Origin of the sequence: Flavobacterium ammonificans (assembly GCF_020885975.1) — a bacterium.
In the GTDB taxonomy this organism is placed as follows: domain Bacteria; phylum Bacteroidota; class Bacteroidia; order Flavobacteriales; family Flavobacteriaceae; genus Flavobacterium; species Flavobacterium ammonificans.
In genome coordinates this window covers 1730143-1787813 of the sequence record NZ_AP025183.1, presented here as the reverse complement: position 1 = coordinate 1787813, position 57671 = coordinate 1730143, and the positions used below count along the sequence as shown (strand labels likewise).

Genomic DNA, 57671 nt, shown 5'->3' with positions numbered 1-57671 from the left:
TGAGAATGAAATTATTTGATTAACAAGTATTGATTTTCCTTGAAAAATCTTAAAATTAGCTGTGATTGCTTCTTTACCTGAATAGGTTGCAAATATTTCAACTGGAAATTGGTTTTTATAAAAAGCATACTTATTGACATTGACTTGGGTAATTTTCAAATCCGTTACTTTGGTAGTATCCCCTAAAACAATGGGAAATACTTTATTTAATGGATCAAAACTAAATTCGTATTCGTTCCCATTGGTTTGATTTCCATCAGTTAATAGTACTGTAGGGAATGATTTGTTTTTGTAATTTTTTTGTAATAAACGCGCTGCAGCCTCTAAATTAGTTTGTTTTCCTTTAAAATTAAATGAATTGGAAAGCTGCAAGTCAGAGTCCAATTGATAGGACTGAATTTCAAATTTTTCTTGTAAAGCTGGATGATTTACTAATTTTTGATAACTAGCTAATGCTTCTTTATTGGCATTTAAAAAAGGTATAGAACTGGAATTATCCATTACTATAACTAAAGGTGTTTTTACAGTTTTAAATGTATTTCTAGTTACAGTAGGATTAATTATTAAAATAAAAAGTCCCAAAAAAGTAATAAAACGCAAAAAAGCCAAAAACAAATTCAAATTAGATTTATTTTTAGCTTTGTAGATGTATTGAAAAAAAGCTAAACCCGCAGCAATCAAAACAGAAATGATCAGTAATAGGATTGTGTTGGTCTCCATTTTTTTATTGAATTATAGTTCAAATAATCTATTCAAACTAGTAGCAAACTGTTATGTTAACATTCCACCACAAACATTAAGTACTTGACCAGTTACGAAAGCACTCATATCTGAAGCGAAGAAAAGGCAAGCATTAGCTACATCATCAGTAGTTCCGCCACGTTTTAACGGAATTCCGTCTCTCCAACCTTGAACTACTTCAGGACTTAATTTGGCTGTCATTTCAGTTTCAATAAAACCAGGTGCAATTGCATTACAACGAATATTTCTTGAACCTAATTCTAAGGCAACTGATTTTGTAAAACCAATAACTCCAGCCTTAGATGCGGCATAATTGGCTTGACCCGCATTACCCTTTACTCCTACTACGCTACTCATATTGATAATGGAGCCCGAACGTTGCTTTAAAAATGTTTTTTGAATCGCTTTTGTCATATTAAAAACCGATTTTAAATTTACATCAATTACTTGATCATAATCCGCTTCTGACATACGCATTAACAAATTATCTTTTGTGATTCCGGCATTATTGATTAAGACATCAACCGTACCAAATTCCTCAATCACAGCGTCAACAAAAGTTTGTGCTTCGTTAAAATCAGCTGCGTTAGATTGATATCCTTTGGCTTTAATTCCCAAAGCATTCAATTCATTTTCTAATGCAATAGCAGATTCTACAGACGAGCTGTAAGTAAATGCAATATTGGCTCCATGTTTTGCAAACACTTCTGCAACTCCTTTTCCAATTCCACGACTGGCACCTGTAATGATAGCCACTTTTCCTTCAAGTAATTTCATAATGTAATGGTAATTCAAATTAATTCTAAAAATCTTGTTCCAACAAAATAGAGTAATCAAGACGTTATTTTAATTCTCAAATATAAGAATAATTGTGGATTGAAAAAAAGCGCTTACTATAAATAGTGAGCGCTTTTGTAAGTTGAAAAAATACTAGCTTTAAAAGGCAACATTCCATCTTGGTAAACTTCCTTTTTCATCTAAGAAATTTTGTAAAACTTGACCTTCTATAAAGGTTGGGATTACTTTAACTTTATCGTTAAAAGTATCGTACCAAACCACTTCTAATCGTTCTATATTTTCTAATTTCATTTGGGCTGGCCAAGAATATTTTCTTCCTGTTTTAGCAAATTGATGACCATTTACAATTTTGTCATACAATCCGCCATTTTTACTTTTTAAACTACCATCATTTTGAACTGTACCAGTAGAACCTACCATAATCAATTCTTTCTCATCACCTTCAATAGCATACACTAAGAAAATTCCACTAGCGCTTTCTGGAGCATTACAAACCTCTTCTAAACTATCTTCTTGACCAAAAGTAAAACTCTTAGTTACTTTAAACTTTTTTAATTCTTTGTACATTATTCTTTACTGTATTTATTAAACAAAATACCCCACGAAACCGTGAGGTATTTTATATTGTATAGTGTTATTTAGGATTACCCTAAAACTTCTTTTACTTTTTTACCAATTTCAGCTGGAGAGTCAACTACGTGAATTCCGTTTTCTCTCATAATTTGTTTTTTAGCTTCAGCAGTATCATCAGAACCTCCAACAATTGCACCAGCGTGACCCATTGTACGACCTGCTGGAGCAGTAACTCCGGCAATAAATCCAACAACTGGTTTGCGATTTCCATCAGCTTTAATCCACTTAGCAGCATCAGCTTCTAATTGTCCACCAATTTCTCCAATCATTACGATACAGTTAGTTTCAGGATCATTCATCAATAATTCAACTGCTTCTTTAGTTGTTGTTCCAATAATTGGATCTCCACCAATACCAATAGCAGTAGTAATTCCTAATCCTTGTTTAGCAACTTGATCAGCAGCTTCATACGTTAAAGTTCCTGATTTTGACACAATTCCAACAGTTCCTTTTTTGAAAACAAAACCTGGCATAATACCTACTTTTGCTTCATCAGCAGTAATAACTCCTGGACAGTTAGGACCTATCAAACGAGCGTTTCTTTCTTTAACATAACTGTTAGCTTTGATCATATCAGCAACAGGAATTCCTTCAGTGATAGCTATAATAACTTTAATTCCAGCATCAGCTGCTTCCATAATCGCATCAGCAGCAAAAGCAGGTGGTACAAAAATAATAGAAGTATCAGCACCAGCTTGTTCTACTGCATCTTTTACTGTGTTAAATACGGGACGGTCTAAATGCGTTGAACCTCCTTTACCTGGAGTAACTCCACCTACAACATTGGTTCCGTATTCAATCATTTGAGACGCGTGAAATGTTCCTTCACTACCTGTAAAACCTTGAACAATTATTTTGGAATTTTTATTAACTAAAACACTCATGATCTATTTTTTATGTGATTTTTTAAATTTGATACGCAAAAATACGATTTTGAAATTATTTTCTAACTTTTAAATTGAAAATAAATTAAGAAATTTGACTCATTTGATACCCTCGATACAATTTATCGTCTTTTATTTGCCAAATAACTATAAAATTTGCTAAAAACATTTCTTCACGAGGATTTTCAATCGTTTTTACATAATGGGAATAGCGAACAGATACTAGGTCGTTTTCAGCAAGAATATGACTAATTCTTACTTTTGAACGAACGTACGCTTTACTTAATTCAAGAGAAAGATTTAGAATAGATTCATAATTCAATTGAACAAAACCTTTACTACTATTCCAATCTAAAATTATTTCAGGATGAAGATATTCCTTCATTACGTCAGCATCAATTAGTGCATCTGATTTGTAAAAATTTTGAATTAGTTTTTTTGAGGCCATTATTTTAATTGATTTAAAATTTCAGGAATTCGTTTAATATTAGCTAATTGTTTTAATTTCTCTCTCGATTCTTCAATTGGTGTTCCAAAATAAGATTTGCCACCTTCAATAGACTTGGTTACACCTGTTTGTCCCAATACCACAGCTTTAGCACCAATAGTTATTCCACTTGTAGTACCAACTTGTCCCCAAAGTGTCACTTCATCCTCAATAATAACACAACCTGCTATACCAGTTTGTGAAGCAATTAAACATTTTTTACCTATAACTGTATCGTGGCCAACATGAACTTGATTGTCAATTTTGGTTCCTTCTCCAATAGTTGTATCGCCCGTAACTCCTTTATCTATGGTACAAAGCGCACCTATACCTACATTATTCTCAATTACTACTCTACCGCCTGAAAGCAATTGATCAAAACCTTCTGTACGTTTTTTGTAATAAAAAGCATCAGCACCAATTACAGTACCGGCATGTATAATTACATTATCTCCAATCACTGTATGATCGTAAATTGCTACATTCGAGTGAATCAAACAATTTGTTCCAATGGTGACATGATTACCAATAAAAGTATTGGGTTGGATTTGTGTACCAATCCCAATTTTAGCAGTCGCTGCAATGGAAACATTTGCTCCTTGAAATGGCATAAAATGCCTTGTTAAGGTATTGAAGTCTCGAAATGGATCCTCTGAAATCAATAAGGCTTTTCCTTCTGGACAATCTACTTTTTTATTGATTAAAACAATAGTAGCTTTGGATTGTAATGCTTTATCGTAATACTTGGGATGATCAACAAATACAATGTCTCCTGGTTCAACAACATGAATCTCATTCATCCCTAAAACAGGAAAGTTTGAATCACCTACAAATTCACATTGAATAAGACTTGCGATTTCTTGAAGAGTATGTTGTTTAGGAAATTTCATTGATTTTTATTTAAAATAGTAAAGGTTGATTACCATTTGATAATCAACCTTTAATTATAGTTTATGGTTTATTCTTTGACACGCTCCATATACGAACCTGAAGCGGTATCAATTTTAATTTTATCTCCTTCATTAATAAATAAAGGTACGTTTACAGTTGCTCCAGTTTCAACAGTTGCTGACTTTGTTGCATTTGTTGCAGTGTTTCCTTTTACACCTGGTTCAGCATAAGTAACTTCTAAAATAATAGAAGCTGGCATATCAACAGAAAGTGGTGCTTCTGTTTCTGCATTGATTTGAATCATTACGTTCGTTCCTTCTTTTAACAAATCAGGATTGTCTAAAACATTTTTATTCAATGTAATTTGTTCGAAAGATTCATTATTCATAAAATGAAACTGATCTCCCTCTGCATATAAATATTGAAAAGTATGTGTTTCAACACGAACTTCATCAATTTTATGACCAGCGGAAAAAGTATTATCTAATACTTTACCATTAGTCAAGGATTTTAGTTTAGTTCTCACAAAAGCAGGTCCTTTACCTGGTTTAACGTGAAGAAATTCAATGATTTTGTAAATATCGTTGTTGTATTTGATACATAATCCGTTTCTAATATCTGATGTACTTGCCATTTTAAATGTATTTAATTGCTAATGTTAATAATTTCCGCTATATCCTTTCATTACTCCTCTTGATGAATTTCGAATAAAATCTAAAATTTCATCACGCTCTGGAGTCGCCTCCATCTCAGCTTCAATTATTCCAATTGCTTGAGTAGTATTGTAATTTTTTTGGTATAGTATTCTATAAATATCTTGAATTTCTCTAATTTTTTCTGTCGTAAAACCTCTTCGTCTTAATCCAATAGAATTAATCCCCACATAAGACAAAGGCTCTTTGGCTGCTTTTGTAAAAGGAGGAACATCTTTTCTAACTAACGAACCACCAGAAATCATAGCGTGATCTCCAATATGAATAAATTGATGAACTGCTGCCAATCCGCCAATAACTGCATAATTACCAACGATTACATGTCCTGCTAAGGCAACACCATTCACAATAATAGCATTATTTCCAACTACACAGTCGTGTGCAATATGTGCATAAGCCATTACAAGACAATTATCACCAATAACAGTTTGACCAGAAGCAGATGTTCCTCTGTTAATAGTAACACACTCTCTGATGGTGCAGTTATCACCAATAATTGCCAATGAATCTTCTCCTCCAAACTTTAAATCTTGTGGTACAGCAGATATAACTGCTCCTGGAAAAATATTGCAATTTTTTCCAATTCGGGCACCTTCCATAATAGTTACATTAGAACCAATCCAGGTTCCATCTCCAATAACAACATTATTATGAATAGTTGTAAAAGGTTCTATCACGACATTTTTGGCGATTTTCGCACCAGGATGAACGTAGGCTAACGGTTGATTCATCTAATATTATTTATAATTTGTAATCTTTAGAAAATTAGCAGTAAAACTACAGCGAATTTTCTAAATTCTATTATTTTTTAGCAATTTGTGCCATTAATTCAGCTTCAGCTACTAATTTACCGTTGGCATACGCATTGGCTTGCATATGACAAATCCCTCTTCTGATAGGTGTAATCAATTCACATTTAAATATTAAAGTATCACCAGGTAGTACTTTATGCTTGAATTTAACATTATCCATTTTCATGAAATACGTCAAGTAATTTTCAGGATCAGGAACGGTACTTAACACCAATACTCCTCCTGTTTGTGCCATAGCCTCAACAATTAAAACACCAGGCATAACCGGTGCTTCTGGAAAATGCCCAACAAAGAAATTTTCATTCATTGTTACATTTTTCATTCCCACAACGTGATTTTCAGACATTTCGATAATGCGGTCAATCAACAAAAATGGGGGTCTATGAGGTAAAGTTTCCATAATTTTATGAATATCCATCAATGGCTCTTGATGTAGATCATAAGTAGGAACAAAATTGCGTTGTTCTATTTTTATAATTTTCGCTAATTTTTTAGCAAACTGTGTATTTACATAATGTCCAGGTTTGTTTGCAATTACTTTACCTTGAATTCTAGTTCCAATTAAAGATAAATCGCCTACAACGTCCAATAATTTATGTCGAGCAGCCTCATTAGGATAATGCAGTGTAAGGTTGTCTAAAATTCCATTAGGCTTCACTGTAATCTCGTCTTTACCAAATGCCTTTTTTAGATTTTCCATTGTAGATGAAGATATTTCTTTATCTACATAAACAATAGCGTTATTTAAATCGCCACCTTTGATTAAACCATTGTCTAAAAGTGATTCCAATTCGTGTAAGAAACTAAATGTTCTTGAATCTGAAATCTCGTCTTTAAATTCAGACAGACATTTCATTGTTGCATTTTGAGTGCCCAAAATTTTAGTACCAAAATCAACCATTGTTGTAATACAATAGCTATCACTTGGCATTACTAATATTTCGCTTCCTGTTGCTTCATCGGTATAAGAAATAACTTCTTTTACTACATACACATTACGTTTTGCTTCCTGCTCTTCAATTCCAGCTTTTTCAATTGCTTCAACAAAATATTTTGAAGAACCATCCATTATAGGTAGTTCCGAAGCATTCAATTCTATAATAACATTATCCAAGTCACATCCAGTTAAAGCTGCTAAAACATGCTCAGGTGTTTGAATTTGAACCCCTAATTTTTCTAAATTAGTTCCACGTTGTGTATTGACTACATAATTTGCATCAGCTTCAATCACAGGTTGACCTTCAAGATCTACACGTACAAAAGTAAATCCGTTATTAGCTGGGGCAGGTTTAAAAGTCATTTTCACTTCTTTTCCAGTATGTAATCCTACACCTGTAAGTGAAATTTCTGATTTGATGGTTTTTTGTTTAACCATTGTAATTCTTTTTTAGATTTAGTATTTCTTTTTTTAACTCTTCAATTTCGGTTATAATCTTGGGTAAATTTTTAAAATGGATATACGATTTAGAATAGTTAGTGTCATTAAAAGCAACAGGTCCTTGAAGTATTTCACCATCTTTAACATTTTTTGAAATACCAGATTTTGCTTTTATTCTAACGTTATCACCAATGGCGATATGTCCAGCAAAACCTACTTGACCTCCAATCATTCCGTTTTTTCCGATTTTTGTAGAACCAGCTATTCCTGTTTGAGCAGCAATAACTGTATTTTCACCAATTACAACATTATGTCCAACCTGAATTTGATTGTCTAATTTGACGCCTTTACGAATAATAGTAGATCCCATCGTAGCTCTATCTATAGTTGTACAAGCACCAATCTCTACATTATCTTCAATTACTACATTTCCAATTTGTGGAATTTTAGAATATGTTCCATCCGTATTTGGTGCAAAACCAAATCCATCGGATCCAATTATCGAACCAGAATGAACAGTGCAATTGTTTCCAATTACCGTTTCAGAATATACTTTAACACCTGCAAATAAGGTTACATTGTCTCCAATAGTTACATTATCTCCTACATAAGAATTGGGATAAATTTTTACATTGGTTCCTAATTTTACATTTTTACCAACGTAACTAAAACTTCCTAAATACAAATCGGATTCATAGTGTACACTTTCATCTATAACAGAAGGCTGCTCAATTCCTGTTTTATTAAGTTTAACTTGATTGTAAAACTCTAATAGTTTTGTAAATGCAGAATACGCATCTGCAACTTTAATCAAAGTAGTGCTAAGAGCAGCATCTGGAACAAAGGTTGAATTAACAATAGTAACTGAAGCCTTGGTAGTATATATAAAATTTTGATATTTTGGATTGGACAAGAAAGTCAAAGCTCCCTCTTCACCCTCTTCAATTTTGGATAATTTAGAAACTAATGCATTTGGATTACCCACTACTTCACCTTCTAAAATTTCCGCTATTTGCTCTGCTGTAAACTTCATTCTAAAAGTTAAATATTGGTACTACAATTAAAAAAGGTCTCAATTTGATTTGATTCTACCATAAAGATAGTCGAAATAGTTTCTATTTGGCAAAAATATAAAAATAGATAGTATTACCCTATTTTTATGCTAATGATTTCGGATAACAGATATAATATTTTGTCACTAATTTAGATAACGATTCTATATTTAGTTGATCTGATACATCAACAACATCTTCAACGGTTTTATCTTTTTTCAATATTCTTATAGGTTCTGCTTCTTTACTGTAGGCTTGATTTTTAATAGCTCCTTCGAAAATAAAATAATCTGTGTTTAAAATGGATATATTATTTTCAGAGGCAAATCGAGATTTGATAGGATCTATGAGATCTAAATGCTGTTTGTCGGCAACTACTTTAATCTTTGGTAAATCCCTATTAATAATCATTTTACTTAATGAAGAAAGGATAAAATCGTCGTGCTTTTGCCAAGATTTTAAAGCGCTAATAATATCAAAATCGTCTAATTGTGAAAACAAGTCGAGTGTAATCACATTAAAATTCTCAATATTTACTCGGTTTTGCATGAAAAATAGTAACGGTTCACTGCACGACAATTGGATGCCATGGAGAGTTAACTCTTTCGCTCGTTTCAATACTTTGGTAAGGATTAACTCGGCTACCAAACTCGTTTTATGCAAATATACCTGCCAATACATCAAACGTCTTGACATTAGGAATTTTTCAACAGAGTAAATTCCTTTTTCTTCAATTACTAAAACGTCATCAACTACATTCATCATCTGAATTAAACGCTCAGAATTAACATTTCCTTCTGCTACACCAGAATAAAAGCTATCACGTTTCAAATAATCCATACGATCCATATCCAGTTGGCTTGAAATCAGTTGCAACATGAACTTTCTATGATACTCTCCTTTAAAAACTTGAATAGCCAAACTCAATTGTCCATCAAATTCTATATTCAATTGGTTCATAAATAATAGAGAAATCGCTTCATGTTGTACATCCTCTACAATACTTCTTTCCATGGCATGAGAAAACGGACCATGTCCAATGTCGTGTAACAATATGGCAATATATAGTGCATTTTCCTCTGCTTCGGATATCACAACTCCTTTAAAACGTAAAACTTCAACTGCTTTTTGCATTAAATGCATACAGCCTAAAGCATGATGTAAGCGAGTGTGATTGGCACCAGGATAGACTAAATAAGACAATCCCATTTGCGAAATGCGACGTAGTCTTTGAAAATAAGGATGCTGAATTAAATCGTAGATTAAAGCATTTGGGATAGTGATGAATCCGTAAATAGGATCGTTGAATATTTTCAGTTTATTAATTTGGCTCAATTTTAAGTGCTTTAGGGCAACAAATATAAAGAAATTTCAATTGGGTTGGAAGGCCGCTTTATTCTAAATTAATGTTTTATTATCTTGTTATAAATCTACTAAAACTAAAAAGGGAGAGCAATGCTCTCCCTTTTTAGTTTACAATCTTCTCAACCAGATATTTCTGAATTGGGTTTTACAACCATGATCTTGAAGCGAAATAACATCTTCCCCATGAGATTCAGGATAATTATGCAATCCCATATACAAAGTTAATCCGTTAATAGTGGCATTATTTTGTACCACTACTCCATTATGAAATACAGTAATTCGAGCTGGAGCATCAATTAATCCATTGGCTTTAAACCTTGGAGCTGTATAAATAATATCGTAAACATTCCATTCAAGTGGTGCTTTCATAGCATTTACTAATGGTGGGTGATCTTTGTAAATACTACCAGCTTGACCATTATTATAGGTTCTATTCTTGTAAGAATCTAATATTTGTAGTTCATAACGGTTTTGTAAAAAAACGCCGCTATTACCTCGCATTTGACCTCCGTCAAGAACTTCATCAGGTGCACTCCATTCGATATGCAACTGACAATCACCAAATTTCATTAAAGTTTGAATATCACCAGTCTCAGGAACTACTTCAAAGTGATCATTGTTAACTATTTTCCATGCGGCAGGCTTTGAAGGATCTTTTTTACTCACCCATTGGTTCAAATTCTTTCCATCAAACAAAATAATTGCATCAGAAGGAGCATCACCCAATTTAACTCCAGGTGTGATTACTTTTACTTCTGGATTCCAAATTTCAGTCATTTCTGGTTTCATTGGCATGGGAGAAACTTCTGGAGGAGTGTTTACAAAAGCATGTTGAGCAAAAGAAGCCGTTACCGAAAATACAGTAACTAATACAGCGTATTTAATAGTTTTAGTTTTCATAGTTTTTAGTTAATTGAATAAAGTATAAAAGTAGTATTTTCGTTTTGACGTGCAAATTAATGTTTGATTATTTTTAGTCTTACTGAATTATAAAATTTATAATTATTTTAGCAAAGCAACGTTTTAAAAACTGTAAATTGCCCTTCGTTAAGAGCTATTTGGATTATGGAAGAAACTATTAAAATACTTTGGGTAGACGATGAAATTGATCTTTTAAAACCGCATATTTTATTTCTTGAAAAGAAAAACTATGAGGTAACTACTTGCAACAACGGATTAGATGCCATTGGAATATTTGAAAATAATAACTTTGATATTGTTTTCTTAGACGAAAATATGCCAGGGATGAGTGGTTTAGAGACTCTTTCTGAAATGAAAGAGAAAAAATCTTCTGTACCTATGATTATGATTACCAAAAGCGAAGAAGAATATATAATGGAAGAGGCAATTGGATCTAAAATTGCCGATTATCTAATTAAACCGGTGAATCCCAACCAAATTTTATTGAGTTTAAAAAAGAACTTAGATCATTCTCGTTTAATTTCTCAGAAAACCACTTTAGATTATCAAAAAGAATTCAGAAAAATTACTCAAGAAATGGCTTCGGTTCATTCTTTTGAAGATTGGATTGAATTGTATAAAAAATTAATCTATTGGGAATTGCAACTGGAGACTAACAATGATGCTGGGATGGGTGCTATTTTAGAATCTCAAAAAGCTGAAGCCAATTCACAATTCGGGAAGTTCATTGAACGTAATTATGAAACTTGGTTTGAACCAAAAAACCAATCGCCAATTTTATCTCATACTTTGTTCAAAGAATTGGTAGTTCCTGAGCTCATAAAAAAAGACAAGTCAGTTTTGTTTGTAGTAATTGACAATATGCGTTACGACCAATGGGAAGTGCTTGAAGACGTGGTAAATAAGCACTACAAATTAGAAAAAGAGATTCCTTATTTCGCTATTCTACCAACTGCAACTCAATATGCTAGAAATGCTATTTTTTCTGGATTACTTCCAATTGAGATGGAAAAACAGTTTCCGCAATTTTGGAAAAATGATACTGACGAAGGAGGAAAAAATCTTTTTGAAGCGGAATTTCTTGACGCACAATTAAAACGATTGGGGTTAAATATTCAACATGATTATTTTAAAATTACAAACCTCGCTAGTGGTAAAAAATTAGTAGATAACTTTAAAACATTAAAAAATAATGACTTGGTGAGTGTGGTGTATAATTTTGTTGATATGCTTTCTCACGCAAAAACGGAAATGGATGTGATTAAAGAATTAGCTCCTGATGATAAAGCCTATCGTTCTTTGACTTCTAGTTGGTTCAAAAATTCACCACTTTTAGGCATTATTCAACAGGCTCAAAAAATGGGATTCAAGTTGATTATTACAACTGATCACGGAACAATTAATGTCAAAAACCCATCAAAAGTAGTGGGTGATAAAAACACGAGTTTGAATTTAAGGTACAAAACAGGTAGAAGTTTATCTTATGAGAATAAAGAGGTATACGCAATTAAAGATCCAAAAAAAATCGGTCTACCTAGTATCAATTTGAGTAGTTCGTATATTTTTGCAAAAAATGATTTGTTTTTGGCCTATGCCAATAATTTTAATCACTATGTAAGTTATTATAAAAACACCTACCAACACGGGGGAATATCATTGGAAGAGATGATTGTCCCTTTTTTGGTATTTAATCCTCGATAAATGGAAATTATATTTTCAATAGATGAATTAGAGTCAGTTGCGAATCAAATAGTGGCTTATAAACCAAATAAAGTGATTCTTTTTCATGGAGAAATGGGAGTTGGAAAAACAACTTTAATCAAGCAATTGTGTAAAACATTAGGTGTAAATACTACTACAAGTAGTCCAACTTTTTCTTTAGTTAATGAATACGAAATAACTGCTAATCAATTAGTTTATCATTTTGATTTTTACCGATTAAAGACTGAAACAGAAGCCTTGGATATGGGAGCTGATGATTATTTTTATTCCGGCAATTGGTGTTTTATTGAGTGGGCAGAAAAAATTCCAAATTTGATTCCCGACAATCATTCAATCATTCATTTGGAACAACTACCCGATGGAAAACGTTCACTTCAATTACAATAAAAGTGTATTGCTATGAATTCAAATGTGGTAATTATTCCTTTCTCTGACACTTATTCCGACTCAATCAAGATACTAAATCTAGAATGGTTGACGAAATACTTTAAAGTCGAGCCTAAGGACGAAATGGTATTGTCAAATCCGAAATCTGAAATCATTGACAAAGGCGGATTCATTTTTTATGCTCAATATCAAGGTTCAATTGTGGGAACCGTTTCACTTTTAAAAATAGATGAAGTTACATTCGAACTCAGTAAAATGGCAGTTTCATCAACAGTTCAGGGAATTGGAATAGGAAAACAAATGTTAGAGCATTGTTTTGAATTTTCAAAAAACAATAACATAAATAAGTTGATTTTATATTCCAATAGTAGTTTACAATCTGCAATTCATTTGTATACTAAATACGGTTTTAAAGAAATTCCATTAGAAGCAGGTATATACGAGAGAGCTGATATTAAGATGGAAAAATCCATTTTGTAGTATACAAATATTTCATTTTTTACATCTTTAATTATTTTTGTCTAAATTGTACCTTTAAAACTGAACTTACAATGTCTTTATCACCATTTACCAAAGAACAACTTTTGCCTCAGGAGGAGAAATTAGAAATTTCCAAACAAAAAAGCGAACTCTTTATTGGTATACCAAAAGAAACCAGTCATCAAGAACGACGCATTTGTTTGACGCCAGATGCTGTTAATTCATTGACCTATCAAGGCCATCGTGTTATGATAGAATCTGGTGCAGGTGAAAGTTCTAGTTATTCAGATAAAGAATATTCCGATGCAGGTGCCGAAGTAACTCAAGACCCAAAACGTGTTTTTGGTTGTCCGATGATTTTGAAAGTAGAACCAGCAAGTCTAGCTGAAATCGAAATGATGAATCAAAATACAATCATCATTTCAGCCATCCAAATTAAAACAAGAAATAAAGCTTATTTTGAGGCTTTGTCGAAGAAAAAAATAACGGCTTTAGCATTTGAATTCATCAAAGACGAAGACGGTACCTATCCTGCAGTCAAATCATTAAGCGAAATAGCAGGTACGGCATCAATATTAATTGCATCTGAATTAATGATTGCGAATCAATTTGGAAAAGGATTGCTATTTGGAAATATTACTGGCGTTCCTCCTACTGATGTAGTTATATTGGGTGCTGGGACTGTGGGCGAATTCGCTGCTAAAACCGCTATTGGTTTGGGTGCCAATGTTAAAGTTTTTGATAATTCAATTACCAAATTACGCCGTTTGCAAAACAATTTAAACCAACGTATTTTTACTTCTACTATTCAACCTAAATCATTATTAAAAGCATTGAGACGTTGTGATGTTGCTATTGGCGCTATGCGCGGTATAGAACGTTGTCCAATTGTTGTAACTGAAACTATGGTCGAACATATGAAAAAAGGAGCCGTGATTGTTGATGTTAGTATTGATACAGGTGGTTGTTTTGAAACTTCGGAAGTGACTACTCACGAAAAACCTACTTTTATCAAAAACAATGTTGTGCATTATTGTGTGCCTAACATACCGTCACGCTATTCAAAAACAGCTTCTCTTTCAATTAGTAATATCATTACACCTTATTTGATGCAAATTGCAGAAGATGGCGGGATCGAAAGTGCTATTCGTTGTAACAAAGGTTTAAAAAATGGAGTCTATATGTATCACGGAATCCTGACTAACAAAGCAATTGGTGATTGGTTTGGATTAACGAATAGTGATATCAATTTAATTGTTTTTTAAATTAACTTTCCTTTACCTTTGCCAAAAAAATAAGATATGAAATTCTTTCAACGTTTTGCGTATTATTTTGTAGGACTTATTATGGGTCTATTCTTTGTTTCAATGGTGTTCAGTGGAAAAGATACTCGTTGTAACTATTTTCCAAATGCCCGTGTTTTGAATGATTTAAGAAACAAACCCTTTAATTATTCTCCAAAAGCTAATCAAGTTTTAAGTGAATCCTGGATTGATACAACAGATATTAAAAATTCCTTAGAACATGGAGATGTTGATTTTGATCAAAGTAACATTGCTGTTGGTAATGGAAAAAAATACATAATCGAAGGGAAAACTGTAAAAAATCAAGAAATAATCTTAACAATAATAAATTATTCTGATAAAGCAGTTTTAGAGGATATCGTTAAAAAATAACTATAGATTTAGCCAATTAATTGGTTGTAAACCTCTAGATTCTAAATAAGCATTCGTTTTACTAAAATGCTTATTACCGAACCATTTTCCTTGATTTGCACTTAATGGTGATGGATGTCCGCATTCTAAAACCAAATGCTTTTCGCGATCAATCTTAACGCCTTTTTTCTGAGCAAAACTTCCCCAAAGTAGAAAAACCACCTGTTCTTTTTCATCAGATAACTTTTGGATCACAGCATCCGTAAATTCCCCCCATTTTAAATGTTTATGACTATTAGGCAAATCTTCCCTAACGGTGAATCCAGCATTTAATAATAAAACACCTTGATTAGCCCACGACTCTAAATTTCCTGAAGAAGGAATAAAAATACTGTCCAAATCATCTACTAACTCTCTGTAAATATTTCGTAACGAAGGTGGGATTTTCACCCCTTCGTTTACCGAAAAACATAATCCATTAGCTTCACCTTTTCCGTGATAGGGATCTTGCCCAATAATCACCACTTTGGTATTTGAGAAGCTACAAGAGTCAAAAGCCGAAAAAATGAATTCTTTGGGTGGGTAACAGGTATAATTTTGATACTCCAAATCCACCATTTCTAGTAACTCACTAAAATAGGGTTTCTGAATTTCTTCAGCTAAAATGGATTGCCATTCTGGATTCAATTGGAGTTCCATAAATATAAATGTCTATCTGAAATCTGTTAGGTGTAAAATTATACTTTTTCTTCAAGAAACTCCTCTTAATCTTTGTAACTTTGCTTCTTTCCAATAGTACTATAAATGATATCCATCACCGAAAAGACTTTACAAGATTTACAATTCCCAACAGTTTTAGAAACGTTGTCTGCTATTTGTAATACCGATATTGGAAAACAAAAAGCACTTGAAATTACACCTTTCAAAGACAAGGAAAGCTTGATGGAAGCATTGTTGCAGACTTCGGAATACGTTTCTTCTTTCCAAAACAATAATGCCATTCCCAATCATGGATTTGATGCCATAACTCACGAAATTAAATTTTTAGCTATTGAGGATAGCTTTTTGGAAGTCGGAAGTTTTAGAAAAATTGCCAACTTATCCAGTACCGTTAATTTCTTATTGAATTTCTTGAGAAAATTCCATGATTATTATCCCAACTTAAACAATAGAGCTTCGAAAGTTGAATTGACCAAAGACATCATTACAATGGTGGATGAAGTGGTCGATAAATATGGCGAAATCAAAGACAATGCTTCACCTGATTTATTGAATATCCGCCGTGATATGAATGTGGTTCGAGGCAAAGTCAATCAAAGTTTTGGAGTAGCTTTAACGCAATACAATTCACTAGGATATTTGGATGACATTAGAGAAAGTTTTGTTCAAAACCGTCGTGTTTTGGCTGTTTTAGCAATGTATCGTCGGAAAGTTAAAGGATCGATTTTAGGGAGTTCCAAAACGGGAAGTATTGCTTATATCGAACCCGAAACTACCTTAAAATATTCTCGTGAATTAAGTAATTTAGAATACGAAGAAAAGGAAGAAATCAACCGAATTTTAAAACAATTATCGAATAGAATTCGTCCTTTTTTAGATTTATTGATTGAATACCAGAACTTTTTAAGCGATGTTGATGTAATTGCTGCCAAAGCAAAATATGCCAATAAAATCAATGCTATTTTACCAACCATTACAGAAGAAAGACGTTTGTTTTTTAGAGATGCCTTCCATCCAATTTTATTTTTATCCAATAAAGAGAAAAACGAAATTACCTATCCACAAACTATCGAATTAGAACAAGAAAATAGAATCATTGTTATTTCGGGTCCAAATGCGGGTGGAAAAACCATTTCGCTAAAAACAGTAGGATTACTCCAATTAATGTTGCAATCCGGAATGTTGATTCCCGTTCACGAGCGCAGTGAAACCTTTTTATTTGATAGAATTCTGACAGACATTGGCGACAACCAATCGATAGAAAATCATTTGAGTACGTATAGCTATCGCTTAAAGAATATGAATTATTTCTTGAAAAAGTGCAACAAGAAAACGATGTTTTTGATCGATGAATTTGGAACGGGTTCTGATCCCGAATTAGGTGGTGCATTGGCAGAAATTTTCTTAGAAGAATTCTACCATCGTGAGGCTTTCGGAATCATTACAACTCACTATTCAAACTTAAAGATTTTGGCTAATGAATTGCCTTTTGCCACTAATGCCAATATGCTTTTCGATGAAAAATCATTAGAACCGATGTATAAATTGGTTTTAGGTCAAGCCGGTAGTTCATTTACTTTTGAGGTGGCTCAAAAAAATGGTATTCCTTATGGTTTAATAAACCGTGCTAAAAAGAAAATTGAAGTAGGCAAAGTACGTTTTGACAAAACCATAGCCACGCTTCAAAAAGAACGCTCCAAATTAGAAAAGACTTCATTAACGCTTAAAGAAGAGGAAACCAAAGCACGTGAAGAAAGTAAAAAAATGGAGACTATCAATGTTAAAATCAAGCAGAAATTAGAGAGTTATCAGGAATTGTATGATAGCAATCAAAAGACGATTTATATTGGTCAAAAAATTGAAGATTTAGCAGATAAGTATTTCAATAATAAAAATAAGAAAGAGCTAATTGGCGAATTTTTAAAAATTGTTGAAATTGAAAATTCCAAGCGTAAAAAAGCATCTGCAAAAGAAACGAAAGTAATTGCCGAAAAGAAAAAAGAAGTTATTAAAGAAGTAGCGGTTCAGGTAGAGGAAATACGTGCTGAGAAAAAAGCCAAAAAAGTTAAAGTTGTAATTGAAAAACCACGTCCAATTCTTAAAGTGGGAGATCGTGTTAGAATGTTTGACGGAAAAGCAGTAGGAAGTATCGATGCTATTGAACGAAATAAAGCTACTGTCAATTATGGTTTGTTTACTTCAAAAGTTGGTTTGGAATTACTAGAGTTGGTAGAAGCTGTTAAAAAGTAAGTATGCAACATCTCCCTCAACATAAAAAAATCATTTTGTTTGACGGACTTTGCAATTTATGTGATGCCACGGTGCAATTCATTATTAAAAGAGATACCAAAGATGTTTTTAGGTTTGTTTCTTTGCAATCGGATTTGGGACGCGAACTACTTCAAAAACTCCCAATTGAATTTCAACTAACGGACAGTGCAATCCTATACGAATCAGAAAAAGTGTTTTTTTATAAATCGCAAGCTTTTTTTGAAATTGTAAAAAGTATCGGTGGAATTTATTATTGTTTACTAATTTTCAAACTACTTCCAAATACTATTACCAATGCAGTCTATGACTTTATAGCTAAAAACCGCTATAGATGGTGGGGCAAAAAAGAAAGTTGTTTAGTTCCATCAAAAGATTTACAATCAAAATTTTTAGGATAAATTGGCTTATATGACAAATGTCATAAAATAAGAAGTTGGCATGAATTACATTTGATTCATCTTAAAAATCTTAATTATGAGAAATTTACCATTGTATTCTTGGGCAAACGGCTCCTTTATTATGATAGTTGTTTTTGGTTTGGTCATACTAGCTTTAGTTGGTGCCGTGCTAATAATGATGAATTCTGGTAAGAAGAAATAAGAAGATAAAAAAAGAGGATATCAAATGATATCCTCTTTTTGTATTAAATTAATTTCTAATTAATTTTCTGTATTTCAATCGTTTTGGAGTTAAATCACCACCTAAACGTTTCTTTTTGTTTTCTTCGTAATCAGAGAAACTTCCTTCAAAGAAATATACTTCTGAATTTCCTTCAAAAGCTAAGATGTGAGTACAAATTCTATCCAAGAACCATCTGTCGTGAGAAATTACTACAGCACAACCTGCAAAATTTTCTAATCCTTCTTCTAAAGCACGCAATGTATTTACATCCAAGTCATTCGTTGGCTCATCCAGTAACAAAACGTTTCCTTCTTCTTTTAAAGTCATGGCTAAGTGCAAACGGTTTCTTTCACCACCAGAAAGCATCGATACTTTTTTGTTTTGATCGCTTCCGCCAAAGTTAAAGCGAGATAAGTACGCTCTTGAATTTACTTGCTTCCCTCCCATCATTACTAATTCTTGACCATCAGCAAAGTTTTCCCAAATAGTTTTGTCAGGATTAATATTAGAATGCGACTGATCTACGTAGGCAATTTTTACTGTTTCTCCAATAGAAAATTGACCTCCATCAGGTTGTTCTTCGCCCATAATCATTCGGAAAATAGTCGATTTACCAGCACCATTTGGACCAATAATCCCCACAATTCCAGCTTGTGGAAGTGTAAAGTTCAAATTATCATACAGTAATTTATCCCCAAAAGCTTTCGCAACATTGGTAGCCTCAATAACATTAGTTCCCAAACGAGGACCATTTGGAATATAGATTTCTAGATTTTCATCCAGTTGTTTTTGATCTTCATTCAATAATTTATCGTAGTTCTGTAAACGTGCTTTTTGTTTGGTTTGACGACCTTTGGCTCCTTGACGAACCCAATCCAATTCACGCTCTAAGGTTTTTCTACGTTTAGATGCCACTTTTTCTTCTAATGCCATTCGGTTTGATTTTTGGTCTAACCAAGAAGAATAATTTCCTTTCCACGGAATGCCTTCTCCTCTATCCAATTCCAAAATCCATCCTGCAACATTATCCAAGAAATAACGGTCGTGCGTTACTGCGATTACAGTACCAGCATACTGCGCTAAGTGTTGTTCTAACCAAAGTACACTTTCAGCATCCAAGTGGTTCGTTGGCTCATCCAAAAGCAATACATCAGGCTGTTGTAATAACAAACGACATAAAGCCACACGACGACGTTCTCCACCTGATAAATTCTTTATCGGTGTATCACCTTCTGGAGTACGTAACGCATCCATAGCAATTTCTAATTTTGTATCGATTTCCCAAGCGCCTAAAGCATCAATTTTATCCTGCAAAGCCGCTTGACGATCCATTAATTTATCCATTTTATCCTGGTCTTCATAGTTCTCAGGAAGTCCGAATAAATCGTTAATTTGATTGTATTCTTCTAAAACTGCCATTGTTTCTGCAACACCTTCTTGAACAATTTCCAAAACTGTTTTTGAATCGTCTAGTTGTGGTTCTTGCTCTAAATAACCAACGGTGTAACCTGGAGCAAAAACAACATCACCTTGGTAATTTTTATCAACTCCAGCAATAATTTTCAATAGAGAAGATTTTCCAGAACCATTCAATCCTAGAATACCAATTTTAGCTCCATAAAAGAAACTTAAATAAATATCTTTTAATACTTGTTTGTTACTGCTTGAATACGTCTTACTCAATTTGGACATTGAGAATATTACTTTCTTATCGTCTGACATATAATTTATTGTTTTAATTTCTTGAAACTACAAAGATAGTTTTAAATAAAAACAATACAATAATCAGTATTGAAATTATTTAGATTAAAGATAAATGCTACCGCTAGTCGATGATTCAGGTTAGTAGAAGATATTAGTTATCAAAACAGTTGTTTGGTTGTAGTTTTAATCTCAATAAAAAATAGTAATTATGAAAAACTTCTACTCTACCGAAATCAAGCGATTTAATTTAGAAAATGGTACTCCAATTAACTCAATTAAATTGTCATATCAAATTTTTGGTCAACCGATTGGATTAGCACCTATTATAGTTGTAAATCATTCCTTAACAGGTAATTCAAATTGTGGAGGAAATACAGGTTGGTGGAAAGAGATTATAGTTAATTCTAAAGCTATTGATACTTTAATATACACTATTATTTCATTTAATTTTCCAAGTAATGAATTTGAAGATGAACATTGGAATCCAAATCAAAATTATCGCAAATTTACCATTAGAGATATTGCAGCACTTTATTGGGAAGGTTTGTTTAGCATAAAAATCAATACCGTTTTTGCAGTTATTGGAGGAGAACTCGGAGGTGCAATCGCTTGGGAAATGGCTGCATTACAACCGAATCGAATAGAACACTTAATTCCTATTGCAACCGATTGGAAAACATCTGACCGAGTTATAGCAACAAGTCTGATTCAAGAGCAATTATTAAATAATTCTGAAGATCCATTAGTTGATGCGAGATATTACGCCAATATGTACTTTAAAAATCCAGATTATGTCAACCAAATTTTTAAAAGAAATAATATCGATACTAATTCAATCGAAGGAATTGAAAACATTATAATAGAAAACAATAGGGATAAAATTGCAAGTTATCGATTAATGAATCACTTACTAAATTCAATTGATATTTGTCGAAAAAGAGTAGATTTTAAATCAATAATCAAAACAATTAAAGGAACAATACATAGTATTGGAATTGATTCAGAAAGCCTTTTCCCAATTTTAGAAAATAGAAAGACAGATATAGAAATGATGAAAATAAAATCGAATACTTTTTATCAGGAATTCAAATCAATACATTCCCAAGATGCTTATATAAAGGAATTTGAAACTATAGCAACACTTTTAAGTCCTATTTTTAACTCCAAAACAGTAAATGTTCAAAATCAATTTAAATATAACGTAAGTAAATATTCGATGCTTTCTTAAAAATTGAAAAGATATATCTTGGGTTTAAACGCGACCTTTTAGGGAACTAAAAACCCAAGCATTGGCTAGAAAACCAACACCAACAGCGGCAAAGCCCCATCCTGCAACATCGTCATAGCGGAAAGCACCAAGTCCAATTAACAGTAAACCCATCACTATCATAATTAGTGTTGCCCATCCTAAAATTGTATTTTTATTCATTCCCATATATGTAATATCGTATTTTTGAGGTACAAATATCTAAATTTTAAACTAATTAAAAATCTTAAATAACATTTCTTTTAGCAAATCAGATTGAGATAGATTAGCGCCTACTCCTTTACTTTTAACATCAACTTCTCGTAACGACGAAATAATCTGACTTACTTTTTTCATTGGATAATTTTTTAAAGCCAAATCATAATCCTTTAAAAAGAAAGGATTAATTCCTAAGGCTGCCGATACATTTTTAGGATTTCTATCTTTCATACCGTGGTATTTTAAAATTTTTACAAAAAAACCAAAAACAGTACTTGTAGTAACAACTAAAGGATTTGCCTTTGGATTATTAGAAAAATAGTGTGCAATGTGAAATGCCTTTGCTTGATTGCGGGACCCTAAAGCGTTCAATAACTCAAAATTGTTAAAGTCCTTACTAAAACCAATATTCTCTTCAATATGCTTTGGATCGATAGTACTTCCTAGTGGAAGTATAATCTGTAATTTTTCTAATTCATTATTGATTTTACTCAAATCAGTCCCCAAAAATTCCACCAACATTGCGCTAGCTTTTGGTTCAATAGTATATTTTTTACCAGCTAAAACACGCTTTATCCAATCTCCTACTTGATTTTCATATAACTTTTTACTCTCGTAAACAATGCCTTTTTGTGCCAATAACTTAGTTACTTTTTTTCGTTTGTCTAAGGTTTTGTATTTGTAACAAAAGACTAAAACGGTAGATTCCATAGGGTTTTCTAGATAACTTTCAATCTTATCGATGGTGCGAGATAAATCTTGGGCCTCTTTAACAATCACCACTTGACGTTCTGCCATCATTGGATAGCGCTTAGCTGTCGAAACAATATCTTCAATTGTAACATCACGACCATAAAAAACTGTTTGATTGAAACCTTTTTCTTCTTCAGTCAATACATTTTGTTCAATAAAATCAGATAATTTGTCTATATAATAAGGCTCTTCTCCCATCAAAAAATAGATCGGTTTAATGTTTCCAGCCTTGATATCATTTACAATTTTTACTACGTCGTCCACAAAAAGGTATTTTGGTTTTGCGTTAATTCGGAAATTTGAAATTTAAAATAGTAAATTTGGCAGATGCAACAATTGAATTTTCCATCCTACTCTTTCCGTTTCAAAAATAGCGAAAATAAAGTGGCTATTTTTGATACTATCAGGAAAAAATTTATAATTCTTACTCCTGAAGAATGGGTGCGTCAACACGTAGTTCAATTTTTAATTGCTGAAAAGAACTATCCAAAGTCATTGATTAATGTTGAAAAAGTTTTAAAAGTCAATGGTTTACGAAAAAGATACGATGTGGTAGTATACAATTCAGATGGTTCTATTTTGATCCTAATCGAATGCAAAGCACCTGAAATAAGTATTTCTCAAAGTACTTTTGATCAAATTGCTCAGTACAATATGACTTTAAAATCCAATTATCTTATGGTAACCAATGGTTTGAATCATTACTTTTGCCAAATGGATTTTGAAAATGAAAAATACCAATTTTTACACGAATTACCCAACTATCAACCCAATACAATCTAGATGAAAATAGCTGTTGTCATACTGAATTGGAATGGAAAACAATTATTAGAACAGTTTTTACCTTCAGTAGTTCAATTTTCTCCAGAAGCGACTGTTTATGTTGCTGATAATGCTTCGACAGATGATTCAGTTGATTTTGTCAAAGCTAAATTTCCAGAGGTTTCGATTGTAGTTAATCCAACTAACACAGGTTACGCTGGTGGGTATAATGAGGCATTACAACACATCGAAGCTGATGTTTATGCATTAGTGAATTCGGATATAGAAGTGACCGAAAATTGGTTACAACCTATTATTAAAACGTTTCAAAACGAACCTAAGACTGCTATAATTCAACCTAAAATATTAGATTTTAAGAACAAAGACTATTTTGAATATGCTGGAGCAGCAGGAGGTTTTATTGATCAATACGGTTATCCATTTTGTCGTGGTCGTATTTTCGATACTTTGGAAAAAGACAACGGTCAATACGATTCCAATCAAGAAATTTTTTGGGCATCGGGAGCATGCTTCTTTATTAGAAGTTCTGTTTACAAAGAACTGAATGGATTTGACTCTTCCTTTTTTGCACACCAAGAAGAAATCGACTTATGTTGGCGTGCTATAAATAAAGGATTTAGCATTAAATATCTATTTGAGTCAAAAGTATACCATGTTGGTGGAGCGACATTACAACAAGGAAATCCAAGAAAAACGGAATTGAATTTTAGAAATTCGTTGTTGATGCTAACTAAAAATGTTCCACAAAAAGACTTGTATCGAATACTTTTCATACGAATGGTTTTGGACGGAATTGCAGGTATCAAATTCCTATTAGAAAAACAACCCAAGCATTGTATAGCCATCTTGAAAGCTCATTTTGCTTTTTATAGATTATTTAAAGCTAATTATGAAAAAAGGGATAGTTACCAACAACCGAAATACTATTTCTCAAAAAGTATCGTTTTTAGTTATTACATTGAAAAAAAACTATTTTTTAGCAATTTATTTAGAAAAACTAAAATTTAAAAAACTAAATTTGTTTAACATTAATTAAAAATTTCATTTTATGAGAAAAGTTGTATTAGCTTTATCAGTTTTAGCACTATTGAGTTCATGTGTTTCAAAAAAGAAATATGCTGAACTAGAAGCTAAAAACAAAGAAACACAAGATTTATTAAATACTTGTACCGTTAAATTGAATACTTGTTTAGAGGAAAAGGCAGCATTATCTGCAACTACTATTGCTCTAAAAGACCAAAATCAAAATTTAATGGAAACTTCTAAAGAGATGGCTATCTTGTCTACTAAAGGAGCTGAAAATATTGAAAAAGCTTTAGAATCTATCAAAGAAAAAGATTTGAAAATTAGCAGAATGCAAGACGCTTTGACTAGAAAAGACAGTGTTACTTTAGCAGTTGTTACTAGCTTAAAAAGTGCAGTTGGATTATCTGATCCAGATATCGAAATTAATGTAGAAAAAGGAGTGGTTTTCATTTCTATTGCAGATAAATTGTTATTTAAAAGCGGAAGCTACGAAGTAACTGACAAAGCAAAAGGTGTTTTAGCTAAAGTCGCTAAAGTAATAAACGACAAGCCAGATTTCGAATGTATGGTTGAAGGACACACAGATAATGTTCCTTTTACTGGAAGCGGAATTTTACTTGACAACTGGGATTTAAGTGTGAAACGTTCTACATCTATAGTTCGTGTATTAACCAATAGTTTAGGAGTAAAACCGTCTCAATTAATTGCTGCTGGTAGAAGTTCTTATGTTCCATTAGTGGACAACACAACCTCAGAAAATAAAGCGCGTAATAGAAGAACACGTATCGTAGTTTTACCTAAAATTGACCAATTCTATGAAATGGTAGAAAAAGAAATGAAGAAACAACAAAAATAATTTTCTTCTCATCTCATAAAAAAAACGTCTTGAATATTCAAGACGTTTTTTTATTTAAAATTTTAAAATACAAACAGTTAAATATGATTATCTAAAGTATATCTACGTCTCCTTTTCCTTCTCTGATTACTATTGGTTCTTGACCTGATAAGTCAATTATAGTAGATGCGGTATTGTCTCCATAGCCACCATCAATTACCATATCCACACAATTTTGCCACTTTTCAAAGATTAATTCTGGATCCGTTGTATATTCAATTACTTCATCTTCATCGTGAATAGAAGTGGATACAATTGGATTTCCTAATTGACGAACAATTTCTAAAGCAATAGAATTGTCTGGCACACGCATACCAACAGTCGTTTTCTTTTTAAACTCTTTTGGTAAATTAGTACTTCCAGGTAAAATGAAGGTATACGGACCTGGTAACGCTCTTTTTAAGATTTTAAAAGTAGCCGTATCGATTTGCTTTACATAATCCGACAGATTACTCAAATCATGACAGATAAAAGAGAAATTAGCTTTCTCTAATTTAACCCCTTTAATTCTGGCAATACGTTCCAGGGCTTTTGTATTGGTAATATCACAACCCAATCCATAAACCGTATCAGTTGGATAAATAACCAAACCACCCTCTTTCAAGACTTTTACCACTTTGGCAATAGCCGCTTCACTCGGATTGTCAGGGTATATTTTTATAAATTCAGCCATAGTATTTATGAGTCTATCCTATTATTTCCAATTTTGCAAAACGCAATAACAATTTCTTTATCCCTCCTACCTCAAAACGAATTTCCGCTTTTCTGTCGGCTCCAACACCTTCCATATTGATCACTTCGCCTTTGCCAAAACGCTCGTGCATTACAATATTTCCAACTACTAATTTATTATCGAATAAATTAGCATTGCCAGAATTGGGAGCATTTCCAGTTACTGGTTTCAAACGTCTAATAGGACTGTCTGGTTTAGGTTGATTATCGATAATGTATTTAGGTGGCGTTCCTGAAACGGGTTTTGCTAGACGCAATTTGGATTTGTCTACATCGCCAAAAATATCACTATCAATCATCGGTTTGTAGCGGTAATTAGATTCGGCAGCTGTTAAATATTCTAAATACTGTCCGTCAATTTCTTCAATAAAACGAGAAGGTTCACTATCCGTTAGTTTTCCCCAACGATAACGTGATTGCGCATAGGTTAAATACGCTTGATGTTCGGCACGAGTTAACGCTACATAGAATAAACGACGTTCTTCTTCCAACTCTGAACGGGTACTCATACTCATCGCGCTTGGAAACAAATCTTCTTCCATTCCCACTACAAAAACGTGTGGAAATTCCAATCCTTTGGCCAAGTGAATCGTCATCAAAGCTACGCGGTCTTCATCGCTGGTGTCTTTATCTAAATCGGTAGCCAAAGCCACATCTTCCATAAATTCGGATAAGGCCCCACGTGCGCCATCAATTTCTTTTTGGCCTTCGGTAAAATCCTTAATACCATTGAGTAATTCCTCAATGTTTTGGATTTTAGCCATCCCTTCTGGTGTAGCATCTTTTTTCAATTCTTGTACTAAACCTGTTTTTTTGGCTACGTGATCAGTAATGTAAAAAGCATCTTGGCTTTCATTAATAATCTGAAAACTCTTAATCATATTGACGAAATCGGTTAGCTTTTGTTTGGTTCCCGAATTCAGTTTCAAGTCGATTTTGTCAATGTTTTGCATCACTTCAAAAATCGAGCGCTTGTAATGATTGGCTGCAATAGTCAACTTTTCGACAGTGGTATCCCCTATTCCTCTTGCGGGATAATTAATCACACGAATCAAGGCTTCTTCATCCTTTGGATTTATTATCAAACGCAAATAGCACAAAACATCTTTGATTTCTTTTCTTTGATAAAAAGAGAGTCCGCCATAAATTCGATATGGAATATCACGTTTACGCAAGGCATCTTCCATAGCACGCGATTGCGCATTGGTACGATACAAAATAGCAAATTGACCATTTAACATTTGGTTTTGCATCTTTTGTTCAAAAATTGTACTCGCTACAAAACGTCCTTCTTCCGCATCGGTCAAACTGCGGTGTACTTTTATTTTTGGTCCAAAATCATTGGCTGTCCAAACAATCTTATCCAGTTTGGTTTTATTCTTATCAATAATGGTATTCGCCGCTTCCACTATATTACGTGTCGAACGGTAATTTTGTTCCAAACGAAAGGTTCTTACATTATCATAATCCTTTTGGAAATTCAAGATGTTATTAATGTTGGCACCACGGAATGCGTAAATACTTTGCGCATCATCTCCCACCACACAAATGTTTTGGAATTTATCCGACAATGCGCGAACAATCAAATACTGAGAATGATTGGTATCTTGGTACTCATCCACCAAAATATAGCGAAAACGGTTTTGGTATTTGGCTAATATTTCTGGAAATCGAGTGAGTAACTCATTCGTTTTTAATAATAAATCATCAAAATCCATGGCACCTGCTTTAAAACAACGCTCCACATAATTTTGGTAAATCTCGCCCAAACGCGGTTTCTTAGACATCGCATCGGCTTCTTGTAATTCGGGATTATTGAAATAGGCCTTTACGGTAATTAAACTATTTTTATAGGTGGAAATTCGGCTCAACACCTGTTTGGGTTTGTAAATATCGCGATCCAATTGCATTTCCTTAATAATCGAAGAAATCAAACGCACTGAATCTTGCGAGTCATAAATGGTAAAATTAGAAGGATATCCTAAATGTTCCGCTTCTGAACGTAAAATGCGCGCAAACACTGAGTGAAAGGTTCCCATCCAAAGATTTTTAGCCTCACTGGCTCCAACAATAGACGCAATACGATTCTTCATTTCGCGCGCGGCTTTGTTGGTAAAGGTCAAAGACAAAATATTAAACGCATCTACGCCTTGACTCATCAAATACGCAATTCGAATAGTCAACACTCTCGTTTTACCAGAACCTGCACCCGCAATGATAATCATCGGGCCGTCCTTTTGAAGGACTGGTTCGCGTTGCGCTTCGTTCAATTGATCAATATAGTGCTGCATTTGGAAATTAAATTATGGAAAGCAAAAATAAGGATTAGCAATCTATTAATGTAACAATTGGAAAATTAAAATTGATTTAAAGTTTTTTTTACCACATAGAAACATAGCCTATAAATTATAGTAAAAGAAAGAGTTAAACGTTTCACTATTCACATAGCTCTGTGGGAAATATAATTATTTCTATACTTTCTTTTGAGAGTGCTTCAATCTATGTTTTTATGTGGTTAGAATTTTTTTAATAACAAATTCATTTCCAATGCATTCTACTTAAAAAACACATCATATCCAAAACGAATTAATGTACCAATTACCACCACCAAAAAGAAGATTCGTATAAAATTATTCCCTTTATTAATAGCCATTTTAGCGCCTAAAAATCCACCTAAAGCATTGCTAAACGCCATCGGAATGGCAATCGCCCAAATGATTTTTCCTTTGATAAAAAACAAACAAATCGAACCAAAATTAGTAGCCAAATTGACCATTTTCGCATTCGCGGAAGCGTGTAAAAAATCAAATCCCATAATAGCAATAAAGGCTACCACCAAAAAACTTCCTGTTCCAGGTCCGATAAAACCATCATACAAACCGATCACGAAACTAATACTGACAGCATTGAATAATTGTCTTTTAGCGGAAATATTCTTTTCAATTTGTTGTCCGAAATTTTTCTTGGCATAAGTGTAAATCACTAAAAAAGAAAGAACCACCAACAAAATAGGTTTCATAAAATCGTTACTCACATAAGTCAGTAAAGTCGAACCTAAAAAAGCCGATGGAAATGCTAATAACATCATAATGGAAAGTAATTTCCAATTCATATCCACTTTTTTGAGGTATTGGTAGGCCGCGAAAGAAGTACCACTAAAAGCAGGAATTTTCAAACTTCCCACTACTGTAGAAACAGGTAAATTGGGCAGTAATATCAATCCCATTGGAGTTTGAATTAGTCCGCCACCACCTACGACAGCATCAATAAATCCTGCAAAAAAGGCAGCCAAACAGAGTAAAATGATAATGTAATTTTCCATAAAGGTTTCGTTGCAATTGATACGCTATTTATGATTCTAGAATGACAAACTATTTCGTTACAAACTCAAAAAGCGTATTTTTGTGTTTCAAAAATAGAAAAAAACAAATGGAAACAGCCAAAATACTTGAAATCCTTGGATATACTTTACCTTCATTAGTAACTGGAGGTGTTGCTTATTTTTTATTTGAAGGTTCTTTTAAAGACCAACAAAACACCCGTCGTTGGTTATTACAAAAAGAAAACAAAAAAGACATTTTACCGCTGCGCTTGCAAGCCTACGAACGTCTAACTTTGTTGATGGAACGCATTCATCCAGCACAAATACTATTGCGAAATACCCCAGTAACCAATGATAAAATAGAATATGAAAATTTTATCATTGACCAAATCCAACAAGAATTTGAACACAATCTAAGCCAACAAATTTATGTGTCTGGTGAATGTTGGTCTATCATTCAAACGGCTAAAAATGCTACTATTCAAATGATTCGTATTGCCTCTCAAAACGAAAAAGTTCAAACCGCTGCTGATTTGAGAGAATTTGTAGTGAGTAGTTTAGTAGATAAAGCCGCTCCTACTTATGCCGCCTTAGACTTGATTAAGCAAGAAGTGGGACAGTTGTGGTAGAGTAAAACATTAAATTAAAATTAAATAATGAGTCTGGTTTTTTAATTTGAAATAATTAAAATTATGAAAAGAAAACACAAAATAACTGCTCTTGCTTTAGGATTATTCGTTTTGATCAATTTATCCGCTTGCTCATCATTCCCTTTTTTTCCTGACAAATCAAAATGTATGTCGGACGCTGATTGTTTGACAAAAACACATTGGCAACAAATGGGAGGTTTTGAAAAATATACTCCAGATTCTTTACGGACAGGATGTTGGAGTACTGCTTTAGCACAAATTGTTTATTATCATAAACTCAAACCTTATGGTCACGTTGAATACGTTTCAAGACAAAACTATAAAATAAAAGAAGACCTTGATAGTTCTAAATTCGATTTTGATTTGTTTACCCTCTCGATTGATTCTATGACTTCGAAAGAAGCAATTAACCAAATGGCAAAGTATAATTATTATGCAGCTTTGGCTGTTCAAAAAGACTTTGGAACAGATCGTTATATGAACAAATTGGCAGCTTCAAAATTATTGGAAAAACATTACAGAGTAAAAGTAAAACGTTACATTTCTTGGCAAAAACTTGTACCAAATAAACTTAGTAAACTTGAAAAAATAATCTATTTAGAAATAAACAAAAAAAGACCGATTTTTTTACATTTTGCAAACCTAAAAGACTTTGGTCACTCTATTGTCGTTGATGGTTACTGTTATAAAAATGGAAGGTTTTGGGTGCACACAAATCAGGGTCAAGGTGGACAAGATGATGGTTGGTATGACTTTTACAAAGGGATTTTGCGAAAAGATGACAATGCCTTAAGAGTTGTTTATACTTTTAAGCCATATTAAACAGAAACAATTTTTTTATAAAAAACAAAAATTAACAATCAAAATGAAATCAGCAAACTATTTAGTTTTTTTTATGAGTCTATTAATTTTCTCATTTTTAAAACCAGTAAAAGGATATTCACAAAAGCAAACAACTTATGTCATCAAAAATGTAAATGTCATTACAATGACCTCTTCAAACGCTATCATAAACAATGCAACGGTGATTGTTTCTGAAAATCGAATCGAATCTATCAACGGAAGGATTCCAAAAAATGCTAAAATTATTGATGGTAAAGGAAAGTGGCTTATTCCAGGGCTTATAGATGCTCACGTTCATTTACCAACTGATGCGTATTTTGGACAAAAGTTTGCAACTCAAAAACCAGACTTAACTTTCAACGCACAAGATGTTATGACACCAATTATTGCCAATGGTGTTACAACTGTGTTAGACCTAGATTCCAAAATGGAAACTTTTGGACAAAAAAAAGCTATTGAAAAAGGTTATGTAATTGGGCCTCGTATCGCACTTGCAGCACTCATAAATGGAGGCAATGGACAAGGCAGAATTGCCAATACAGCAGAAGAAGGACGACTAATGGTAAAAAATGCAAAATTCGAGGGTTACGATTTTATAAAAGTTTATTCTAAATTGAATATGGAAACCTACAATGCTATTATTGACGAAGCAAACAAACAAGGACTAAAAACAATTGGACATATTCCAAATGCTTTTCAAGGTAAATTAGAGCAAGCATTTATTCCTCATTTCGGAATGGTAGCCCACGCAGAAGAATTTTCAAAAAACTCTGTTAGTTTTAGTGAACAAGACGCAGTAAAGTTCGCAAAACTTTCAAAAGATAATGATACTTGGTTATCTCCTACTTTAACAACAATGCTTTGGATTGCAAAGCAGACTCACTCCGTTGATAGCATAAAAAATCTAAGTTCACTAAAATATGTTCACCCACTTTTACAAAGTAAATGGCTAACTGCAAATAACTATGTAAAAAATTCTTCACCTGAAAATGTAACTTACTTTGATAATATGGTAAAGTTTCACTTTCAATTAGTAAAAGCTTTTAAAGATGCAGGAGTTCCAATAGTTGCAGGTACAGATGCCGGAGTTTCGGGTGTTGTAGCAGGCTTTTCACTACATGATGAGTTAGAACTTTTAGTACAAGCAGGTTTAACTCCACAAGAAGCTTTAAATTCTGCAACATTACTTTCTGCCCAATGGCTTGGTATTGAAAAACAAATTGGTAGCATAGAAATAGGAAAGTTTGCAGACCTTATTTTGCTTGAGGATAACCCATTTACTGATATTAAAAACACTCGCAAAATTGCAGGTGTATTTGTAAATGGCAATTGGTTAGACAAAAAAAAACTAAATGGAATGCTTACTGACTTGGCAAATCGTAATACAGCAGAAAAAGATAAATTTGATTGGAAAATATTTATAAATAATAGAAAATAGAAAACAACGAACCGGTAACATTCGTTTTTAATCTTATTTTCAATACTTAACGAAAAGTTTATTTTTTAAAAATTTTTCTAAACCAAAACAAAAACTTTCTCTCAATCGAAATATTTAGTGTTTTAATCAAACTCATCATACATTTCCAACAACTGCGTCACTGTATTCCAATTTCGTGTCGTAGTCGTGACATTCAGTTTTTTCTCTATGTATTTTTGGTCTAGTCTGGTTTTTCCTGCGCCTACTGCGTATTTGATGTAAATTCTATTGGCATCAATATGCGCTTGATCCGGTTTCACCTGACTCATTTTTAAATCGTTAATGGAGTCGCTACGTAAAGCCATCGATACAAAAGCGACATAGAGTTTTTTGGTATCCAAGTCTTTTTCTTTCAAATAGGGATTATTTGTCATACAAGCTTCCAAATCCTTTTTTGCAATCACAACCACAGGCACTTCGTGACCAAATGCTTTGAAGATTTCTTGTTTGATCAGGAAACCTACTTTAGCGGGATTGTCTTCTTCTGTGGTCACAAACACATTTCCAGATTGAATGTAGGTGGTCACGTTTTGAAATCCAATATTTTCCAAAGCCGTTTTTAATGCTTCCATTTTAATCATATTGTGTCCAGAAACATTGATACCACGAAGTAAAGCGAGATGGGTTGTCATAATAATTTACGATTTACGATGGTAGATTTACGATACGAAGTACGATTTATTGAATTAAGACTTTAATGACTACTTTCTTTACTTCAGCAGCGGATTCTGTTTGAACACAGGGTTGGTGCAAATCATCTGGAAAAAAAATAGTAAACATTCCTTTTGAAACAAGCACTAAAGAAGTGCTTCCCTCATAAAAAGTATAATCTTTATCTTCATTGACTTCCAGAATCTTCTGATTGTTCATAATAGTTATTCCCATAAACTCTTCACCACGAATTACATATTGAATGTCAATGTATTTTTTATGGCTTTCTAATTTACATTCCGCTAAAGGTTTGGTTTGGTATTCTTGTACCAAAGCAAAAATCGTATCACCATCGATATCATGTTTTCCTGGAGGAATAGCATCTAAATCGGTATTGTGTATAAATTCAAATCCTTTGGCTATACGTTCATTAATAGACTGGTAAAGGTGATAGTTATCTAGAGTATCGAGAATCATTTTGTAGTTTTAATAATTTTCAAATATATCATTTTCAAACGCTACTTTCTATTTTCCTAACAAAAAACTATCTTCGCAGTATGCAGCAAAATCTTCTACAAACTCCTATCGAATACCTTAAAGGCGTTGGTCCCAATCGGGGCGAACTCTTGCGTAAGGAATTGGGGATTTTTAAGTACGGAGATTTGGTGAATTTCTTTCCTAATCGCTACATAGACAGAACACGTTATTATAAAGTTAACGAGTTACAAAACACCGTTTCTGAAGTCCAAATCATTGGTAAAATCATCCATATTAAAACGGTGGAATTTGGCAAAAATAAAAAACGTTTGGTCGCTACTTTTGTGGATGATACCGGCCAAATGGAATTGGTTTGGTTCCAAGGTCATAAATGGATTCGAGAAAGTTTAAAGTTGAATGAAGTGATTGTGATTTTTGGAAAATGTTCCTCATTCAATGGTACGTTCAACATGGCACATCCTGAAATTGAATTGCTTAGCGAACACCAAAAAAGTCTTCGCTCGGCCATGCAAGCCATTTATCCTTCTACCGAAACCTTGGCGAATCGAGGTGTTTCGAACCGAGTTATTATCAAAATGATGCAACAATTGTTTTTGGAAACACAAAATTTGTTTTCAGAAACCTTGCCTGATTATTTGCTGGACGAATTGAAACTGATTTCTAAGAAAGCCGCGCTATTTAATATTCATTTCCCTCAAAGTTCGGAAGCTTTGGCGAAAGCCCAATTCCGATTGAAGTTTGAAGAATTATTTTTTATTCAGCTACAATTAATCACCAAAAACCTGATTCAGAAACATAAAATTAAAGGACATCCGTTTACTTCTGTTGGGCAACATTTCAATGACTTTTACCAAAACCATTTGCCTTTTGAGTTGACCAATGCGCAGAAAAGAGTGATTAAGGAAATCCGTACCGATATGGGAAGTAATGCCCAAATGAATCGGTTGTTGCAGGGCGATGTAGGTTCTGGAAAAACTATTGTCGCTTTTATGAGTATGCTTTTGGCAATTGACAATGGCTTTCAGGCTTGTTTGATGGCACCCACCGAAATATTAGCCAATCAACATTTTATAGGCTTATCCGAATTGGCGAAGACCGCCAACATCAACATAAAATTATTAACTGGTTCTACTAAAACTGCTGAACGAAAAATAATTCATGAAGCATTGGAAGACGGCAGTTTACATATCCTAATCGGAACCCATGCTTTATTAGAAGATAAAGTACAGTTTAAGAATCTGGGACTCGCCGTAATTGATGAACAACATCGTTTTGGCGTAGAGCAACGTTCCAAATTGTGGAAGAAGAACGAAATCCCACCACATGTTTTAGTAATGACTGCCACTCCTATTCCGCGTACTTTAGCGATGAGTTTGTATGGGGATTTGGATATTTCAGTCATTGATGAATTACCTCCCGGACGAAAACCCATTCAAACGGTACATCGATTTGATAGCAACCGATTGAAAGTTTGGAAGTTTTTGAAAGATGAAATCGCTTTAGGGAGACAAATTTACATTGTCTATCCGTTGATTCAGGAATCCGAAAAAATGGATTTCAAAGATTTGATGGACGGCTACGAAAGTATCTCTCGTGATTTTCCGCTACCACAGTATTCCATTTCTATTTTACACGGAAAAATGAAACCTGCGGATAAAGAATCAGAAATGAAACGCTTTGCCGAAGGAAAAACCAATATAATGGTAGCAACTACGGTAATTGAGGTTGGAGTTAATGTTCCCAATGCCAGTGTCATGATTATTGAAAGTGCCGAGCGTTTTGGATTATCCCAATTACATCAGTTGCGCGGTCGTGTAGGACGTGGCGCCGAACAAAGTTATTGTATCTTAATGACCAGCCACAAATTAAGTTCTGACAGTAAAACTCGAATGGAAACGATGGTAAGTACTAATGATGGCTTTGAAATTGCTGAAGTTGATTTGAAATTACGTGGTCCCGGTGATTTAATGGGAACGCAACAAAGCGGGGTTTTAAATCTTCAAATTGCCGATATTGTAAAAGATAGGGACATTCTCATGCTAGCTAGAAATTATGCTCTGAAATTACTCCGAGATGATGCAAGCATGCAAAAACCAGAACATGCTACAATGCGAACTGTCTTCATTGAAATGACAAAAAAGAAAAATATTTGGAATTACATAAGTTAATTTCGTTCTTACTTTTCTTATTCTAGCACAGTAATTGTACTCTACTTCTTGACTGACTCATCACCCATCTTAAAATATCTTTACATTTTATTACATCGATTTAAACCTTTGTGCTTTTTTAATGTCTATTGAATTGCAATTTAAATGTTAAAACTTTTTAAAAAGAGTTAATAACTAATGGTTATGAAATGTCTCTTATAAAACACAAAGCTATAAATTTGTTAATTGCGTAAAATTGACACAAGATTTAAATATGAAAATAAAAACTCTCGTTTATTCCCTATTAATTATCGGTTTAGTAGGATTGATTGGTTACAGAATTACAAAGAACAGTTCTAATGGCGGTCCAAAAGACAAAGGAAAAGAAGAAAAACCTATAACTGTCAGTGGCTATGTAGTTAACTTGCAAACATTTGACAATAATTTAGCGTTATCAGGATCAATTGAAGCCGATGAACAAGTGGAGATTCGCTCTGAAGTTTCAGGAATTGTAACTGCTATTTATTTTCAAGAAGGAAGTAATGTGAGCAAGGGACAACTACTATTCAAAGTCAATGATATAGAACTTAGAGCGCAATTGGCTCAGGCCAAGACTAAAGAAAGTTTGTCTGCCGAAAATGAAAGAAGAGCTAAATTATTACTCCAAAAAGAAGCTATTAGCCAGGAAGAATATGAAGTGGCTCGTGCCGATTACAAAACTACTCAAGCGCAAAGCCAACTGATTCAAGCCCAAATAGAAAAAACTTCGGTGCGTGCTCCTTTTTCAGGAAAGATTGGATTGCGTTCTATTTCTCCTGGAACCTACGTTACTCCTTCTCTTTTAGTGGCTAAGTTGGTGAATAGTGGTCAATTAAAAATCACTTTTTCAATTCCAGAAAAATATGCTTCTCAAGTTAAAAAGAACGCTACTATATCATTTAAAGTATCTGGATCAGATCAATCGTATTCAGCCAAAGTGTATGCTATTGAGCCAGAAGTCGAAATAGCAACAAGAACCCTTCAAGTTCGTGCATTAGCAAGTAATAAAGATGGTAAATTATTTCCAGGAACTTTTGCAGATGTGGAACTCCCTTTAGACATAATTAAAGACGCCGTGGTTATTCCTACCGAAGCAATTATTCCTGTTCAAAACGGAAAAAAAGTATTTATTGCTAATAAAGGAATGGCAAAAGAAGTACTTGTTGAAACAGCTACGAGAACAGATGCCTCAATACTTATATTATCAGGTTTAAAAGCTGGTGATACTGTATTAACTTCGGGAGTAATGTCATTAAAAGACGAATCTCCTATCGTAGTAAAGATTAAATAAGCATCAGCTAATTTACATTTCTAAAAAAACACAAATGAGTTTATCTACATTAAGCATAAAAAGACCTGTATTTACTATTGTTGTCAACTTAACTATTGTTTTGTTTGGTTTAATTGGGTACAGTTTTTTAGGCGTTCGAGAATTCCCTTCCATTGATCCTGCACAAGTTTCTATTCGTACGAATTATACTGGAGCCAACTCTGATATTATCGAGTCACAAATTACAGAACCACTTGAAAAAGCAATTAATTCCATCGATGGTATTCGAAATGTTACTTCGTCTAGTATTCAAGGAAGTAGTAACATTACAGTTGAATTTAACTTAGACAAAGATTTAGAAGAAGCAGCGAATGATGTTCGTGATAAAGTGTCGCAAGCTATTCGAAACTTACCTCAAGATATCGATGCGCCACCTGTCGTCTCAAAAGCAGATGCTAATAGTGATGCGATTATTTCGATGACAGTTCAAAGTGATTCACGAAATGCTTTAGAGTTAAGTGATTTTGCAGAAAATGTTATTGGTCAGCGATTAGAAACTATTCCAGGCGTTAGTGGAATTCAAATTTGGGGTCAAAAACGTTATGCTATGCGTTTATGGATAGATCCTGTAAAATTAGCTTCTTATGGTTGTACTGTTTCTGAAGTTCGATCTGCTTTAAGCAAACAAAATGTAGAATTACCTTCTGGTAAAATAACGGGATCCAATACCGAATTAATGGTGAGAACCATTGGAAACATTTCAAAAGAAGAAGAATTTAATAATATCATTATTCGTTCCGAAGGGGATAAAATTGTTCGTTTTAGTGATATTGGAAAAGCCGAAATTGGTCCAGAAAATGTGGAAACTAATATGATGCAATCTGGCGTTCCTCTTGTAGGGGTTGCTATTGTGCCAAGACCAGGAGCTAATTATTTAGATATAGCGAAAGCATTTTACAAAGAATTTGAACGCTTTAAAAAAGAACTTCCTAAAGATATTAAGTTAAATATTGTAATTGACAATACCGTTTTTGTAAAACAATCGGTTATTGAAGTGGCAGAAACATTAGGTATTTCAATCCTATTAGTAGTCTTAATTATTTATTTATTCTTTAGAGACTGGGCCATTGCATTCCGACCTTTAATTGATATTCCAGTTTCTTTAATAGCTACATTTTTTATTATGTGGTTGTTTGGATTCTCTATTAATGTACTGACATTATTAGCTATTGTTTTAGCAACTGGTCTAGTTGTAGATGACGGAATTGTAGTAACCGAAAACATCTTCAAAAAAGTAGAAGAAGGAATGAGTCCAATCGAGGCAGCTATCAAGGGTTCCAACGAAATCTTTTTTGCAGTTATTTCGATTTCAATCACCTTAGCAGCGGTATTCTTACCAGTAATTTTCTTAGAAGGTTTTGTGGGACGATTGTTCCGGGAATTTGGCGTCGTTATTGGAGCAGCCGTTTTAGTTTCTGCTTTTGTTTCACTTACGCTAACACCAATGTTGAATGCGTATTTGATGAAAGGTGGAAAGCAAGAAAAGTCGAAATTTTACAATCTGACAGAACCGTATTTTCAAAAATTAAACAGTGGCTATGCTGATTCTTTAGCCCGTTTTATGAAAAAGAAGTGGTTGAGTTTCCCAATATTAATAGCTTGTTTTGGATTAATTTATCTGTTCTTCAATTTGTTAAAAAAAGAAACCGCACCCTACGATGACCGTAGCGGAATGGTATTGCGTGTAGCCACATCAGAAGGTTCTTCGTATGAATATACCGATCGTTTTATGCAAGAGATTTCAAAATTAGTAGACGATTCTATTCCGGAAAAGAAAGTAGCTTTAGTGATTACTTCACCTGGTTTTAATGCTTCATCTGTAAATAGTGGTTTTGTTAGAATTTCGTTATTACAACCCAACGAAAGAAAAGCGTCTCAAAAAGAAGTAGCTGAAAAACTAACCAAATGGACAAGTGGGTATTCCGAAGCAAAAACATCAGTTATCGAACAGCCAACAATTGCAGTTAATAGACGCGGTGGATTACCTATCCAATATATTATACAAGCTTCTAATTTTGAAAAGTTGAGAGAAAAAATTCCTTTGTTTATGGAAGAAGCAGCAAAGAATGAAACTTTCTCCACTACGGATGTGAATTTAAAATTCAACAAACCTGAAATCAATGTTACCATTGACAGAGAGAAAGCAGAAAGTTTAGGTATTTCAGTACTTGATGTAGCTCAAACATTGCAATTGTCATTAAGTGGACAGCGTTTTGGATACTTTCTACGCAACGGAAAACAGTATCAAGTTATTGGACAATTTGAAAAAAATGACCGTTCTAAGCCATTGGATCTGACCTCAATGTTTGTTAAAAATAATAAAGGGGAATTAATTCAGATGGATAACGTCATTACCATTGAAGAGCAAAGTAATCCAACGCAATTGTATCATAATAATAGATTTATGTCTGCTACAGTTTCAGCTGGTTTAGCGCCCGGAAAAAGTATTGGAGATGGGATTGAAGCTATGAACGAAATTAAAGACAAAGTATTAGACGATTCCTTTACTACTGATTTAGGAGGAGAATCAAGAGATTTTGTTGAGAGTAGTTCCAATACTAGTTTTGCTTTTGGGTTAGCTTTATTATTAATATTTTTAATCTTAGCTGCTCAATTTGAAAGTTTTATAGATCCAATAATTATTATTTTAACTGTTCCAATGGCAGTGGCAGGAGCCTTATTTTCATTATGGTTGTTTAACCAAAGTTGGAATATATTCAGCCAGATTGGAACCGTAATGTTAATCGGTTTGGTTACTAAAAACGGAATCTTGATTGTCGAATTTGCCAATCAATTACGCGAACAAGGAAAACCAAAATTAGAAGCTATTTTAGAAGCCTCAGAAGCCCGACTTCGACCAATCTTAATGACCAGTTTAGCCATTGCTTTGGGCGCTTTGCCAATTGCATTATCACTTGGAGCAGCTTCTACTAGCAGAATTGGTATGGGAGTGGTTATTGTAGGAGGAACTGTTTTCTCCCTTGTACTAACGTTATTCGTTATACCAGCTTTATATATGATGTGGTCTAAAACCAGAAAACATTATCCTGAATTTGATCATATTGCTGAATACGAAAAAGAAATTAAATAAAATGAAAAATTGTCACCGAATCAAAATATTCTATTTAATAGTATTTTCTGTTTTTTCGAGTTCTTATTCGCAGGAAGTTTTAACTATTGAAAATGCTATTAAAATTGCGTTAGAGAACAACTTTGAAATAAAAATTGCCTCTAACAATTATAACATTGCAAAAACTAATTCTACTATTGGAAATGCAGGAATGCTTCCTACATTGACAGCCTCAGTAGCTGCAAACAATAGAGTTCAGAACAGTACATTAACGCTACAAAATGGTGTTGTCAATGCATTAGATAACGCATTGAATAATAGTTTAAATTATGGTGTAAGTTTAGATTGGACTATTTTTAATGGATTTAAAATGTTTACTCGATTAGAACAGTTAAAAGAACTTGAAAAACTAGGATCTACTCAACTTCAACAAACAATTATATCAAAGTTAAGCGAGGTATCATCTACTTATTTTAATTTGGTTCAACAGCAACAACAATTAAAAGCTTTGGACTCTACTTTAGTAATTTCTAATCAAAGATTGGCTTTAGCTCAAAATCGGTTTGCAATTGGTAAAGCTTCTAAATTAGAAGTTCTCAACGCTCAAGTAGATTTAAATACTGATAATGTTGTTTTATTAAAGCAGCAAGAAGTATTTCAAAACACAAAAACTTTGTTAAATAAGATTTTAGCAAGAGATCTACAAACCCAATTCAATGTAATCGAAAAAATTAAAGTCGATGAAAATCTAAAACTTACCGAATTGTCTGATTTAGTTGAAAAACAGAACCCACAATTAGTAAGTTTATTATTGTCAAAAAATGTTGCCGAGTTACAACTTAAACAAATTAAAGGCGATCGTTATCCAGTTATTACATTAAGTTCAGGCTATGTATTTAATGAAACACAAGCAAGTCTTGGTTTTGCTGCAGCAACATCGGCAAGAGGTTTTAATTATGGATTTAATGCTGCTCTCAATTTGTTTAATGGTTGGAATCAAAATAGAAATGAAAAGATTGCTAAGATAATGTTAGACAATTCTAAACTTACATTAAATTCTCAACGGTTAGAGTTGCAAGCTCAGCTAAACGCAGCTTATCAAACCTACTTAACCAATAATCAATTAGTTGTAATTGAAAATAAAAATGAATTTTACGCCAAACAAAATTTAGATATTACTTTAGATAAATTCAAGATTGGAACAATTACAACTTTAGAGTTCAGAACTGCACAATTGAATTATGTGAATGCTAAAGTTAGAAATAGTAATGCACAATTTCAAGCTAAATTATCAGAGATAGTACTAAAAGAATTAGCAGGTATAATTAACTTAGACTAATCTATTTTCATGACTTCATACAACCCAAAAGATTGGTTTAGCTTTATTTTTCATTTTAGCAAAGCAGACACTTTCAGGAAATTAATTCCAATTATGATTATTATTGGAATTTATTCAGGAATTATCGCTTATCTAGAAATTGAATATTGGCACTTACCAGATGATAGTCATGTGAAGAATATTTCTATGATGCATGGAATGTTGGGTTTTGTTATTTCATTATTGTTAGCTTACAGAACCAATACTGCTTACGATCGTTGGTGGGAAGGAAGGAAATTATGGGGAGGATTAGTGAACAGTTCCCGTAATTTAGCAATAAAACTTAACGCTATGTTAGTGGATGACAATGATCGTGAATTTTTTAAAAAAATGATTCCGCATTATGCTACTATTCTAAGAAAACATTTAAACGATAGCGATACAGGGAAACAATTATTTGATGATGTCGATTTAGAAATTGACCACCACAAACACCGTCCCAATCAAGTAGCCAATAAATTATTCGTGAAAGTAAATAGTTTGTATCTTTCTGAGAAAATAACGGGAGACCAACTAATTATAATTAATAGCGAATTACAATCTTTTACCGACATATGTGGTGCTTGCGAACGAATAAAAAATACGCCTATACCCTATTCTTACAGTGCTTTCATTAAGAAATTTATTTTTATTTACGTATTGACTTTGCCTTTTGGCTATGTATTTAGTTTAGGATATTTTGTAATTCCAGTGGTAGTTTTTATTTTCTATGTATTGGCAAGTTTAGAATTAATTGCAGAAGAAATCGAAGATCCTTTTGGTCAAGATGCTAATGATTTACCCACTAAAAAAATCGCCGAAAATATCAAGAAACATATTGAAGAAATATTATAAACTCAATTTTTAGTCTATGAAAACATTTGCTACATTTTTTTTAGTTGTACTTCTTTCGTTTTTTGTTTCTTGTCAAAAAATTGTCTCAGAAAATTCGTCTGTATATTTTGAAAAGTCAAACGATAGTATTCAAAATGGTGGTGTGAAAGTAATTCCAATCACTACTTCAAAAGGAACATTTAATGTTTGGACCAAACGTATTGGGAACAATCCGAAAATTAAATTATTGCTTCTTAATGGTGGACCTGGAGCTACACACGAATATTTTGAGTGTTTTGAAAATTTCCTACCGGCTGAAGGAATTGAATTTATTTATTATGACCAATTGGGTTGTGGGAACTCTGATAATCCAAATGAAGTTGCGCTTTGGGATTTGGGACGTTATGTAGAAGAAGTAGAACAAGTTAGAAAAGCGTTGCATTTAGACACAACAAATTTTTATATATTAGGACATTCTTGGGGTGGAATTTTAGCAATGGAATATACGTTGAAGTACCAACACAATATGAAAGGTCTGATTATTTCCAATATGATGTCGAGTTGTCCTGAATATGGTAGATATGCTGACGAAGTGTTAGCCAAACAAATGAATCCAAAAGTACTAGCAGAAATTAACCAAATTGAAGCTGCGAAAGATTTTGCCAACCCACGCTATATGGAATTATTAATTCCTAATTTTTATGAAAAACACATTCTCCGTTTTCCTTCAAAAGATTGGCCAGAACCGGTAAATCGCTCTTTTGCTAAAATGAATCAATCGTTATATGTAACTATGCAAGGACCAAGTGAATTTGGTATTTCTGGAAAATTAGAAAAATGGGATAGAAAATCTGATTTGAAAAAAATTACAATTCCTACTCTAGTTATTGGAGCAAAATACGACACAATGGATCCAAATCACATGTCAGCAATGTCAAAATTAGTTCAAAACGGAACCTATTTATATTGTTCAAAAGGAAGTCATATGGCGTTTTACGATGATCAAAAAGCCTATTTTGAAGGTTTGATTGCCTTTTTAAATAAAAGTAACTAACACACTTTTTAGTTTGATTAATTACTGAAAAATCCAAAAATTGTTTCTTACTCCAACAAGCAATCCTTATATTTGCGTACTTGTAAATAATTCAAAATGAAAATATCATACAACTGGTTAAAACAGTTCATTAAAATAGATTGGCAATCCGAAGAAACGGCTGCATTACTTACCGATTTAGGCTTGGAGGTAGAAATGGTTGAGAAGTACCAATCTGTAAAAGGAGGTTTAGAAGGTATTGTAGTTGGACATGTACTAACTTGCGTTCAGCATCCTGATGCTGATAGACTAAAAATAACTACCGTAGATTTAGGAGATGGAACTCCTGTTCAAATTGTATGTGGAGCAGCTAATGTTGCTGCTGGACAAAAAGTACCGGTTGCCACTATTGGTACAATTTTATACGATAAAGAAGGCGAATCATTTACAATTAAGAAAGGTAAAATTCGTGGACAAGAAAGTCACGGAATGATTTGTGCTGAAGACGAAATTGGTCTTGGCAACAGTCATGACGGAATTATGGTTTTAGACGAATCCTTACAACCAGGGACACCAGCAGCCACAGTTTTTAAAATTGAAAATGACGAAGTCTTCGAAATTGGATTAACTCCTAATCGTGCTGATGCGATGAGTCATTTAGGTACCGCTCGTGATTTACGTGCTGGAATGTTACAAAGTGGAGTTAATATTGAGTTAATTACACCATCTGTTACCAATTTCAGAGTTGATAAACGTACCTTAAAAATTGATATTGACGTTAAAGAAAATAAATTAGTTCCGAGATATTGTGGTTTAACTATTTCAGGAATTACCGTAAAACCATCTCCTACTTGGTTACAAAATCGTTTAAAAGCTATTGGATTAAATCCTAAAAACAATATTGTAGACGTTACTAATTATGTACTACATGAATTAGGACAACCTCTTCATGCCTTTGATGCAGATAAAATAAATGGCAAAATAATAGTAAAGACATTAGCTTCCGGAACAAAATTCACTACTCTTGACGATGTAGAAAGAAGTTTGCACGAAGAAGATATTATGATTTGTGACGAAAATGGTCCGTTATGTATTGCTGGTGTTTTTGGAGGAAAAGAATCGGGTGTGTCAGAAAGCACAACGTCTATTTTCTTAGAAAGTGCCTACTTTAATCCTGTAAGCGTTCGAAAAACTGCTAAAAGACATCAATTGAATACTGATGCTTCTTTCCGTTTTGAAAGAGGAATTGATCCTGAAATTACAGATTATGCATTGAAACGTGCTGCCTTATTAATTCAAGAAGTAGCAGGTGGAGAAATAACCTCCGACTTGATTGATGTTTATCCAAAAAAGATTGAAGATTTTAGTGTTTTTCTAAATTTTAATAAAGTAGCTAAAATTATAGGTCAAGAAATTCCTAAAGATATAATTAAAAAGATCTTAGTCTCTTTAGACATTAAAATAAACAGCGTTACTGATTCAGGTTTAGGACTAACTATTCCTGCATACAGAGTTGACGTTCAAAGAGAAATTGATGTAGTTGAGGAAATACTTAGAGTTTACGGTTATAATAACATCCAATTTTCTAATAAAGTAAATGCTACAGTATCAAATTCTCCAAGAACAGAAGACTATAAAATACAAAATGTGGTAGCAACACAATTGAATTCGCAAGGATTTCATGAAATGATGGCCAACTCATTAACTACCGCCAATTATGTTCAACATTCAGAAATGTTACAAGAGGAACATAATGTAACCATGTTAAATCCGCTAAGTAGTGATTTAGCAACTATGCGTCAGTCCTTATTGTTTTCTGGATTAGAAGCTATTTCATACAATATCAATAGAAAAAATACCGATTTAAAATTATTTGAATTCGGAAAAACCTACCACAACTACCCTTCTGGTTATGAAGAGATAAAACATTTAACTCTTTTCCTTACGGGAAATAGAAATCAAGAATCATGGACTACTAGTCAAAGACCAACAGATTTCTTCTTATTTAAAGGTTATGTAAATGCTGTTTTAGAACGATTAGGCATTCAGAAAACACAAATTCAACCCTTAACTTCTGATATTTTTTCAGAAGGAATTGCTCTAAGTATAGGAAGAGATGCAATCGTTGAAATTGGTGTTGTAAAAAAATCAATTCTAAAATCGTTTGGTATCAAACAGGAGGTTTTTTATGCCGATTTTAACTGGGCTACTATTTTAAAATTAATTTCGAATAAGATTAAATTTTCTGAAATTCCAAAGTATCCTGAAGTTAGAAGAGATTTAGCATTGCTAATTGACAATGGGGTAACTTATGAAAGTATTTATAAGATTGCCAAACAAACAGAAAAAGAGGTATTAAAAAATATTGATTTATTTGATGTGTACCAAGGTGATAATTTGTCAGAAGGTAAAAAGTCTTACGCTTTAAGTTTTATTCTTCAGGACAACTCTAAAACTTTGACTGAAGAACAGATTGATAAAATCATGAACAAATTACAGAAGAATTTTGAAACTGAACTTGGTGCAGTTTTGAGATAACTTTTATCGAATAGATTCTAATAACCCTACATCTTCAAAAGATTTAGGGTTTTTTATTTGTAGACTTTAAATTTAATGTTGCCAACAAAAAAAGCCTCACATTACTGTGAGGCTTTTGTATTTAAAAAAACTAAGAATTATTTTTTCTCTGTTTTTTCCATTTTAGCTTTTAAAGCAGCTAATACATCATTGTTATCTCCTAAAGTTGCAGCAGGTGCATTGTTAGTTGATGCAGATGAAGTATTTTCAGAAACTGTTCTCACATTTTTCTCTTCTTCTTCACGGAAGATAGCAGTATGAGAAGCAACTACTCTTTTGAATTCTTTATTGAACTCAATTACTTTGAAATCAGCAGTTTCTCCTTTTTTCAATTTCTTACCGTCTTCTTTTTCTAAGTGACGAGTAGGAATGAAAGCAACGATATCATCACCAAATTCTACAGTAGCTCCTTTGTCTACGATCTCAGCAATCGCTCCATTGTGGATAGTTCCAACAGCGAATGAATCTTCGTATTGATCCCAAGGATTAGCAGTAGTTTGTTTATGACCTAAAGATAATTTACGTCCTTCAACATCTAATTCTAATACAACTACGTCTAATTTTTCACCAACATTTACAAATTCAGATGGATGTTTGATTTTCTTAGTCCAAGAAAGGTCAGAGATATAAATCAATCCGTCGATTCCTTCTTCTAATTCTACGAAAATACCAAAGTTTGTAAAGTTTCTAACTGTACCAGAATGTTTAGAACCTACTGGGTATTTAGAAGTAATGTCAGTCCATGGATCTTGTGTCAATTGTTTGATACCTAAAGACATCTTACGATCGTCTCTATCTAAAGTTAAGATAACTCCTTCAACGATATCACCCACTTTTACGAAATCTTGAGCAGAACGTAAGTGAGTTGACCAAGACATTTCAGAAACGTGGATTAAACCTTCAACACCTTCAGCAACTTCGATAAATGCACCGTAATCAGCGATTACAACTACTTTACCTTTAACTTTATCTCCAACAGCTAAGTTAGCATCTAAAGCATCCCATGGGTGAGCGTTTAATTGTTTCAATCCTAATTGAATTCTTGTTTTCTCATCATCGAAATCAAGGATTACAACATTTAATTTTTGATCTAATTCAAGAACTTCACTTGGGTGATTAATTCTTGACCAAGAAAGGTCAGTGATGTGGATTAATCCATCAACACCACCTAAGTCAATAAACACACCATAAGAAGTAATGTTTTTAACAACACCTTCTAATACTTGTCCTTTTTGTAATTGACCAATAATTTCTTTTTTCTGAACCTCAATATCAGCTTCGATAAGCGCTTTGTGAGATACAACAACATTTTTGAATTCGTGGTTAATTTTAACTACTTTGAATTCCATGTTTTTGTTCACGTAAACATCATAATCACGGATTGGTTTCACATCAATTTGTGAACCTGGTAAGAAAGCTTCGATTCCGAAAACGTCAACGATCATACCTCCTTTAGTTCTACATTTAACAAAACCAGTAACGATTTCACCTGTTTCGTTTGCAGAAATAACTCTATCCCAAGATTTGATAGTACGTGCTTTTCTATGTGATAATACTAATTGACCTGTTTTATCCTCACGGATGTCAATTAATACTTCTACTTTGTCACCTACTTTTAAGTTTGGATTGTAACGGAATTCGTTTAAAGAAATAACACCTTCCGATTTTGCATTGATATCAACGATAACGTCTCTATCTGTAATTCTAACAACTACACCTTCTACTACTTCTTCTTGATCTGTAGCGATGAAAGTTTTTGAAACTAGTGCTTCGAATTCTTGTAAGTTTTTCTCATCTACTGCATCAATTCCTTCTTGGAAGTTATGCCAGTTAAAATTTGCTAAAAACTCTTCTTGTGATTTTAATTGTTCAGACATGCTGATTAAAAATTTGTATTCTGCATTTTCTCGGATTTCTGAAAGCGAAAGAAAACAACAGAAGTTGTTTGTATAATTAATTGATACCTAGAGGAAATCCTTATTCACCTAAAGGTGGGCAAAGGTAATACAACTTTATACAATTATCAAATTTATTTTAACAGAAAACAAATCATTAATTCACTGACAATCAGAACAAATAGCATTTAACTAATAATTGAATCAAAACCTCCTTACTAATTTGGTAAATAAGCATAAAAAAACCAAGAATAAATCTTGGTTTATATAGTATCCTGTAAATCCTATTTAATGTCCAACTTGCTCTATGTCAGCCGGATTGTGTTTGTGTTTAAAGAAAATAGCAAAAGCAATAGTAATCACTAAAGCATAAATAGCAAAACTAAGCCAGATTGTATGCCAATCTTTTCCAGCTGAAGTCGTAAAATATTTCTCAATAACATAACCACTTGTAATACTACCAAAAATAGCTCCAAATCCATTTGTCATCATCATAAATAAACCTTGTGCCGAAGAACGAATTGTTGAATCTGTAGAAGTTTCGACAAACAGAGAGCCTGAAATATTGAAAAAATCAAATGCCATACCATATACAATACAAGATACAAAAATCATCCACAAACCATCGCCTGGATTACCATAAGCAAACAATCCAAAACGCAATACCCATGCTACCATACTCAACAACATTACTTGTTTAATTCCAAATCGTTTTAAGAAAAATGGAATAGCTAAAATGAATAAAGTTTCCGAAACTTGCGAAATAGACATAATTAAAGTAGAATATTTTACTACTAGTGAATCTGAATATTCTGGTAAACGTTTAAAGTCATCCAAATAAACATCACCGTAAGCATTCGTTAGTTGCAAAGCTGCTCCTAAAAACATACTAAACAAAAAGAATAAAGCAAGTTTGTAATTGGCAAATAATTTAAAAGAACTTAATCCAATTAAATCAACAAATGATTTACTATCAGTAGTTTTTCCTTCAGGCATACATTTTGGCAATGTAAAAGAGTAAATACCAAGACCAATAGCAGCAATAGCAGCAATATAAAACTGGTTTTCACTTGCTTTATTTCCGGTTAAATTGGTAATCCACATGGCTACAATAAAACCGACTGTTCCCCAAACACGAATGGGTGGAAAATCTTTCACCACATTTAAATTTCCTTTTTTTAATGCATTATAAGCAACTGAATTAGAAAGCGCAATTGTTGGCATATAAAAAAGCATAGCTACTAAGATTACCCAGAAAAAATCAACTGGATTAGTTACTTGCGGAACATATAATAACGTTAATCCACCTAGAATATGTAAAATACCATATAATTTTTCGGCATTTACCCAACGGTCAGCAATAATTCCACAAAGCGTAGGCATAAAAATGGAAGCAATTCCCATGGTTGAAAAGATAGCGCCAAATTGCGCTCCATCCCATTGTCTGGTTCCAAACCAATAATTAGCTACTGTGATAAGCCAAGCTCCCCAAACGAAGAACTGCAAAAAACTCATTACAATCAATCTAAATTTTATACTCATAATTACTATAGGTTTTTGTGGTAAATAGTTTGTAAATCTAATATTAAAAAAGAAATACGCAAAAAATTAATCTCCTTTAATTATGTTATTTACTAAATCCAAAACAGCTTGAAACTGTTCTTCTCTATTTAAATACGAATTATCGATTTCTACAGCATCTGAAGCCATTACTAATGGCGAATCCTCGCGATGTGTGTCAATGTAGTCGCGTTCTTCGACGTTTTTTAAGACTTCTTCGTAAGTGACTACATCTCCTTTTTGCAGTAATTCATCATAACGACGTTGTGCACGAGTGCTAGCACTTGCAGTCATAAATACTTTCAATTCAGCATCTGGAAATACAACCGTACCAATATCTCGACCATCCATAACGATCGCTTTGTTTTTTCCCATTTCTTTCTGCTGTTCCACTAATTTAGCCCGAACCTCAGATACTTCAGCTACTTTACTGACAAAACCAGACACTTCAATTGTACGAATATCTTTTTCTACATTGTCTCCATTCAAGTACATTTCTGCAAAACCTAAATCTGAATTAAATTTAAATTCTAACAATATGTCTTTTAATCGATTAACTAACTCTACCTTATTAAAAGAATCAGATGAAATTAAATTATTTTGCATAGCAAAAAATGCTACGGCTCGGTACATTGCTCCTGTATCTACATAGATATAACCTAAGTGCTTTGCCAGTTGCTTTGCCAAAGTACTTTTTCCAGTAGATGAAAATCCGTCAATCGCTATTGTTATTTTCTTAGTCAAAATGGTAAATTTATGTTGCTTTTTAAATCTTGCGTTGCGAAGATAAAATTATAAATACAATAAATGAAAAATTCCAAACTCCAAAACTGAAAAATAATCAGTTTGAAATTTGGAATTGTTTATTTTGAAAAAAATAGTTTTAATCTAGTTTCTTAGCGTTTTTAACTTTCTGATCGGTTATTGCTATTTGCAATACTTCACTCATCTCCTTCACATAATGAAAAGTAAGACCATCCAGATATTCCGGTTTGATTTCATCTATATCCCTTTTGTTTTCGTGACATAAAATAATTTCCTTAATATTCGCTCTTTTAGCTGCTAATATTTTCTCTTTTATTCCGCCCACAGGCAATACCTTTCCTCTTAATGTTATTTCTCCTGTCATGGCTAAGTTTTTCTTTACTCTTTTTTGAGAAAATAAGGAAACTAAAGAAGTTAACATAGCAATTCCAGCACTTGGACCGTCTTTTGGGGTAGCCCCTTCTGGAACGTGCAAATGAATATTGAATTTATTTAGAATATCAGAATCAAGTCCTAAAGCTTGCGCATTAGCTTTAATGAATTCCAAAGCAATTGTAGCTGATTCCTTCATTACTGTACCTAAATTTCCAGTAATAGTCATGGTTCCTTTTCCTGGAGAAAGTAAGGATTCGATAAATAAAATATCGCCACCAACACTTGTCCAAGCCAAACCTGTAACCACTCCTGCAACATCATTGCTTTCGTATTTGTCTCTTTCCAATCTTGGAACTCCTAATACTTTTACAATGTCTTCATCAGTTACTTTTTTATTGTACTCCTCCTCCATTGCAACAGATTTTGCTGCATTTCGGATTACTTGTGCTAATTTATTTTCTAAACCACGAACACCAGACTCACGCGTATAACCCTCTACAATTTTTTCTAATTGTTTTTTTCCAATTGTCAACTCTTTCGAAGTTAGTCCGTGTTCTTTCAATTGTCTTGGAAACAAATGCTGACGAGCAATTTCTACTTTCTCTTCAATAGTGTAGCCTGACATTTTAATCACTTCCATTCTGTCTCGTAAAGCAGGTTGAATGGTAGCCATATTATTAGAAGTAGCTATAAACATTACTTTAGATAAATCGTATCCCATTTCAAGGAAATTATCGTAAAATGAATTGTTTTGCTCTGGATCCAACACTTCTAACAAGGCAGAAGAAGGATCTCCACTATGGCTATTTGAAAGCTTATCTATCTCGTCCAAAACAAAAACTGGATTAGAAGTTCCCGCTTTTTTCAAACTTTGAATAATTCGACCTGGCAAAGCGCCAATGTATGTTTTTCTATGTCCTCTAATTTCAGCCTCATCACGCAATCCGCCTAGTGAAATTCGAACATATTTTCTACCTAACGCCTCAGCAATAGAACGTCCAATAGAAGTTTTACCTACTCCTGGAGGTCCTGTTAAACATATAATGGGTGACTTCATATCATTTCGCAATTTCAGAACTGCCAAATGTTCAATCATTCTTTTCTTTACTTCTTCTAGACCAAAGTGATCGCGATCCAGAATTTTTTGCGCGCGTTTTAAATCAAAATTATCTTCGGAAAACTCATTCCAAGGCAAATCCAAAAACAAATCCAAATAGTTTCTTTGGATACTAAAATCAGGCGCTTGCGGATTCATTCTGCGCAATTTTGACAATTCTTTTTCGAAGTGCTTTTGCGTTGTTTCGTCCCATTTTTTAGTTTTTGCACGCTGACTCATTTCGTCAAACTCCTCTTCATGTGAAACACCACCCAATTCTTCTTGAATGGTTTTCATTTGTTGGTGAAGGAAATATTCACGTTGTTGTTGGTCTAAATCAAAACGCACTTTTGACTGAATGTCATTTTTTAATTCCAATTTTTGCAACTCTACGTTCATAAAACGTAAAGTTTCTAAAGCACGGTCTTTAAGATCATTGATTTTTAATAAATCTTGCTTCTCTTTTACCGAAAGGTTCATATTAGATGAAACAAAATTGACCAAAAACGATTTGCTTTCAATATTCTTAATAGCAAAAGTCGCTTCGCTAGGTAAATTAGGGCTTTCTTGGATAATCTTAACCGCTAATTCTTTAAGTGAATCAATAATCGCATTGAATTCGGTATCGTTCTTTTTAGGACGTTTTTCAGGAACTTCTTTTACTGTAGCAGTAATATAGGGTTCTTCCGAAACTACTTCTGCAATCTCGAAACGCTTTTTTCCTTGGAGTATAATAGTAATGTTGCCATCAGGCATTTTTAGCACTCTAAGAATTCGAGCTACAGTTCCTACAGTGTGAATATCATCTTTGGTTGGATCTTCGTCTTCTTCATTTTTCTGTGCAACAACACCAATATTCTTCCCAGACGCATTGGCATCATTGATCAATTTAATAGACTTGTCACGTCCGGCAGTAATTGGAATAACAACGCCTGGAAACAAGACCATATTTCGCAAAGGCAAAATTGGCAGTGAATCAGGCAAGAGTTCGTTGTTCATTTCCTCTTCATCTTCTGGCGTCAATAATGGAATTAATTCTGCCTCCGAATCAAATTCTTGAAGTGACAGATTGTCAATGGTAAGTATTTTATGATTTGACATAAAGTATAATAAGTCGTTTTGTCATTAATTTTTCGAAATTCAATAGATAAAAACTACGAGACGTAGCTTTTTCATAACCGAGGATAAGTAGGTCAATCTTTGTGCCAAAAAGTACAATTGATTATTTAGTTGATAAAGCAGCTGTTTTTGGAACACGCTTTAATAATAGCAAACCAATTACAAAGAAGATACCTAAAAAAACAATAGCAAATCTCGGACTTCCAGTAATTTGGTCTATAATTCCATAAACACACATTCCAATAACAATTCCAATTTTCTCAGCTACATCGTAAAAACTAAAAAAGGAAGCTGTATCCTCAGTTTCAGGTAATAATTTAGAATACGTAGATCGAGACAAAGCTTGAATTCCTCCCATCACTAAACCTACTAAAGAAGCCATTACATAAAAATGAATTGGTAAATAAATAAAATAAGCCAAAACACAAAGAACAATCCAAAACCCATTAATAGCAACCAAAGTAGGGATATTACCGTACTTTTTTGAAGCTTTAGAAGTAAATGTTGCTCCAATAATTGCAACCAATTGTATCAAAAGAATACAAATAATTAATCCAGTGGTACTTTCGCTTTGTGATGCCCATTGAATTTCTTGTGCTCCAAAATAAGTAGCAATCAACATTACCGTTTGAACTGCCATACTATATACAAAAAAACTACCAAGATATTTTTTTAATGGGGAATTGTCTGCCAATAATAACCAAACTTTTTTCAGTTCTTTAAACCCATTAAAAATAATATGTTTCTTTATACTACTGGCTACAATCTTATTCCCTTTTGGTAAATAATAATAGGTATATTGACTAAACAAAATCCACCATACGCCAACCATAACAAAAGAATATCGCATTGCTTTCATAGCGGCTTCTCCTTTGGTTCCTGATATACCAAATAGATCTGGCATCATAATCATTGCCAAATTAACGATTAACAAAATTACGCTGCCAACATAGCCATATGAAAAACCTTTAGCACTGATTGCATCTTGTTGATTCGCATAGGCAATGTCTGGAAGATAGGAATTATAAAAAACCCAACTTCCCCAAAAGCCTACCAATCCTAAAAAGTAAAATACTAAACTGATATAAATACTTTCAAGGCTAAACCAATACAAACCAATACATGACAAAGCACCTAAGTAGCAGAAAAACTTCATAAATGATTTTTTGTTTCCTACATAATCTGATATACCTGAAAGCAAAGGGGAAACAAAGGCAACCACCAAAAAAGCAAAAGCAGTTACAAAACTTATTAAGGCCGAATTCTTAAGAGAATACCCAAATATCATAATATAATGACTGCGATCTGTAAAAAGTGCTTCGAAAAATATTGGAAATACCGCTGAAGAAATTACTAATGAATAAACCGAATTGGCCCAATCGTAAAAAGCCCAAGCATTCAATAATTTAGTATCTCCTTTTTGTAAATTTGGCATAATCAGTTTAGTTTAAGTGGCTAATTTATTTATTTTTTTGTCACTAAAAAGAAAACTATTCTATTTTACCTCATTTTATCAAAAAAGGCTATTCGTAAAAATAGCCTTATATATATAAAGTGCATCTGGAATTTAATTTGAAATAATGCCAACTTTCAACGCTATTGCTTTAGCTTCTGGGATTAATGCTTTTAAATTGGCAATTCGAGTTGCATCAGAGGGATGTGTACTCATAAATTCGGGCTGTGATTTTCCGGACGATTTTGCAGCCATTCTTCCCCAAAACAAAACTGATTCTTCTACATCATATCCTGCAATTGCCATAAGAGCTAAACCAATTTTATCTGCTTCACTCTCGTGACTTCTGCTAAAAGGCAGCATTCCTCCTACTTGAGAACCTATTCCGTAATACTCCAACCATTGATTTTGTTTGGCTTCACCTTGTTTCGCTGTTGCCAAAGTAACCCCAACTGCTCCTAGTTGTTGTAATTTAGCAGCACTCATTCGTTGTGCACCATGATTGGCTAACGCATGAGATACTTCATGCCCCATAACTGTGGCTAAACCAGCTTCATTTAATGTTACAGGCAAAATACCTGAATAGACAACAATCTTACCGCCAGGCATACACCAAGCATTTACTTGTTCATTTTCGACTAGTTTATATTCCCATGCATAGTCCTTTAAGTATTGGTTTTGCCCTAAATAATTCAAATACTTCTCAGCAGCCAACTTAATTTTAAAACCCACATTTTCTACTAATTTAGCTTCAGTAGTACCATTTACTACTTTATTTTCCTTTAAGAATGTTCCATATTGTTGGAAAGAAGAAGGAAATAGTTCAGAATTAGAAACAAAATTCAAGGTAGATTTTCCTGTTAACGGATTCGTTTTACAAGAAACTAAAACTAGGATTATAGCAAATCCAATAAATAAACGTTTTTTCATTTTTAAAGATTTAAGAATTACAAAATTACATTTTTTACAATGGTAATTGAAAAAATGTTAATCGCTATTTTACTACAATCTAAATCTAAAAATTAACAATTTAAACTAAAAAAAGTCAATTGTTATTGAAAAAACAACTACTTTAGAACTCACAAAAATGAATCATGACTAAGAAGAAAAATAAAAAAATAGATCCTTTACCAATTCCTAAATTTATTATAAGAACTGGGCAGTTTTTAAACCTAATTTCAACCAAGGCAGTCGTTTTATATGCTGCCAAATTATTCACCACTCCAATTAAACACAGAATTCCAAAACGTGAATTGGAAATGGATACCAATAGTATTCAACAATTGATTCCTGTTCCCTCGATTAATAAATCCATAATGGTATATCAATATGGCAAAAGTGATAAAAAAGTGCTTTTAGTTCACGGTTGGTCAGGACGTGGAACGCAACTTTTTAAAATTGCAGATGCTTTGCTTAAAGAAGGTTATGCAACAGTAAGTTTTGATGCGCCTGCTCATGGAAAATCACCTGGAAATTCTAGTATCATGTTGGAATTTATTGCTTCTATTTTTGAATTAGATAAGCAATATGGCCCATTTGAAGTGGCTATTGGTCACTCCCTAGGCGGAATGGCAGTACTCAACGCAGCAAAATCAGGATTTAAAACTGACAAAATTATTGTTATTGGTAGCGGTGATATTGTTCACGATATTATTGATGATTTTATTAAAAAATTACAATTAAAGCCAGTAATCAGTTTAAAATTAAGAGCTCACTTTGAAAACAAATTTAATGAAGCAATGGATAATTATTCCGCTTTCAAAGCAGCAGAAGCAATTGAAAAACCTATTTTAGTCGTTCATGATGAGAATGATTATGAAGTGCCTGTAAAAGCAGGAATAAATATTCATCAGCATGTCAAAAACGGTGAATTGATGATTACAAAAGGATTAGGTCATCGAAAAATATTGGGCGATGCCAATGTGATTTATAAGATAATTGAATTTATAAAATAAAATTTATTCAATCTCTTTTACTAAATTTGAAAATACAAATACTTGAAAATATGAAAATTACTTCTATTATATGCGCACTCTTTTTGGGATTGATTACGCAAAATAGCTATTCGCAAACCACTGTTAGCGATGCAGAGATCTCAAAAATGGTAAGCGAAATTAGTGCCTCCAACATGGAATCCACTGTTCGTAAATTAGTTTCTTTTGGCACACGACATACTTTGAGCGATACCAAAAGTACTACCCGTGGAATTGGAGCTGCACAACGTTGGGTGAAAGCAGAATTTGATAAATATGCTAAAGATTCCAATGGAAGATTGACGGCTGAAATAGATTATTTTACCATTAAAGCCGATGGTAGAAGAATCGCTGTTGACAGTCAGTTAGGGAATGTAATGGCAACTTTAAAAGGAACAGATCCAACTGACAATCGTGTATTGATTATCAGTGGGCATTTGGATTCACGTGCCTCTGATGTAATGGATTCTAAAATTGATGCTCCTGGTGCTAATGATGATGGATCAGGCGTGGCGGCGGTAATGGAAATTAGCCGAATTATGAGCAAAAGATCATTCCCATTTACCATTATTTTCGTTGCTGTAGTTGGTGAAGAACAAGGTCTCTATGGCGCTAGGCATTTGGCTGAAAAAGCCAAGGCTGAAAATTGGAATATTATTGCTATGTTGAATAATGACATGATTGGTAATAGTTTGTCTAACGGTACCGGATTACGTGACAATATTAATGTGCGCGTTTTTAGCGAAGCCATTCCCTATCTTGAAACTGAGGCTGAAGCCAAAGTAAGAAAATCAACCAACCGTGAAAATGACAGTCCTTCCCGATTATTAGCACGTTATATTAAGACAACAACCAACCAATACGTTGACCAATTGAATATCAATTTAGTGTACCGAAACGACCGCTTTTTACGTGGTGGAGATCACACACCATTTTCTCAAAACGGATTCACAGCCATTCGCTTTTGCGAAATGAATGAAAACTACGATCACCAACACCAAGATGTTCGTTTAGAAAATGGAACTCAATTTGGCGATTTACCTGAATTCATGGATTTTGAATACATGCGAAAAGTAACCGCTTCTAACTTGGCTACCTTAAGTAATTTAGCTTGGTCGCCAAAAGCACCAAAAAATGTAGGTATTAAAGTCACTGAGTTAACTAATTTTTCTGATTTAGTTTGGACTGCTCCCGAAGGGAAAGCTGTTTATGGTTATAATGTCTTAGTTCGCGAAACTTCGGCTTCACACTGGGAAAAAACAATTTTTGTAAAAAATACATCCGCAACGATTCCGTATTCAAAAGATAATTTTTTGTTTGCGATACAATCCGTTGATGAGCTAGGTCATGCCAGTTTACCTGTCTTTCCTATACCTGTTAAATAAAATAAAAGGAGTTCAAAAATGAACTCCTTTTTTTATACCAAATTTTTAAAATAATTCAATAAAATAGAATCGTTTTTCCGTGTGGGTGTAAATACCTCTAGTAATTGAGGTTGCTCATTATTGGCATACAATTCAGTTAACGCTTTGTCTAAAGTAGTAGCATCACTTGCTATAGCATAATTGAATCCATACATTCTTGCCAAATGTTCTGCCGTATGGCAATGTGAGGTTTCAAAAAAAGTATTGAAAACAGGCGTTTCTTGATGTCCAGGAAGAATTCTGAAAATACCTCCTCCTCCATTATTAATTAAAATAATTTTAAAATTCTTAGGA

Annotated in this window: 52 protein-coding genes (2 of these 52 only partly in view); 24 read left to right on the top strand and 28 right to left on the bottom strand. The window is 33.2% G+C overall.

The window, feature by feature from the left end:
* The 12 genes from LPC23_RS08075 to LPC23_RS08020 all read right to left on the bottom strand — a co-directional run.
* A protein-coding gene (locus tag LPC23_RS08075; RefSeq protein WP_229329423.1) for a hypothetical protein crosses the window boundary here: on the bottom strand, nucleotides 1–720 show its 5' end (the start). It extends 1308 nt beyond the left edge of the window; only the first 720 of its 2028 coding nucleotides appear in the window; its start codon is at nucleotides 718–720; its stop codon lies beyond the left edge, outside the window.
* 51 nt (nucleotides 721–771) lie between these two features.
* Nucleotides 772–1518: a 3-oxoacyl-[acyl-carrier-protein] reductase gene (gene fabG, locus LPC23_RS08070; RefSeq protein WP_229329422.1), complete on the bottom strand. Its 747-nt coding sequence runs from the start codon at nucleotides 1516–1518 to the stop codon at nucleotides 772–774.
* A 159-nt stretch (nucleotides 1519–1677) separates the two neighbouring features.
* On the bottom strand, nucleotides 1678–2106 hold the full coding sequence (locus tag LPC23_RS08065; protein WP_229329421.1) for a hypothetical protein: 429 nt from the start codon (nucleotides 2104–2106) through the stop codon (nucleotides 1678–1680).
* Nucleotides 2107–2183: 77 nt separating this feature from the next.
* Nucleotides 2184–3056 carry a succinate--CoA ligase subunit alpha gene (sucD, locus tag LPC23_RS08060; RefSeq protein ID WP_229324447.1) on the bottom strand — a complete coding sequence of 291 codons (873 nt, stop codon included), beginning with the start codon at nucleotides 3054–3056 and terminating at the stop codon, nucleotides 2184–2186.
* A gap of 85 nt (nucleotides 3057–3141) precedes the next feature.
* The gene (locus tag LPC23_RS08055) at nucleotides 3142–3504 is read right to left on the bottom strand and encodes a nuclear transport factor 2 family protein (RefSeq protein WP_229324445.1); all 363 of its coding nucleotides are present in this window, start codon (nucleotides 3502–3504) and stop codon (nucleotides 3142–3144) included.
* Nucleotides 3504–4433 (bottom strand): UDP-3-O-(3-hydroxymyristoyl)glucosamine N-acyltransferase, encoded by a 930-nt coding sequence (locus LPC23_RS08050; RefSeq protein ID WP_229329420.1) that lies wholly within the window; start codon nucleotides 4431–4433, stop codon nucleotides 3504–3506. Before LPC23_RS08050 ends, LPC23_RS08055 begins: the two co-directional genes overlap by 1 nt.
* Before the next feature lie 68 nt (nucleotides 4434–4501).
* On the bottom strand, nucleotides 4502–5068 hold the full coding sequence (gene efp / locus LPC23_RS08045; protein WP_229324441.1) for an elongation factor P: 567 nt from the start codon (nucleotides 5066–5068) through the stop codon (nucleotides 4502–4504).
* A gap of 24 nt (nucleotides 5069–5092) precedes the next feature.
* Nucleotides 5093–5878, bottom strand: a complete 786-nt coding sequence (gene lpxA / locus LPC23_RS08040) for an acyl-ACP--UDP-N-acetylglucosamine O-acyltransferase (protein ID WP_229324439.1) — start codon at nucleotides 5876–5878, stop codon at nucleotides 5093–5095.
* A 70-nt stretch (nucleotides 5879–5948) separates the two neighbouring features.
* Nucleotides 5949–7334 carry a bifunctional UDP-3-O-[3-hydroxymyristoyl] N-acetylglucosamine deacetylase/3-hydroxyacyl-ACP dehydratase gene (locus LPC23_RS08035; RefSeq protein ID WP_229324437.1) on the bottom strand — a complete coding sequence of 462 codons (1386 nt, stop codon included), beginning with the start codon at nucleotides 7332–7334 and terminating at the stop codon, nucleotides 5949–5951.
* Nucleotides 7327–8370, bottom strand: coding sequence for a UDP-3-O-(3-hydroxymyristoyl)glucosamine N-acyltransferase (lpxD, locus tag LPC23_RS08030; RefSeq protein WP_229329419.1), 1044 nt, complete (start codon nucleotides 8368–8370; stop codon nucleotides 7327–7329). Before lpxD ends, LPC23_RS08035 begins: the two co-directional genes overlap by 8 nt.
* Nucleotides 8371–8494: 124 nt before the next feature.
* The gene (locus LPC23_RS08025; RefSeq protein WP_229329418.1) at nucleotides 8495–9724 is read right to left on the bottom strand and encodes an HD domain-containing protein; all 1230 of its coding nucleotides are present in this window, start codon (nucleotides 9722–9724) and stop codon (nucleotides 8495–8497) included.
* Nucleotides 9725–9862: 138 nt separating this feature from the next.
* Nucleotides 9863–10654 carry a 3-keto-disaccharide hydrolase gene (locus tag LPC23_RS08020; protein ID WP_229329417.1) on the bottom strand — a complete coding sequence of 264 codons (792 nt, stop codon included), beginning with the start codon at nucleotides 10652–10654 and terminating at the stop codon, nucleotides 9863–9865.
* Between the two features lie 165 nt (nucleotides 10655–10819).
* Here LPC23_RS08020 and porX point away from each other — a divergent pair, with 165 nt between their 5' ends.
* The 5 genes from porX (at nucleotide 10820) to LPC23_RS07995 (ending at nucleotide 14940) form a co-directional block, all read left to right on the top strand.
* Nucleotides 10820–12376: a T9SS response regulator signal transducer PorX gene (gene porX, locus LPC23_RS08015; RefSeq protein ID WP_229329415.1), complete on the top strand. Its 1557-nt coding sequence runs from the start codon at nucleotides 10820–10822 to the stop codon at nucleotides 12374–12376.
* Nucleotides 12377–12784: a tRNA (adenosine(37)-N6)-threonylcarbamoyltransferase complex ATPase subunit type 1 TsaE gene (gene tsaE, locus LPC23_RS08010; protein WP_229329413.1), complete on the top strand. Its 408-nt coding sequence runs from the start codon at nucleotides 12377–12379 to the stop codon at nucleotides 12782–12784.
* A 12-nt stretch (nucleotides 12785–12796) separates the two neighbouring features.
* Nucleotides 12797–13264 (top strand): GNAT family N-acetyltransferase, encoded by a 468-nt coding sequence (locus tag LPC23_RS08005; protein ID WP_229329411.1) that lies wholly within the window; start codon nucleotides 12797–12799, stop codon nucleotides 13262–13264.
* A gap of 71 nt (nucleotides 13265–13335) precedes the next feature.
* Complete coding sequence (locus tag LPC23_RS08000) at nucleotides 13336–14529, top strand: alanine dehydrogenase (protein WP_229329409.1); 1194 nt, start codon at nucleotides 13336–13338, stop codon at nucleotides 14527–14529.
* Nucleotides 14530–14565: 36 nt separating this feature from the next.
* Nucleotides 14566–14940, top strand: a complete 375-nt coding sequence (locus LPC23_RS07995) for a DUF4258 domain-containing protein (protein WP_229329408.1) — start codon at nucleotides 14566–14568, stop codon at nucleotides 14938–14940.
* Here the strand turns inward: LPC23_RS07995 and ung are convergent, their stop codons facing one another.
* A complete protein-coding gene (gene ung, locus LPC23_RS07990) occupies nucleotides 14941–15618 on the bottom strand; it encodes a uracil-DNA glycosylase (protein WP_229329406.1) in 678 nt (225 codons plus the stop codon).
* 105 nt (nucleotides 15619–15723) lie between these two features.
* On the opposite strand from ung, the gene LPC23_RS07985 reads away from it, so the two are divergent.
* The 3 genes from LPC23_RS07985 to LPC23_RS10275 all read left to right on the top strand — a co-directional run bounded on the left by LPC23_RS07985 (nucleotide 15724) and on the right by LPC23_RS10275 (nucleotide 18510).
* On the top strand, nucleotides 15724–17889 hold the full coding sequence (locus LPC23_RS07985; protein ID WP_229329404.1) for an endonuclease MutS2: 2166 nt from the start codon (nucleotides 15724–15726) through the stop codon (nucleotides 17887–17889).
* Nucleotides 17890–17891: 2 nt separating this feature from the next.
* Nucleotides 17892–18308 (top strand): thiol-disulfide oxidoreductase DCC family protein, encoded by a 417-nt coding sequence (locus LPC23_RS07980; RefSeq protein ID WP_229329402.1) that lies wholly within the window; start codon nucleotides 17892–17894, stop codon nucleotides 18306–18308.
* A gap of 76 nt (nucleotides 18309–18384) precedes the next feature.
* Nucleotides 18385–18510 (top strand): hypothetical protein, encoded by a 126-nt coding sequence (locus LPC23_RS10275; protein ID WP_255645428.1) that lies wholly within the window; start codon nucleotides 18385–18387, stop codon nucleotides 18508–18510.
* 48 nt (nucleotides 18511–18558) lie between these two features.
* Here the strand turns inward: LPC23_RS10275 and ettA are convergent, their stop codons facing one another.
* A complete protein-coding gene (gene ettA / locus LPC23_RS07975) occupies nucleotides 18559–20253 on the bottom strand; it encodes an energy-dependent translational throttle protein EttA (RefSeq protein ID WP_229329400.1) in 1695 nt (564 codons plus the stop codon).
* Between the two features lie 190 nt (nucleotides 20254–20443).
* Between ettA and LPC23_RS07970 the strand changes: the two genes are divergently transcribed.
* The gene (locus LPC23_RS07970) at nucleotides 20444–21463 is read left to right on the top strand and encodes an alpha/beta fold hydrolase (RefSeq protein ID WP_229329398.1); all 1020 of its coding nucleotides are present in this window, start codon (nucleotides 20444–20446) and stop codon (nucleotides 21461–21463) included.
* A gap of 24 nt (nucleotides 21464–21487) precedes the next feature.
* Here LPC23_RS07970 and LPC23_RS07965 read toward each other — a convergent pair whose 3' ends face one another.
* Nucleotides 21488–21670, bottom strand: a complete 183-nt coding sequence (locus LPC23_RS07965; protein WP_229329396.1) for a CAL67264 family membrane protein — start codon at nucleotides 21668–21670, stop codon at nucleotides 21488–21490.
* Nucleotides 21671–21715: 45 nt separating this feature from the next.
* Nucleotides 21716–22717 (bottom strand): DNA polymerase III subunit delta, encoded by a 1002-nt coding sequence (holA, locus tag LPC23_RS07960; protein WP_229329394.1) that lies wholly within the window; start codon nucleotides 22715–22717, stop codon nucleotides 21716–21718.
* 63 nt (nucleotides 22718–22780) lie between these two features.
* Between holA and LPC23_RS07955 the strand changes: the two genes are divergently transcribed.
* The 3 genes from LPC23_RS07955 to LPC23_RS07945 are packed head-to-tail and all read left to right on the top strand — an operon-like array spanning nucleotide 22781 to nucleotide 25118.
* Nucleotides 22781–23236: a type I restriction enzyme HsdR N-terminal domain-containing protein gene (locus LPC23_RS07955; protein WP_229329392.1), complete on the top strand. Its 456-nt coding sequence runs from the start codon at nucleotides 22781–22783 to the stop codon at nucleotides 23234–23236.
* Nucleotides 23237–24244 (top strand): glycosyltransferase family 2 protein, encoded by a 1008-nt coding sequence (locus LPC23_RS07950; protein WP_229329390.1) that lies wholly within the window; start codon nucleotides 23237–23239, stop codon nucleotides 24242–24244.
* Between the two features lie 40 nt (nucleotides 24245–24284).
* Nucleotides 24285–25118, top strand: a complete 834-nt coding sequence (locus tag LPC23_RS07945; protein ID WP_229329388.1) for an OmpA/MotB family protein — start codon at nucleotides 24285–24287, stop codon at nucleotides 25116–25118.
* Nucleotides 25119–25209: 91 nt separating this feature from the next.
* On the opposite strand, the gene LPC23_RS07940 is transcribed toward LPC23_RS07945, so the two are convergent.
* The 3 genes from LPC23_RS07940 to LPC23_RS07930 form a co-directional block, all read right to left on the bottom strand.
* Nucleotides 25210–25830: an L-threonylcarbamoyladenylate synthase gene (locus tag LPC23_RS07940; RefSeq protein WP_229329386.1), complete on the bottom strand. Its 621-nt coding sequence runs from the start codon at nucleotides 25828–25830 to the stop codon at nucleotides 25210–25212.
* A 13-nt stretch (nucleotides 25831–25843) separates the two neighbouring features.
* On the bottom strand, nucleotides 25844–28180 hold the full coding sequence (locus LPC23_RS07935) for an ATP-dependent helicase (protein ID WP_229329384.1): 2337 nt from the start codon (nucleotides 28178–28180) through the stop codon (nucleotides 25844–25846).
* 263 nt (nucleotides 28181–28443) lie between these two features.
* On the bottom strand, nucleotides 28444–29211 hold the full coding sequence (locus tag LPC23_RS07930) for a sulfite exporter TauE/SafE family protein (RefSeq protein WP_229329383.1): 768 nt from the start codon (nucleotides 29209–29211) through the stop codon (nucleotides 28444–28446).
* 107 nt (nucleotides 29212–29318) lie between these two features.
* Here LPC23_RS07930 and LPC23_RS07925 point away from each other — a divergent pair, with 107 nt between their 5' ends.
* The 3 genes from LPC23_RS07925 (at nucleotide 29319) to LPC23_RS07915 (ending at nucleotide 32142) form a co-directional block, all read left to right on the top strand.
* Nucleotides 29319–29840: a DUF7935 family protein gene (locus LPC23_RS07925; protein WP_229329382.1), complete on the top strand. Its 522-nt coding sequence runs from the start codon at nucleotides 29319–29321 to the stop codon at nucleotides 29838–29840.
* A gap of 63 nt (nucleotides 29841–29903) precedes the next feature.
* Complete coding sequence (locus LPC23_RS07920; protein WP_229329381.1) at nucleotides 29904–30683, top strand: C10 family peptidase; 780 nt, start codon at nucleotides 29904–29906, stop codon at nucleotides 30681–30683.
* A gap of 43 nt (nucleotides 30684–30726) precedes the next feature.
* A complete protein-coding gene (locus LPC23_RS07915; protein ID WP_229329380.1) occupies nucleotides 30727–32142 on the top strand; it encodes an amidohydrolase family protein in 1416 nt (471 codons plus the stop codon).
* 122 nt (nucleotides 32143–32264) lie between these two features.
* Here LPC23_RS07915 and LPC23_RS07910 read toward each other — a convergent pair whose 3' ends face one another.
* Both LPC23_RS07910 and LPC23_RS07905 read right to left on the bottom strand, forming a co-directional pair.
* Nucleotides 32265–32813 (bottom strand): DUF1697 domain-containing protein, encoded by a 549-nt coding sequence (locus LPC23_RS07910; protein ID WP_229329379.1) that lies wholly within the window; start codon nucleotides 32811–32813, stop codon nucleotides 32265–32267.
* A gap of 46 nt (nucleotides 32814–32859) precedes the next feature.
* A complete protein-coding gene (locus tag LPC23_RS07905) occupies nucleotides 32860–33309 on the bottom strand; it encodes a NanQ anomerase/TabA/YiaL family protein (RefSeq protein ID WP_229329378.1) in 450 nt (149 codons plus the stop codon).
* Between the two features lie 80 nt (nucleotides 33310–33389).
* On the opposite strand from LPC23_RS07905, the gene recG reads away from it, so the two are divergent.
* The 7 genes from recG (at nucleotide 33390) to pheT (ending at nucleotide 45678) form a co-directional block, all read left to right on the top strand.
* Nucleotides 33390–35498 carry an ATP-dependent DNA helicase RecG gene (gene recG / locus LPC23_RS07900; RefSeq protein ID WP_229329377.1) on the top strand — a complete coding sequence of 703 codons (2109 nt, stop codon included), beginning with the start codon at nucleotides 33390–33392 and terminating at the stop codon, nucleotides 35496–35498.
* 253 nt (nucleotides 35499–35751) lie between these two features.
* Complete coding sequence (locus tag LPC23_RS07895; RefSeq protein ID WP_229324382.1) at nucleotides 35752–36807, top strand: efflux RND transporter periplasmic adaptor subunit; 1056 nt, start codon at nucleotides 35752–35754, stop codon at nucleotides 36805–36807.
* A gap of 34 nt (nucleotides 36808–36841) precedes the next feature.
* Complete coding sequence (locus tag LPC23_RS07890; RefSeq protein ID WP_229329376.1) at nucleotides 36842–39937, top strand: efflux RND transporter permease subunit; 3096 nt, start codon at nucleotides 36842–36844, stop codon at nucleotides 39935–39937.
* Between the two features lies 1 nt (nucleotide 39938).
* Entirely contained in the window at nucleotides 39939–41255 is a 1317-nt protein-coding gene (locus LPC23_RS07885) for a TolC family protein (protein WP_229329374.1), read from the top strand.
* 9 nt (nucleotides 41256–41264) lie between these two features.
* Complete coding sequence (locus LPC23_RS07880; RefSeq protein WP_229324376.1) at nucleotides 41265–42128, top strand: bestrophin family protein; 864 nt, start codon at nucleotides 41265–41267, stop codon at nucleotides 42126–42128.
* Between the two features lie 16 nt (nucleotides 42129–42144).
* Complete coding sequence (locus tag LPC23_RS07875; RefSeq protein ID WP_229329372.1) at nucleotides 42145–43161, top strand: proline iminopeptidase-family hydrolase; 1017 nt, start codon at nucleotides 42145–42147, stop codon at nucleotides 43159–43161.
* Between the two features lie 96 nt (nucleotides 43162–43257).
* Nucleotides 43258–45678, top strand: a complete 2421-nt coding sequence (gene pheT / locus LPC23_RS07870) for a phenylalanine--tRNA ligase subunit beta (RefSeq protein WP_229329370.1) — start codon at nucleotides 43258–43260, stop codon at nucleotides 45676–45678.
* A gap of 137 nt (nucleotides 45679–45815) precedes the next feature.
* Here pheT and rpsA read toward each other — a convergent pair whose 3' ends face one another.
* The 6 genes from rpsA to LPC23_RS07840 form a co-directional block, all read right to left on the bottom strand.
* A complete protein-coding gene (gene rpsA, locus LPC23_RS07865; RefSeq protein ID WP_229329368.1) occupies nucleotides 45816–47594 on the bottom strand; it encodes a 30S ribosomal protein S1 in 1779 nt (592 codons plus the stop codon).
* Between the two features lie 306 nt (nucleotides 47595–47900).
* Nucleotides 47901–49154 (bottom strand): nucleoside permease, encoded by a 1254-nt coding sequence (locus LPC23_RS07860; protein ID WP_229329366.1) that lies wholly within the window; start codon nucleotides 49152–49154, stop codon nucleotides 47901–47903.
* A 66-nt stretch (nucleotides 49155–49220) separates the two neighbouring features.
* The gene (gene cmk / locus LPC23_RS07855) at nucleotides 49221–49916 is read right to left on the bottom strand and encodes a (d)CMP kinase (RefSeq protein WP_229329364.1); all 696 of its coding nucleotides are present in this window, start codon (nucleotides 49914–49916) and stop codon (nucleotides 49221–49223) included.
* A gap of 139 nt (nucleotides 49917–50055) precedes the next feature.
* Entirely contained in the window at nucleotides 50056–52509 is a 2454-nt protein-coding gene (gene lon, locus LPC23_RS07850; RefSeq protein WP_229329362.1) for an endopeptidase La, read from the bottom strand.
* Between the two features lie 121 nt (nucleotides 52510–52630).
* Nucleotides 52631–53962 carry an MFS transporter gene (locus tag LPC23_RS07845; RefSeq protein WP_229329360.1) on the bottom strand — a complete coding sequence of 444 codons (1332 nt, stop codon included), beginning with the start codon at nucleotides 53960–53962 and terminating at the stop codon, nucleotides 52631–52633.
* Between the two features lie 132 nt (nucleotides 53963–54094).
* Nucleotides 54095–54910, bottom strand: coding sequence for a M48 family metallopeptidase (locus LPC23_RS07840; protein ID WP_229329358.1), 816 nt, complete (start codon nucleotides 54908–54910; stop codon nucleotides 54095–54097).
* Between the two features lie 164 nt (nucleotides 54911–55074).
* Between LPC23_RS07840 and LPC23_RS07835 the strand changes: the two genes are divergently transcribed.
* Both LPC23_RS07835 and LPC23_RS07830 read left to right on the top strand, forming a co-directional pair.
* A complete protein-coding gene (locus tag LPC23_RS07835; RefSeq protein WP_229329356.1) occupies nucleotides 55075–55935 on the top strand; it encodes an alpha/beta hydrolase family protein in 861 nt (286 codons plus the stop codon).
* A gap of 50 nt (nucleotides 55936–55985) precedes the next feature.
* The gene (locus LPC23_RS07830) at nucleotides 55986–57338 is read left to right on the top strand and encodes a M28 family metallopeptidase (RefSeq protein WP_229329354.1); all 1353 of its coding nucleotides are present in this window, start codon (nucleotides 55986–55988) and stop codon (nucleotides 57336–57338) included.
* Between the two features lie 32 nt (nucleotides 57339–57370).
* On the opposite strand, the gene menD is transcribed toward LPC23_RS07830, so the two are convergent.
* Nucleotides 57371–57671 carry the final stretch of a 2-succinyl-5-enolpyruvyl-6-hydroxy-3-cyclohexene-1-carboxylic-acid synthase gene (gene menD / locus LPC23_RS07825; protein WP_229329352.1) on the bottom strand. 1355 nt of this gene lie beyond the right edge of the window, so 301 of the gene's 1656 nt are visible here — the last part of the coding sequence; its start codon lies off the right edge, out of view; its stop codon occupies nucleotides 57371–57373.

Bases quoted from the DNA above. Each gene is read 5' to 3' on its own strand.
- LPC23_RS07860 (WP_229329366.1), bottom strand. From the start codon at position 49,154: ATGAGTATAAAATTTAGATTGATTGTAATGAGTTTTTTGCAGTTCTTC.
- LPC23_RS07985 (WP_229329404.1), top strand. From the start codon at position 15,724: ATGATATCCATCACCGAAAAGACTTTACAAGATTTACAATTCCCAACA.
- sucD (WP_229324447.1), bottom strand. From the start codon at position 3,056: ATGAGTGTTTTAGTTAATAAAAATTCCAAAATAATTGTTCAAGGTTTT.
- LPC23_RS07995 (WP_229329408.1), top strand. From the start codon at position 14,566: ATGAAATTCTTTCAACGTTTTGCGTATTATTTTGTAGGACTTATTATG.
- LPC23_RS08055 (WP_229324445.1), bottom strand. From the start codon at position 3,504: ATGGCCTCAAAAAAACTAATTCAAAATTTTTACAAATCAGATGCACTA.
- LPC23_RS07895 (WP_229324382.1), top strand. From the start codon at position 35,752: ATGAAAATAAAAACTCTCGTTTATTCCCTATTAATTATCGGTTTAGTA.
- ung (WP_229329406.1), bottom strand. From the start codon at position 15,618: ATGGAACTCCAATTGAATCCAGAATGGCAATCCATTTTAGCTGAAGAA.
- LPC23_RS08065 (WP_229329421.1), bottom strand. From the start codon at position 2,106: ATGTACAAAGAATTAAAAAAGTTTAAAGTAACTAAGAGTTTTACTTTT.
- LPC23_RS08020 (WP_229329417.1), bottom strand. From the start codon at position 10,654: ATGAAAACTAAAACTATTAAATACGCTGTATTAGTTACTGTATTTTCG.
- LPC23_RS07885 (WP_229329374.1), top strand. From the start codon at position 39,939: ATGAAAAATTGTCACCGAATCAAAATATTCTATTTAATAGTATTTTCT.
- lon (WP_229329362.1), bottom strand. From the start codon at position 52,509: ATGTCAAATCATAAAATACTTACCATTGACAATCTGTCACTTCAAGAA.
- LPC23_RS07945 (WP_229329388.1), top strand. From the start codon at position 24,285: ATGAGAAAAGTTGTATTAGCTTTATCAGTTTTAGCACTATTGAGTTCA.
- LPC23_RS07970 (WP_229329398.1), top strand. From the start codon at position 20,444: ATGAAAAACTTCTACTCTACCGAAATCAAGCGATTTAATTTAGAAAAT.
- porX (WP_229329415.1), top strand. From the start codon at position 10,820: ATGGAAGAAACTATTAAAATACTTTGGGTAGACGATGAAATTGATCTT.
- LPC23_RS07955 (WP_229329392.1), top strand. From the start codon at position 22,781: ATGCAACAATTGAATTTTCCATCCTACTCTTTCCGTTTCAAAAATAGC.
- LPC23_RS07915 (WP_229329380.1), top strand. From the start codon at position 30,727: ATGAAATCAGCAAACTATTTAGTTTTTTTTATGAGTCTATTAATTTTC.
- LPC23_RS07840 (WP_229329358.1), bottom strand. From the start codon at position 54,910: ATGAAAAAACGTTTATTTATTGGATTTGCTATAATCCTAGTTTTAGTT.
- LPC23_RS07830 (WP_229329354.1), top strand. From the start codon at position 55,986: ATGAAAATTACTTCTATTATATGCGCACTCTTTTTGGGATTGATTACG.
- LPC23_RS07910 (WP_229329379.1), bottom strand. From the start codon at position 32,813: ATGACAACCCATCTCGCTTTACTTCGTGGTATCAATGTTTCTGGACAC.
- LPC23_RS08005 (WP_229329411.1), top strand. From the start codon at position 12,797: ATGAATTCAAATGTGGTAATTATTCCTTTCTCTGACACTTATTCCGAC.
- LPC23_RS07905 (WP_229329378.1), bottom strand. From the start codon at position 33,309: ATGATTCTCGATACTCTAGATAACTATCACCTTTACCAGTCTATTAAT.
- lpxA (WP_229324439.1), bottom strand. From the start codon at position 5,878: ATGAATCAACCGTTAGCCTACGTTCATCCTGGTGCGAAAATCGCCAAA.
- rpsA (WP_229329368.1), bottom strand. From the start codon at position 47,594: ATGTCTGAACAATTAAAATCACAAGAAGAGTTTTTAGCAAATTTTAAC.
- LPC23_RS07965 (WP_229329396.1), bottom strand. From the start codon at position 21,670: ATGGGAATGAATAAAAATACAATTTTAGGATGGGCAACACTAATTATG.
- LPC23_RS07980 (WP_229329402.1), top strand. From the start codon at position 17,892: ATGCAACATCTCCCTCAACATAAAAAAATCATTTTGTTTGACGGACTT.
- LPC23_RS07920 (WP_229329381.1), top strand. From the start codon at position 29,904: ATGAAAAGAAAACACAAAATAACTGCTCTTGCTTTAGGATTATTCGTT.
- LPC23_RS08050 (WP_229329420.1), bottom strand. From the start codon at position 4,433: ATGAAATTTCCTAAACAACATACTCTTCAAGAAATCGCAAGTCTTATT.
- LPC23_RS08000 (WP_229329409.1), top strand. From the start codon at position 13,336: ATGTCTTTATCACCATTTACCAAAGAACAACTTTTGCCTCAGGAGGAG.
- tsaE (WP_229329413.1), top strand. From the start codon at position 12,377: ATGGAAATTATATTTTCAATAGATGAATTAGAGTCAGTTGCGAATCAA.
- LPC23_RS07935 (WP_229329384.1), bottom strand. From the start codon at position 28,180: ATGCAGCACTATATTGATCAATTGAACGAAGCGCAACGCGAACCAGTC.
- LPC23_RS07950 (WP_229329390.1), top strand. From the start codon at position 23,237: ATGAAAATAGCTGTTGTCATACTGAATTGGAATGGAAAACAATTATTA.
- efp (WP_229324441.1), bottom strand. From the start codon at position 5,068: ATGGCAAGTACATCAGATATTAGAAACGGATTATGTATCAAATACAAC.
- LPC23_RS07930 (WP_229329383.1), bottom strand. From the start codon at position 29,211: ATGGAAAATTACATTATCATTTTACTCTGTTTGGCTGCCTTTTTTGCA.
- fabG (WP_229329422.1), bottom strand. From the start codon at position 1,518: ATGAAATTACTTGAAGGAAAAGTGGCTATCATTACAGGTGCCAGTCGT.
- lpxD (WP_229329419.1), bottom strand. From the start codon at position 8,370: ATGAAGTTTACAGCAGAGCAAATAGCGGAAATTTTAGAAGGTGAAGTA.
- pheT (WP_229329370.1), top strand. From the start codon at position 43,258: ATGAAAATATCATACAACTGGTTAAAACAGTTCATTAAAATAGATTGG.
- LPC23_RS07875 (WP_229329372.1), top strand. From the start codon at position 42,145: ATGAAAACATTTGCTACATTTTTTTTAGTTGTACTTCTTTCGTTTTTT.
- LPC23_RS07890 (WP_229329376.1), top strand. From the start codon at position 36,842: ATGAGTTTATCTACATTAAGCATAAAAAGACCTGTATTTACTATTGTT.
- LPC23_RS07940 (WP_229329386.1), bottom strand. From the start codon at position 25,830: ATGGCTGAATTTATAAAAATATACCCTGACAATCCGAGTGAAGCGGCT.
- LPC23_RS07835 (WP_229329356.1), top strand. From the start codon at position 55,075: ATGACTAAGAAGAAAAATAAAAAAATAGATCCTTTACCAATTCCTAAA.
- LPC23_RS07880 (WP_229324376.1), top strand. From the start codon at position 41,265: ATGACTTCATACAACCCAAAAGATTGGTTTAGCTTTATTTTTCATTTT.
- ettA (WP_229329400.1), bottom strand. From the start codon at position 20,253: ATGTCAGACGATAAGAAAGTAATATTCTCAATGTCCAAATTGAGTAAG.
- recG (WP_229329377.1), top strand. From the start codon at position 33,390: ATGCAGCAAAATCTTCTACAAACTCCTATCGAATACCTTAAAGGCGTT.
- LPC23_RS10275 (WP_255645428.1), top strand. From the start codon at position 18,385: ATGAGAAATTTACCATTGTATTCTTGGGCAAACGGCTCCTTTATTATG.
- LPC23_RS07925 (WP_229329382.1), top strand. From the start codon at position 29,319: ATGGAAACAGCCAAAATACTTGAAATCCTTGGATATACTTTACCTTCA.
- LPC23_RS08035 (WP_229324437.1), bottom strand. From the start codon at position 7,334: ATGGTTAAACAAAAAACCATCAAATCAGAAATTTCACTTACAGGTGTA.
- LPC23_RS07845 (WP_229329360.1), bottom strand. From the start codon at position 53,962: ATGCCAAATTTACAAAAAGGAGATACTAAATTATTGAATGCTTGGGCT.